The following is a 56,397-nucleotide window of genomic DNA, read 5'->3' on the forward strand; positions in this document are numbered from 1 at the left end:
GGGGCCCTTCGTCGTTCAACCCTGGTACGGCTCAGACGTCGTCGTCACCGAGCAGCGAGCGCATGCGGCGCGGCTGCGGCTCGGCGGGCGCGCTGCCCGGGACGGAACCGACGCTGCTGCCGTTGCCGGACTGGCTCGGGGCCGCGTTCGCCTCGGGCGTGTTGTCCGACGAGGCGAGCTGCTCGAGCTGCGTCTGGAAGTAGTTCTTCAGACGCGCGCGGTACTCACGCTCGTAGGCGCGCAGGTGCTCGACCTCGCGCTGCGCCTCGTAGCGCTCGCGCTCGATGCTGGCCAGAGCCTGCTCGCGACGCTGCTTGGTCTCGTCGTCGAGCTTCTGCGCGCGGATGCGGGCGTCGGTCTCGAGGCGGTCGGCCTTGCCGCGCGACTCGGTCTCGAGACGCTCGGCCTTGGCGCGGGCCTCGCCCACGATGCGGTCGGCCTCTTCCTTGGCCGCCTCCATGAGCTGGTCGGCGTTGGTCGAGGCGATCTCGAGCAGACGGGCCGCGGCCGACGACGCGTCGGCGACCGAGGGCGCCTTGGCGACGGGCTGCGGCGCGACCGGCTCGGGAGTCGGCTCCGGCGTGGGCTCGGGGATGACGGGCGGCGCGGTGACGGCGGGCGCCGGCGGCTCGTGCACGGGCGGGGCGACCTGCGGGATCAGGCCGGTGGGCTCGCCCGTCGAGGCGGCCGCGACCTTCGCGCGCAGCTCGTCGTTCTCGACAGTGAGACGCTCCAGCTCGGACTCGACTTCGTCGAGAAACTGATCCACCTCTCCCATGTCGTAGCCCTCGCGAAGGCGCACGGGCGTAAAGCGCTTGTTGCGCACGTCCTCAGGAGTCAGGGGCATCAGTTCACCTCAGGGTCGGGTTGAGACTTTCGGTCGATCCTACGCTACCGGTGGGTCGGCCACTCCTGCCACACCAGTCCCACCCGTGACTCACACGGTGGTGGCGCGCACCACGCTGATGAGGATCTGGATCACGATCAGCAGGATCAGCGGGGACAGGTCGAGAGAGACCTGTCCGAGCCGCAGCGGGGGGATGACGCGACGGATCGCCCGCAGGGGCGGATCGGTCACGAGATAGATGCCCTCGCACAGGACGGCGACCCAGCCGCGGGGCGCCCAGTTGCGGGCGAAGACCTGGATCCACTCGATGACGAATCGCGCCAGGAGCAGGACGATCGCGATCCAGAGGACCAGCAGGATGATGTCGGCGACGCCGGCAGGCATGCGCGCTCAGTCGCGGTCGTAGAGGCCACCGCCGGCGATGCGCTGCTTGTCCTCGTCGGACACCACCACATTCGCCGGGGTGAGCAGGAAGACGCCACCGGTGACCCGCGTGATCGCGCCGTGGACGGCGAACACCAGGCCCGCGCCGAAGTCGACCATGCGCTTGGCATCGGCGTCGTCCAGCTCGGTCAGGTTCATGATCACGGGGACGCCGCTGCGGAAGTTCTCGCCGACGACGCGCGCGTCGTTGAACGTGCGAGGCGTGACGGTCTCGATGCGCGTCATGTCGGAGCCGGCAGCCGAGACCTCGCGGCGGCGACGGTCGTCGATGTTCGCCACGGCGGCCGGACGGATCACGGCGGGCGTGCGGGCAGGGCGCGACGGCGCGGCCTCGGCACGGGGCTCCCGCTCCCGGGTCGGGGTGGGCTCCTCGTCGTACATCTCGTCGTAGTCGGCCTGCTCGACGAGGCCGAGGTACTCGCCCATCTTTCGCATTGCGCCAGCCATGACTGCCCCTCAGGTGTGTGGTGCGGCGAGCCGCACCGTGGTTCGTGGTGGAGACCTGAGAATTCACTCAAATCACATCAGTGACATTACCCGAGCGGTGGCCGTTCGCCGAGGATCGCGCGCCCGACACGCAGGTGTGTCGCGCCCGCGGCCACCGCGGCCTCCAGGTCGCCGCTCATGCCGGCCGAGATCGTGGTGGCGCCGGGGTGGTCGGCTCGGAGCCGCTCGGCGATCGCTGCGAGCCGCTCGAAGACCGGAGCCGGGTCGATGCCGAGAGGTGCGACGGTCATGACTCCCCCGAGGTGGAGCCGGTCGTTCTCCACGACGGCGTCGGCGAGCGCCGCGAGGTCGTCAGGCACGGCACCCGAGCGGCCGTCGGACGCCTGCTCGAAGGCCGGCCCGAGATCGACCTGCAGCAGCACCTCCAGGTCGCGCTCGGCGGCGACCGCCCCGCGGCCCAGCGAGGCGACGAGCTTGGGACGGTCGACCGAGTGCACGACGTCGGCGTAGCGCGCGATGGCGCCGGCCTTGTTGGTCTGGATGCCGCCCATGAAGTGCCACCGCACGGGCGCGCTCACGTCGGCAGCCTTCTCGCCCGCCTCCGGGTGACGGTTCTCGCCGACCTCGGTGACCCCGAACTCGGCCAGGAGCTCGACGTCGGACGCGGGGTAGGTCTTGGTGACGACGACGAGCGTCAGCTCGTCGCGGTCGCGGCCCGCAGCGGCGCAGGCGGCGCCGATCCGTTGCTCGACCTCTGCCAGGTTCGCCCGCAGCTCCTCGAGCCGCGCGGTCATCGCACGACCACCACGACGCCGTGGCGGCCCGCGGCCTCGCCGTCGCGCCGGAACGAGTGGTGCAGCGGGTCCTCGATCGTGCAGCCACCGACGTCGACGACCTCGACCCCGGCTGCCTCGAGCTGGCTGCGGACACCCGCGCCGATGTCGAGCGCGGGCGTGCCCCAGGAGGTGCGCGACCGGGTACCGGGGACGGCGGCGTCGACCTCGGCGGCCATCTCCTCGGGGACCTCGTAGCACCGACCGCAGGCGCGCGGGCCGACCCAGGCCCGCAGCCGGGTCGCGCCGGAGTCGTGCAGGGCGGAGACGGCGGCCGGGACCACGCCGGCGACGAGGCCGACGCGCCCCGCGTGGACGACCGCGCCGCGCGGGTCGTCGAGGTCGACGATCGCGATCGGCACGCAGTCGGCGGCGCGGGCGACCGCGGCACCAGGCCGGTCCAGCAGCACCGCGTCGGCGTCCACGAGGGCACCGTCGATCGGCGCGACGTCGTCGAGCGTCACGACCGTGCGGCCGTGCACCTGGTGCACCGCACCGACCGACGACACCCCCAGCTCGCGGGCGAGCCGGGGGTAGGCGGCCGGGTCACGCAGGTCCAGCGTGGCGTCGGTGAACGCCACCTCGACCCCGTGGTCGAGCCGAACGCGCTGCAGGAACACTCAGCGCAGGAAGTCGGGGATGTCGAGGTCGTCGTCGTACTCGACCTCGACGGGCTCCAACGGACCGTCCAGGTGCGGATCGGGCTTGAGGTAGTCCGCAGCCTTGGTGGGCGCCTTCTCCTCGACCGCAGGCGGCGGGGTGGCGCCGCCCTCGCGCAGGAGCGCGGGCTGCGAGGCGTCGCGGACCTTGGGCTCGCCGCCGTCGAAGCCGGCCGCGATGACGGTGACCCGGACCTCGTCGCCGAGCGCGTCGTCGATGACGGCGCCGAAGATGATGTTGGCCTCGGGGTCGACCGCGTCGGCGACCAGACCGGCGGCCTCGTTGATCTCGAACAGGCCGAGGTCGGACCCACCGGCGATCGACAGCAGCACGCCTCGCGCGCCCTCGATGGAGGCCTCGAGCAACGGGCTGGAGACCGCCATCTCGGCGGCGACCGCGGCCCGGGACTCGCCGCGGGCCGAACCGATGCCCATCAGGGCCGAGCCGGCGTCGGACATGACCGACTTGACGTCGGCGAAGTCGAGGTTGATCAGGCCCGGGGTCGTGATGAGGTCGGTGATGCCCGAGACGCCCTGGTGCAGGACCTGGTCGGCCTGGCGGAAGGAGTCGAGCAGGCTGACGTTGGGGTCGCTGATCGACAGCAGCCGGTCGTTCGGGATGACGATGAGGGTGTCGACCTCCTCGCGCAGCGCCTGGATGCCGGCGTCGGCCTGGCCCGAGCGGTTGCGGCCCTCGAACTTGAACGGGCGCGTGACGACGCCGATCGTCAGGGCGCCGAGCGAGCGGGCGATGCGGGCCACGACGGGCGCGCCGCCCGTGCCGGTGCCGCCGCCCTCGCCGGCCGTCACGAAGACCATGTCGGCGCCCTTGATGGCCGCCTCGATCTCCTCCGCGTGGTCCTCGGCGGCGCGCTTGCCGATCTCGGGGTTGGCGCCGGCGCCGAGGCCGCGCGTCGAGTCGCGGCCGACGTCGAGCTTGACGTCGGCGTCGCTCATGAGCAGGGCCTGGGCATCGGTGTTGATCGCGATGAACTCGACACCCTTGAGCCCCACCTCGATCATGCGGTTGACGGCGTTGACGCCGCCGCCGCCGATGCCGACGACCTTGATCACGGCGAGGTAGTTCTGGACCGCCATGGTGTTCCTTCCGGGCGAGGTCCACCGGTGCGGTGGAGGTGCGGCTGGGTTCGAGTCTGGTGCGAAGTCTGGCGGGAGGTTCCCCCTCAAACTATGACCCTCACGTGGAGAGTTATAGTTATGTCAACCTCGTGCTGGTCCGACGGTACGTGGCCGCGCACGGCCGCATCGTGACGACACGCCGAGGGTGTCGGCGCGGATTGGCGAGCCGTCGGGATCAGGCCCGGGTGGTCGGCTGCTCGGGCGCGCTGACGTCGTACTCGGAGGCCTGCACCGAGGCCAGCAGGGCCGTGATGACCTCGAGCTTGCGCTCGGAGTCCTCCGAGCTCCCCCAGCGCACGCTGCGACCGTCGAGCAGGTGGAACGTCACCGAGTCCTGGCTCTGCGCCTCGCCGTAGGCGATCTGCGCCAGCAGGTCGGGCGCCTGGTCCCGCAGCGTCGCGACGACCGAGCCGAGGCCCTCCAGCGACTGCTGGCGGTCGCGCGGGTCGGTGGTCTCGACGCGGATCTCGGTCAGCGGCGGCGGCGCGTCGAACGTGCGGAAGTCGGCACCGAACTTGTCGACGCCCTTGACCTGCCCCTGCGACTCGATCCAGGCGACGGCGGTGCGCTCGGTCACCGAGATCGCGACGGTGCCGGGCCACGACCGCGACACGTCGACGGACTCGACCGCCGGCAGGGTGCGGACCCGTTCCTCGATGGCGTCGAGGTCGATCCGCGCCAAGGGGCGTCCGAGCGGCACGTCCGCCGCCGAGACGACCTGGTCGGAGGTCAGCTGGTCGGTGCCCGTGACCTTGACCTCGTCGGCGGCCAGGACCGAGGAGAAGGCGACGAGCCACGCACCGGTCGCGACCACGGCGAGCACGACGACGCCGATCAGCACGCGGACGGCTCGGTGCAGGCGCGCGCGACGACGCCGTCGGCCGAAGAGGCCGCGGGTGTCGCGGGACGTGGACTCAGGCATCGCTGCGAGGTGCGCCGAGCCGCTCGAGGAGGCGCGGACCGACCCGCGTGATGTCTCCTGCCCCGAGCGTCAGGAGCAGGTCACCGGGGCGGACGAGGTCGGCGAGCACCGCGTCGAGGCGGTCGATCGGGCCGCCCTCGCTGGCGGGCGTGCCCTCGACCGCGGCGACCACCAGGGCGGAGGTCACGGCGGGATCGGGGTCCTCCCGGGCGAGGTACAGGTCGGCGACGACGACGCGGTCGGCGCTCGACAGCGCCGCACCCATCGCCCGGCCGAAGATGCGGGTGCGACTGACCAGGTGCGGCTGGTACGCCACGACGAGGCGGTCGTCGCCCGCGACGGCGCGCGCCGCGGCCAGGTCGGCGGCGATCTCGGTGGGGTGGTGCGCGTAGGAGTCGTAGACCCGGACCCCGGAGGCCTCCCCCAGCCACTGCATCCGGCGCGCGGCACCGGTGTAGGTCGCGAGCCCGGCAGCAGCGGCCTCGGGATCGGCTCCGAGCCGGTGGCTCGTGGCGAGCGCGAGCAGCGCGTCGCGGGCGTAGTGCGCGCCGACGACGCCGAGGACGACGTCGACCCGGACCTCGTCGGGACCGGACGCGGTGAACCGGGTGCCGTCGGCCGAGATGCTGAGCGCGGTGCCGCGCCACGTGGCCTCGGGATCGGTGAAGCCGCACGTGATGACGTCGAGTCCCTGGGCGGTGCCCGGCGCCGCCAGGGCCGCCGCGCCCTCGTCGTCGACGTCGAGCACGAGGAACTCCCCCACCGTCGTGACGAACTGCTCGAACGCACCTGCGTACGCCTCGGGCGTGCCCCAGACGTCGAGGTGGTCGGCGTCGACGTTGGTCACGATCGCGCCCGCCGGGTGGTAGACCAGGAACGCGCCGTCGGACTCGTCGGCCTCGACCACGAGGTCGGGGCTGGTCCCGAGCCGCGCGTTGGTGCCCAGGCGAGCGACCTCCGCACCGATCGAGAACGAGGCGTCGACCCCGGCCTCGAGCAGTGCGCACGTCAGCATCGCCGTCGTGGTGGTCTTGCCGTGGGTGCCGGCGACCGCCGTCGTGCGACGGCCGGCCATGAGGGACGCCAGTCCGGCCGAGCGCGGCCACAGGCGCACCCCGGCCTCCCGGGCGGCGACGACCTCGGGGTTGTCCTCGCGGACCGCGGTCGAGACGACGACGGTGTCGGCGCCGCGGATGTTCTCGGCCCGGTGGCCCAGGTGCACCGTGATGCCCTCCTCGCCGAGGGCGCGGGTGACGGCCGAGCGTGCCTGGTCGCTCCCGCTGACCTCGACGCCTTGCTGGCGCAGGAGGCGCGCGATGGCGGACAGGCCGGCGCCGCCGATGCCGACCAGGTGGACGTGCCGCAGCGCGGAGGCCGGCTCGATGACCTCCGGGACCGGGACGCGCATCAGGCGGTACCTGCGGCAGGACCTGACGTGCCGCCTCCGGCAGCGGCGAGCACCATCGCGGCGAGCCGCTGGTCGGCGTCGCGGGGCAGCTCGTGGGAGGCGGCGTTGCTCATGCGGGCCAGGCGGCCGCGGTCGCCCAGCAGCGGCACGACGACCTGCTCGACCCACTTGGCCGTGAAGGCCTCGTCGTCGATCAGGAGCGCGCCGCCTGACTGCACGACGGGGTGCGCGTTGACCGCCTGCTCGCCGTTGCCGATCGGCAGCGGGACGAACGCGGCGGGCAGACCCGTGACGGCCACCTCGGTGACGGTGTTGGCCCCGGCGCGGCAGACGATGAAGTCGGCCGCGGCGTAGGCGAGATCCATCCGGTCGACGAAGCCCTCGACGACGTACGGGGCGTCGCCCTCGCGACGGTCGGGCAGGGCCTCCTCGACCCGGCCCGCGACGTGAAGAACCTGGATGCCGGCGGCCGCGAGCTCGCGCGCGGCGCCCGAGACGGCCAGGTTGATCCGGCGCGCCCCCTGGGATCCGCCCGTGACCAGGAGCGTCGGGCGGTCGGCGTCGAGACCGAAGAACTCCCGGGCCTCCGCCCGCAGGGCGGCGCGGTCGAGCTGGGAGATCAGGCGGCGGATCGGCAGGCCGATGAGCTGCGCGTGCGGCAGGTGCGTGCCCGGGAAGCTCGTGGCGACGTGGGTCGTGAACCGCGCGCCGAGCTTGTTCGCGATGCCGGGGCGCGCGTTGCCCTCGTGCACCACGATCGGGACCCGCTTGCGGGCCGCGAGGTACGCGGGCACCGAGACGTAGCCGCCGAAGCCGCAGACGACGTCGGGCTGGATGCGCTCGATGATCTCGCGGGTCGCCGCGACGGTGCGGCGCAGGCGCACCGGGACCTTCGCGAGGTCGGCCCCGGGCTTGCGCGGCAGCGGGACGGGCGGGACGAGCTCGAGCGGGTAGCCGGCCTGCGGGATCAGCGTGACCTCGAGGCCGCGCGGCGTGCCCAGGCAGGTCACCTCGGCGCCCGCCTCGCGCAGCACCTCGGCGGTCGCGAGCAGCGGGGAGGTGTGCCCGGCGGTGCCACCGCCGGCGAGCAGGACCTTGACCTTGTCGTTCATCGAGCCTTCCGCTGTCGTGTCGAGGGGCGGCGAGCCGCGAGGGCGCGCTCGGCCCCGGGCTCGGTCAGGGCGCATCGGGCCAGCAGGCCCAGCGCGACCATCGTGACGAGCAGGCTCGACCCTCCGTAGGACATCAGCGGCAGCGTGATGCCGATGACCGGGAGCAGGCCGAGGACCATGCCGATGTTGATGGCGGCCTGGACGCTGATCCAGACCGTGATGCCGATCGCCAGGTAGTGGGCGAACGGGTCGCGGGTGCGCAGGGCGATGCGCACACCGGTGACCACGAGGACGACGAACAGCACGAGCACGATGAGCGTGCCGAACAGTCCGAGCTCCTCCCCCACGACCGCGAGGATGAAGTCGGTGTGGGCGTTGGGCAGCGCGCCCCACTTCTGCCGGCTTCCGCCGAGGCCGACGCCCCAGAAGCCACCCGTGGCGAGCGCCATCATCGAGTGGATCGCCTGGTAGCCCGTGCGGTCCGGGTCGGACATCGGGTCGAGGAAGCTCATGAGGCGGTCCATGCGGTGCGGCGCCGTGGCGACGAGCAGCACGAGGGCGACACCCAGCAGCGCGACGCCGCTGGTGATCAGCTTGCGTGGCAGGCCCACCGCCCACAGCAGCCCGAAGATCACCGCGAACAGCACCAGGGCCGTGCCGAGGTCCTTCTGCGCCACGACGAGCCCGGCGATGACGGCCGAGACCGGCAGCACGGGCATCAGCATCGTGTGGGTCGAGCGGGGGCCGTGCAACGCCTTCTGCCGGTTCGCGTACAGCGCGGCGATCCAGATGATGAGCGCGAGCTTGGCGAACTCCGAGGGCTGGAGCCGGAACCCGGCGACCAGCGGCAGCCAGTTCCGGTTGCCGCCGACCTCGACGCCGATGCCCGGCACCAACGTCAGCAGCATCAGGACGAACACCCCGACGAGGAGCACGGTGGAGAGCTTCTTGACGGCCGACAGCGGCATCTTGAGCGCGAGGTACGCGCCGAACAGCCCCAGCGCGGCGAAGAGACCCTGCTTCATGACGATGCCGTAGGAGTTGCCGCCCGAGCGGTAGGCCAGCACCGAGCTGGAGCTCAGGACCATGACGAGCCCGAGCCCGACGAGCAGGGCGGAGGCACCGAGCACGAGCTGGTACGACGCCAGCGGTCGCTCGAGCACGCGACGCAGGGCCTCGGCGGGCCGGCGTTCGGTGGAGGTGCTCACGAGGTGCTGCTCCTGGTGCGCGCGTTCAGGGGTGCTGGGTCCGGTCAGGTGCGGGTCAGGCGCCTGGCCGCCGCAGCGAACGCCTCACCGCGGTGGGCGTAGCTGCGGAACTGGTCCATGGACGCCGCAGCGGGGGCCAGCAGCACCGTGTCACCCTCACGGGCGAGCGACGCCGCGGTCCGGGCGACCGCATCCATGAGGTCAGTCTCCCCGTTGTCGACCTCGATCACGGGCACATCGGGGGCGTGTCGCCGGAGGGCCTCCGCGATCAGTCCGCGGTCACGACCGATCAGCACGACGCCGCGCAGGCGCTCGCGGACGTCGAGCACGAGGTCGTCGTAGGACGCCCCCTTGGCGAGGCCGCCGGCGACCCACACCACGTTCTCGGTGGACCGCAGCGCGGCGCGAGCGGCCGACACGTTGGTCGCCTTGGAGTCGTCGATCCAGCGGATGCCGTCGGACTCGGTGACGAACGCCATCCGGTGCGCGTCGAGACGGAAGCCCCGCAGGCCCTCGCGGACGGCCCGCTGCGAAACGCCGTGCGCCCGGGCGAGTGCCGCGGCGGCCAGGGCGTCGGCGACGACGTGGGGTGCGGCGGGGACGCCGTCGCGCTCGAGGTCGGCGAGCGTGCCCAGCTCGGCCGCGCTGGTGTGCCGGTCGGCCACGAACGCCCGGTCGGCGATGACGTCCTCGACCATGCCGATCATGCTGGGGCCCGGCATCGCGAGCGTGAAGCCGATCGCACGGCAGCCCTCGACGACGTCGGCGTCCATCACGAGCTGCTCGGTGACCTCGTCCTGCACGTTGTAGACGCAGGCGACCTGCGTGTTCTCGTAGATCCGGCCCTTCGCGGCGGCGTAGGCCGCCTCGTCGCCGTGCCAGTCCAGGTGGTCGGGCTCGACGTTCAGCACGACCGACGCCTGACACGAGATCGAGGAGCTCCAGTGCAGCTGGTAGCTCGAGAGCTCGACCGCGAGGACGTCGTACGGCTCCGGGTCCATGACCGCCTCGAGCACGGGCCGCCCGACGTTGCCGACGGCGTCGGACCGCAGGCCCTCGGCCTTGAGGATCGCGTCGAGCATCTGGACGGTCGTGGTCTTGCCGTTGGTGCCGGTGACCGCGAGCCATGGCGCGGCGTCGGGGCCGCGCAGGCGCCAGGCCAGCTCGACCTCCCCCCACACGGGCACGCCGTGGGCAGCCGCGTCGACGAGGAGCGGGTTGCTGGGCGGCCACCCCGGCGAGGTGACGACGAGGTCGACGTCGCCGAACGTCACGCCCGCGTCGGGGCCCATCCGCACGTCGACGCCGAGGATCTCGAGGAGCGTGGCCTGCTCGCGCTGCCGGCCCTCCGGGATCGCGTGGTCGACCACGATGACGTCGGCGCCGAGGTGCTGGAGGGTGTCGGCGGCTGCGTAACCACTGGCACCCAAGCCGGTCACGACGGCACGCACGCCGGACCAGGAGGACTCCCGGCCGAGCGCCGAGGGGTCCTTGCGGTCGTCGAGGCTCACAGCCCCGACCCCGTGTCAGAAGCGCGGAGAAGGTACGGGATCGGGTCTGCGAGAGTCTGGAGGTTCACTCGCTGACGCTCGCTCACAGCCCCGTGACCCACTCCCAGTAGAAGATGCCGAGCCCGGTCGCGACGCACAGGCCGCTGATCAGCCAGAAGCGCACGACGATCGTGATCTCGGCCCAGCCCAGCAGCTCGAAGTGGTGCTGCAAGGGGGCCATGCGGAAGATCCGTTTGCCCTTGGTGAGCTTGAAGTACCCGACCTGCAGGATCACCGAGGCCGTGATGATGACGAACAGGCCACCGAGGATCACGAGCAGCAGCTCGGTGCGGGTCATCAGCGCGAAGCCGGCCATCGCGCCGCCGAGCGAGAGCGAGCCCGTGTCGCCCATGAAGATCTTGGCCGGGGACGTGTTCCACCACAGGAAGCCGAAGCACGCGCCGGTCAGTGCCGAGGCGACGATCGCGAGGTCCAGCGGGTCGCGGACGTCGTAGCACTTCGAGCCGGGTGCGATGGCGCAGCTCTGGTTGAACTGCCAGATGTTGATCAGCACGAACGCGCCGAACACCATGACCGAGGCGCCCGTCGCGAGGCCGTCGAGTCCGTCGGTCAGGTTGACGCCGTTGCTGGTGCCGGCGATCAGGATCAGGACCCAGACGACGAGCAGCACCGTGGGGAGCTCCCAGCCGGCGAGGTCACGCGTGAAGCTGATCGCGTGGGTGATCGGCGTGTCGCCGTCCTCGTTCTCGAACCGGATCGCGAGCAGCGCGAAGACCAGGCCCACCGAGACCTGGCCGAACATCTTGGCCTTGCTGCGCAGACCGAGGCTGCGCTGGCGGAAGATCTTGATGAAGTCGTCGAGGAAGCCGATCGCCCCGAGGCCGACGAACAGGAACAGCAGCAGCAGGGCCGAGGCCGTCGGCCAGTTCCCGACCTGGAGGCGTCCGGCCGCGTAGCCGAGCACCACCGCGACGATGATGACGAGCCCGCCCATCGTGGGGGTGCCGCGCTTGGTGTGGTGCGAGGTGGGTCCGTCGTCGCGGATGAGCTGCCCGTAGCCCTTGGCCACGAGCACCTTGATCGCGAGTCGCGTGCCGAGGAGCGTGCTCATCAGAGCCACGGCACCGGCGATCAGGATGGCCAACATCGGGGGTCGAGTTCCTCTCGATCGGACGGCATACGGGCCCAGGGGTCCCCCGGCAGTATGCCGGGTCGGTCAGCGAAGCGCGTCGGCGACGCGCTCCAGACGACAGCTTCTCGATGCTTTCACGAGGACCACGTCGCCGGGACGCAGGCTCGCCCGGAGCTGGGTGAGGGCCTCGGTCACGTCCGCGACGGCCACGCCGATCCCGCCCGCGGCCTCGGCGATCGGGGCCGCCTCCGCCCCGACGGCGACGACCGCGCGCAGTCCGGACCGCGCCACGAGCTCCCCCACCGACCGGTGCAGAGCCTCGGAGTCGGCGCCGAGCTCGAGCATCGGACCGAGCACCGCGACGCCCCGGTCGCCCGCGGCAGCGGCGAGCCAGCCCACGGCGGCGGCCATCGACTCGGGATTGGCGTTGTAGGCGTCGTCGACCACGACGACGCCCGCGTCGGTGACGTGACGGGCCATGCGGTGCGGGGACCGCGCAGCAGCCGACGACAGGCGCTCGGCCGCCACCACGAAGTCGACCCCGGCTGCCACCGCAAGAGCGACCGCCGCAGCGGCGTTGGCCCCGTGGTGCAGGCCGAGCTGGGGCAGCACGACGTCGACCGACCGTCCGTCGTGCTCCAGGGTCAGGGCCGGGAAGCCGGACGGGTCGAGCTCCAGGGACGTCAGGCGGACGTCGGCGGCCTCGTCCTGCCCGAACCCGAGCACGCGCGCCCGGGTGCGATCGGCCATCGCGCGCACGCGCCGGTCGTCCAGGTTCAGCACGGCGGTCCCGGACTCCGGGAGTGCCTCGACGATCTCGCCCTTGGCCCGGGCCGTGTCGTCGAGGCCGCCGAACTCACCGACGTGGGCGGAGCCGACGTTGAGGACGGCGGCGACGTCGGGCGGGGTGATGGCACAGAGGGTGGCGATGTGCCCGATGCCGCGCGCGCCCATCTCGACGACGAGGAAGCGCGTCTCGGCGGTGGCGCGCAGCACCGTGAGCGGCACGCCCCACTCGTTGTTGAACGATCCCTGCGGCGCGATCGTGGGGCCCTGTGGCTCCAGGAGGTGGGCCAGGAGGTCCTTCGTGCTCGTCTTGCCGGCCGAACCGGTCAGCGCGATCGTCGTGAGCCCGTCAGCGGCCAGGAGGTCGTGGACGTGTCGGGCCAGGCGGCCGAGTGCCGCGGTGACGTCGTCGACGACGACCTGCGCGACGTCGACCTCGGTGACCTCGCGCTCGACCAGGGCCAGGACCGCTCCGACGGAGGAAGCCGCTGCCACGAAGTCGTGGCCGTCGGCGTGCTCGCCGGTCAACGCGGCGAACAGTCCACCCGGTTCGGCCTGGCGGGAGTCGATCACGGCGGGCGCGGTCACCTCGACCGTCGGCTCCCCCACGAGCCGTCCGCCGGTGACGCGGGCGATCTCGGAGGCGGCGAGCGCGATCACGGTGCCACGATCCCGGCCAGCGCCGAGCGGACCACGTCGCGGTCGTCGAAGGGGTGCACCACGCCGTCGACCTCCTGGCCCGTCTCGTGGCCCTTGCCCGCGACCACGACGGTGTCGCCCCGCTGGGCGATGCCCACGGCGTGGGCGATGGCCTCGGCCCGACCGCCGATCTCGAGCGTCTCGGCCGGCCCCACCGCACCGTCGAGGACCGCACGGCGGATGCGTGCCGGGTCCTCCGAGCGCGGGTTGTCGTCCGTCACGACGAGCACGTCGGCGAGCTCGGCGGCCGCAGCGCCCATCAGCGGCCTCTTGCCGGCGTCGCGGTCGCCTCCGGCGCCCAGCACGACGATCAGGCGCCCCGGAGTGACAGGACGGAGCGCGTGCAGCACGGCGGTGACGGCGTCGGGCTTGTGCGCGTAGTCGACGACGACCGTGAAGTCCTGGCCGGCCTCGACGTGCTCCATGCGCCCCGGGACACCGGGCGAGGCGGCGAGTCCGGTGGCCAGCTGCGAGAGGTCGCGCCCCTCCCCGGCCAGGGCGACGAGCACGGCAACGGCGTTGGAGACGTTGAACGCACCCGGGAGCGGCACGGTGACGTCGACCGTCTCGCCGTCGGGCCCGACGAGCTGCAGCTCCGAGCCCAGTCGGTGCGACCGGACGTTGACGGCACGCCAGTCCGCGGGCCGCCCCTCCGTCGAGTACGTCGTGACGGGGACGCTCGCCGTGCGGGCGAGGACCCGTCCGTGCTCGTCGTCGAGGTTGACCACCCCGCGGCGCGCGTGCTCGGGCGTGAACAGCAGGGCCTTGGCCGCGAAGTAGTCGTCGACGTCGGCGTGGAAGTCGAGGTGGTCGCGGCCGAGGTTGAGGAACACCGCGACGTCGAACGCGAAGCCGTCGACGCGGTGCTTCACGAGCGCGTGGCTGGAGACCTCCATCGCGCAGGTACGGACTCCCTCCTCGCGCATGACGGCGAACAGCGCCTGCAGGGCGGGCGCCTCCGGCGTCGTGAGGGAGGAGGCGACCGCCTGCCCCGCGATGCGGGTGCCGATCGTGCCGACGACGGCCGAGGGGCTGCCCGCGGCGGCCTCCGCGAGGTAGGTCGAGGTCGTCTTGCCCTGCGTGCCCGTGACCCCGAGCGAGGTGAAGGCGCGGGTCGGGTGCTCGTAGAGCTCGGCGCTGAGGCGGCCCAGCTGGGTGCGTGGGTCGTCCAGCACGACGACCGGCAGGCCCTCGGCGCGGGGGGCGCGGGAGATCTCAGCGGCGCCCTCGGCGTCGGTCAGGACGGCCACGGCACCCGCGGCGGCGGCGTCGGCCGCGAAACGTGCCCCGTGGGCGCGGGCCCCGGGGAGCGCCGCGAACAGGTCGCCCGGGACGACGAGATGGCTGCCCAGACTGATGCCGGTGACCTCGACGTCCGCGGGGGCACCGGCCCCCGGGGCGACGGCCTCGACGAGGTCGGCCAGGCGCCGGCGAGGCGGCACCTGCGGTCGGTCACGCATCAGATCAGCCACCGCACGAGACTACCGGCCGGCCCCGACGCCGCACCTTCCGCCACATTGTCGAATTTCCACCACTTCCCTATGGTTCGGTTTATGGCAAAACGCACCATTGCGAAATACTTCTCCGACCTCAGCGGAAATGAAATCGAGTCGAATTCCCCGACCGTGCATTTTTCGTTCGACGGCGCGAGCTACGAGATCGACCTGACCGACGCCGAGGGTGACGAGCTCCGCGAGGCCCTCGCGCCCTACGTGGCGGTCGCGCGCCGCGCCTCCGGCACCCGCGCCGCCCGCAAGGCCAGCAGCACCGGCGGGCCGTCCCCCAAGGACGTCCGCGCCTGGGCCGTCGGCCAGGGCCTCGACGTCCCCGCCCGCGGCCGCATTCCCGCCACGCTCACCGAGGCGTACGAAGCCGCCCACTGAGGGGGGCGTCCCGCACCTGACCGCCTCGCGCGGTACCGGTCGAGCGGCACGGACCAGCAGCGGTGGCTCCCGCTCGCGGCCCCCGCGGGCCTTCGGGGACCGGAAATGATGCGTGAGGGCACCCCTGGCGACCTCAAAGCATCACCGCCGGTCCCCCGAGGACCGGAACTGAGGCATGTCGGCAACCCGGGCTACCGAAAGGCATCATCGCGCCCGCGCCGCGCTCGCTGGTCCGTGGCCGCTTGTCCTGAACCACCGCAGGCGGTCAGCCGACCAGGGCTTCGAGGCTCGCGCCGCAGGCGGCACTCACACCCCAGCCACCGGAACCCGAATTACCACGTCGTCGGCGTACCCGGATTGGCGGCGCCGGTCGGGACGATGCCGAACCGCTGCAGCGCCATCGACATGATGTCGCGGAAGACCGGTGCGGCCGTGCCGCCACCGCTGGCGGCGGCGGTCGGGTTGTCGATCACGACGTAGGTCAGGAACCGCGGGGCGTCGGCCGGGGCGAACCCGACGAACGAGACGGTGTGCTCGCCGCTGACGTAGCGACCCGTGTCGGGGTCGACGCGCCAGGCGGTGCCGGTCTTGCCGGCGACACGGTAGCCCGGGATCTGCGCCGCCGGGGCTGAGCCGTCCTCGGTCACGACAGCCTCCATCATCGTGGTGACGGTCTTGGCCGCCTCCTGCGAGATGATCTGCTGCGACCCGTCCTGGGCCGTCGCGGTCGACGTGCCGTCGGCCGCGGTCAGGCTGCTGACCACCGTCGGGTCGCAGATCTGGCCGCCGTTGGCGATCGCACCCACGGCGCGCACCATCTGCATCGCGGTGACCGAGATGCCCTGGCCGAACGAGATCGTCGCGTGGTTGGCCTTCGACCAGCCGGCGGGGTCGGTCAGGATGCCGACCGACTCGCCCGGCAGGTCGACGCCGGTCTTCTGACCGAAGCCGAACTTGCTCAGGTAGGAGTGCATCGTCTCGTCGTCCATCTGCTGGGCGGCGAGGATCGTCCCGAGGTTGGACGACTTCGCGATGACGCCGGCGGCCGTCAGCTGCAGCACCCCGTGGTCCCACGCGTCGCCGATCGTGAAGCCGTCGATCGTCATCTCCGACGGCACGCGGATCGGGGTCGTCGGCGTGATCTTGCCCTGGTCGGCCAGCGCCGCCATCGTGATCGTCTTCATGACCGATCCGGGCTCGTAGACGGTCTGCAGGCCGCGGCTCACCGTCGTCGCGTCGCTGACGTCGGTCTTGGTGTCGGCGTCGAACGTCGGCACCTGCGACATCTGCATGATCTCGCAGGTCTGGACGTCGAGCGTGATCGCGAGGCCCCAGTCGGCTCCGGCGCCCTGGACCGCCTGCGAGAGCACGTCGTCGGCGTACCACTGCAGGTCGCTGTCGATCGTGGTCGTGACGTCGCTGCCGGGCACCATCTCGGTGGCCTGGCTGTCGGCGAGCGGGATCTTCTCCCCCGTCGGCGAGACGGAGTACGTCGCGGACCCGTCGGTGCCCGAGAGCAGGTCGTCGTACTTCTGCTCGAGCCCTCCGACGCCCTCCCCCTCGGCGTTGAGCCGGCCGATCAGGTTCGCCGCGACCGACCCGTTCGGATACGAGCGCAGGCTCTCGTGCTGCACGAAGACGCCGTTGAGGTCGGCCTCGTCCAGGCCGTCCATGACCTGGTCGGCCTGCCACGCCGGGATGTCCTTGACGACGTAGACGAACCGGCTGTCCGGCTTGCGGAGCTGGTCGATCACGTCGAAGTAGTCGATGGCGCTGCCGAGGACCTCCCGGAGGATCCCCGCGATCTTGGGAGCGTTCTCCGCCGTGAGCTTCGGGTCCGCGGTCAGCGTGATGCCGTTGTAGCTCGTCGCGAGCGCGACGCCGTTGCGGTCGAGGATCTCGCCGCGCTCGGCCGGCACGATCGTCGAGCGCGTGCCCGCGTCGCTGGCCATCGCGGCGTACGCGCTGGTGTCGAAGCCCTGGATCTGGAGCAGTCGGGCGCCGAACGCCAGGAAGACCGTGAGGACGATCGCCAGGCTGATCCGGACCCGCTTGCGCACGATGCCGGCGCGCAGCGCCCGCGTCGAGGCCGCGCTCACGGCTGTGTCCCGGCCGGGGTCGGGACGCCGATGATCTCGCCCGTGTCGGGCTTGAGGAAGACGGGTGTCGCGTTGGGCACCATGCCCAGGGCTGCTGCCGCGGCCGCGAGCGAGGCCGGGTTGCCGAGGCGGTCGGCCTCGTACTCCAGCTGCTGCTGCTGGACCTCCAGGCTCTGCGCCTGGGTCTGCAGCCGGGCGAGCTCGAAGGCCTGGTCCTGCAGCGCGGTGCTCATGACCACGAGACCCACGAGACCGGCGGACAGGATCGACACGACGACGACCACGAACGGGGCACGTCGTGCCCGCGCGCGGGCGGGGGCGACGATCCGCAGGGCACGCTCACGCGCCGCGCCGGCACGGGACAGGTCCCGGGTCGGAGCGGCGGACGTCCGTGCCGACGACCTCACGGTCGATCGAGCCGGCGAAGCGCTCATGCGGCGGTCCTCTCCACGGCCCGCAGACGCACGGAGGCGGCGCGGGGGTTGCTCTCGATCTCCTCGGGTGACGCGACCTCCGCGCCCCGGGTCAGCAGACGGAACCGCGGACGCTGGTCCTCCGGCACGATCGGCAGGTCGCGCGGCGCGGTGCTGGTCGTGACCTGGGCGAAGCCCCGCTTCGTGATGCGGTCCTCGAGCGAGTGGTACGACAGCACGACGACCCGGCCGCCGACCCCGAGCACGTCGAGGGAGGCCGGGAGGGCACGTTCATACACCCGCAGCTCGTCGTTGACCTCGATGCGCAGCGCCTGGAACGTGCGCTTGGCCGGGTTGCCCCCGGTGCGGCGCGCAGCCTGCGGGATGCTGTCGCGCACGAGCTCGACGAGCCGCGCGCTGCGGGTGAAGGGCTCGGTGGCGCGGGCGCGGACGACGTTGTCGGCGATGCGCTTGGCGAACTTCTCCTCGCCGTACACGCGCAGCACGCGGGCCAGGTCGCGGGCGTCGTACTCGTTGAGCACGTCCGCCGCGGTCAGCGGCCCGCTCGCGTCCATCCGCATGTCCAGCGGCGCGTCCTGGGCGTAGGCGAAGCCGCGCTCGGCCTCGTCGAGCTGCATCGAGGAGACCCCGAGGTCGAACAGGACGCCGGCCACGGACCGCACGCCCGCCCCGGCGACGACGTCGGCGATGTCGTCGTAGACCGCCTCCGCGGCGGTGAACCGGTCGCCGAACGGCGCGAGTCGCTCGCTCGAGAGGCGCAGCGCGGTCGGGTCACGGTCGATGCCGATCACCCGGGCGCGCTCGAAGGTCTGCAGGAACGCCTCGGAGTGCCCGCCGAGCCCCAAGGTCGTGTCCACCACCACCGCACGGTCGCCCGCGGCCTCGACGGCCGGCGCCAGCAGCGCGAGCACGCGCTCGAGCGCGACAGGCACGTGGGTCGGGGTGGTCATGAACGCTCCTGGAGGAAGTCAGGTCGTGGGGGGAAGAGGTGCTGCGGGTGGGGCCGTGGGGCCAGACCCCCGGCCGTGCGCGTCTGGCACCGGGGAAGTGCGCCAGAACCGCTCGGACGGAGATCTCGCTCCACGGACGGAGTCGTGCGGTGGGTCAGAAGAGGTCGAAGCCCTCCTCCTCGCCGAGGTTCGCGAAGGCCTCGTCCTGCTCGGCGGTGAACTGCGCCCACCGCTCGGAGTCCCAGATCTCGATGCGGTCCATCGCACCGATCACCGAGCACTCGCGCTCGAGGGAGGCCCACTCGCGCAGCAGCGCGGGGATCGCGATGCGCCCCTGCTTGTCCGGCACCTCGGTCGAGGCGCTGGCGTACAGCGACCGCTGGAAGAACCGGACCTGCCGGTTCGTGAAGGACGAGGCCCGCAGCTTCTGCGTGAGCTCGGAGAACGTCTCGGGCTTCCACCCGTAGATGCAGTTCTCCTGACCCTTCGCCAGCACGACGCCCTCGTGGAACATCGCGCGGAACTTCGCCGGCAGGAAGATCCGGCCCTTCTCGTCGAGCTTCGGGGTGAACGTGCCGAAGAACTGCGCGGACTCGACGGTCACGGCGCACCTCCTCGACATCGCGTCGCGTCATCGCGACTGCTCCCTTTTGCTCCACAGTACTCCACTTTGCACCACTGCTGGCCCTTTCGCCTGGCATGACGAGGCCAACGACGTCGGCGTGTCGCCGCATCGACGACTCCCGAACCCGTCAGGACAGGCGAAAACCCGCTCCGTGGAGGAAGAGGGAGCGGGTGGGGAGGGTGGAGGAACGCAGAACGCCCCCGAGGACCGGTCTCAGCCGGTCACGGGGGCGTCAGGTGGTGCGGGGTGGAGCGAGGGGGTTCAGCGGCCGCCGTCGTCGTCGCGACGGTGCTGCCAGCGCTGCTCCATGCGCTCGACGAACGAGCCCGAGCGCTGCGGGCGCGACGCGCCGCCGCCCCGCGGGGGCTTGGGGCCTCCGCGGCCGACGGGCGGCGTGTCCGAGCCGGAGCCCAGGCCACGGCGCCAGGCGTTCACGACCAGGTAGCCGCTGCCGATCATCACGACGAAGCCGATGACCGCGAGCCACGTGTAGGTGAGCATCGTGCCGTAGAACAGCACGCCCAGGCCGGCGAGGAAGCCGATCCCGGCGATGATGGCGACGCGGCGGTTGCGCGCCTCCAGGGCGGACCCGCGCAGCGTCGAGGCGAACGCCGGGTCCTCGGCAGCGAGCGACTGCTCAAGCTGCTGGAGAAGTCGGGCTTCCTCGTCTGACAGCGGCACGGTTGCCTCCTGGGCGATGGCTTTGGACAAAGTCTAGGTCCCCAGCGGTCAACGGACCAGCCGACTGTCCCACTAAGGTGCACGCATGGCTCGGATCGTGGTCGTCGGAGCGGGCTTCGCCGGTCTTTCGGCGGCTGCCCGACTCGCCAAGGCACGCCACGAGGTGACCCTCCTGGAGGCCTCTGACCGGCTCGGCGGCGCGCTCCACGGGCTCGAGATCGACGGCCACCGCTGGAACCTGCACCCGCAGACCGTCACGACGCCCGGCGTCTTTCGCGACCTGTTCCGCAAGTCCGGTCGCACGATGGAGGCGAGCCTGGGCCTGAGCCCGGCACCGCCGCACCGTCACGTGTTCACCGACGGCTCGGTGCTGGACCTCCCCCACGGCCACCGCAGCGCGCAGCACGACGCCGTCACCGATCTCGTCGGCTTCGACACGTGGTCGCCGTGGGTCGACTCCCTGGGCGAGGTGTGGGAGGTCCTGCGGCGCCAGTCGTACGACCAGGTCCTCACCGGGCCCGACGCGTTCGACCGCGAGGCCCGCCGCCTGCTTCACCCGCGCCGGATGCTCTCGGCCTTCGGTCGCCGCAGCTTCGGCGACCCGCGCCTGCTCAAGCTCGTGCTCGACCCGGTCCGGCACGGAGGGCTCGACCGCGGGTCGACGCCGGCGTTCGTCTCGGTCTGGCACTACGTGGAGCGCACGTTCGGGCACTGGTCCTTCGGCGACGACTGGGCGGGGCTCGCTGCGGCGCTGCAGAAGCGCATCGCCGAGCGCAAGGTCGACGTGCGGCTGCAGACCCGAGGGCTGGCGCTGGTGCGCGAGTCCGGCCAGGTCGTCGCGGTCGAGACCGACGCCGGACGCATCGACTGTGACGCTGTCGTCTGGTGCAACCGCACGGTGCCGGACGGCGACCCCCGCTCCCCCGGCATCCCGGCCGTCCCCTCCTCGCGCACCCTCCTGCGTCTCGACGGCGACCCGCCGGAGCTCGCGCTCGAGACCACGATCCACGCGAACCCGCCGGTCGTCGCGCACCGCACGGAGCCGGGCCTGTGGACCCTGGAGCACCGCAGCGGCGAGGACGTGCTGGTCGCTCTGGCCCGCGTCGGGGTCGACCTGCGCGAGCGGGTCCTGGAGCGTCACGACCTGCGTCCGGCCCAGGTCGTGGCCCACGTCGACGACGGCTGGACCTGGACCGGCTGGACGTCGATGTTCCGCCGACCCGGCGTCGCGCCGCGCGGCGGCGTCTTCCACGCCGGCGCCCACGCGCACCCCGGTCCGCGCCTGGAGCACATCGGCATGGCGACCGCTGCGATCGCCGCCGAGCTGGGCGAGGTCCCGCGCGTCCCGCGGACGTCCGCCCCCTGAGGTGCGCCCTTCGAGGCTCGCTCGTTGCTCGCTCGCACCTCAGGGCCCGGAGACCTGCCGCCCCCTGAGGTGCGACGAAAGAGCCTCGAAGGGGGTTCAGCGACCCTGCGTCAGAGGACCCCGTCGGCGCGGAGCGACTCCCAGATCTCGCGCGTCGCCTTGGAGCGGTTGAGCGTGATGAAGTGCAGGCCCGGAGCCCCGCCGGCGATGAGGTCGCGGCACAGCTGGGTCGCGAGCTCGATGCCCGCGGCGCGGACCTTCGCCGAGTCCTCGGCGAGCGGCTCGATCACGTCGAGCACCTCGCGCGGCATCTCGGCGCCGGAGAGCTCGGCCATCCGGGCGACCTGGCCGAAGTTCAGGATCGGCATGATGCCGGGGATGATCGGCATGTCGGACCCGTGCGCACGGACGCGCTCGACGAGCTCGAAGTAGTCCGAGGCGCGGAAGAACATCTGCGTGATCGCGAACTCGGCGCCCGCGGCGCCCTTCTCGGCCAGCACCCGGGCGTCGTCGTCGAGGGTGTCGGCGTCGGGGTGCCCCTCGGGGAACGCGGCGACGCCGACCGTGAAACCGCCCCGCTCGCGGGCCATCTCGACGAGCTCGATCGCGTACGTCATGCCGTCGGGGTGCGACTCCCAGGCCGCGCGCGGGCCGCCCGGCGGGTCGCCCCGCAGGGCCAGCACGTGCTCGACCCCGGCCTCGGCGTACTGACGCAGCACGTCGTCGACCTCGTCACGGGTCTGCCGCACCAGGGTCAGGTGCGCCACGGGGCACAGGGTCGTCTCCTGCGCGATGCGGGAGGTCACCCGGACCGTGCGGTCCTGGCTCGTGCCGCCGGCGCCGTACGTGATCGACACGAAGGTCGGCTCCAGCGCCTCGAGCTCGGTGATGGTGTCCCACAGGACCGCCTCGCCGGCGTCGTCCTTGGGCGGGAAGAACTCGAACGACACGGTCGGCACGCTGCTGCTCAGGTGATCGAGGAGCGCGCGGTCCGGGACGGGCCCCGAAGACTTGGGCAACGAACGGTCAGGCACGGGGCAAAGGTATCGTCCGCGACGTGAGTCCGACGAAGAACTCCCACCACGATCTCGTGACCGTGGACACGGCCCTGGCCGAGTTCGTCGACCGCCAACGGTCTCGCTGGTCCGGCGTCGATCCGGCGCTGACGGGATTCATCGACGCGGCCGCCGACTTCGTCGCCGACGGCAAGCGCATGCGACCCCTGTTCTGCCTGGCCGGCTGGCGCGCCGCGACCGGGACGGCTGCGGACGTCCCGGCACCCGCCGGGGTCGTGACCGCCGCGGCGGCCTGGGAGTGGCTCCAGGGCAGCGCCCTGGTGCACGACGACCTCATGGACGCCTCCGACACCCGCCGGGGACGCCCCAGCGTGCACCGCGCCTTCGAGCACCTGCACCGTGACGAGCAGCGCGTGGGCGACCCCGTCGGCTTCGGCGCCGGCACCGCGATCCTGCTGGGCGACCTGATGCTGTCCTGGTGCGACGAGATGCTGCGCCACGCGGCCACCGTCGACCCCGACCTCGCCACCGGCGACGGAGCGCTGCGCCTGGCCCGCGCCTTCGCGGTGCTCGACACCTGCAAGAGCGAGGTCACCTTCGGGCAGTACCTCGACGTCGTGGCCCAGACCCGTTCCGAGGTCGACGCGGACGCCGCCCTCCTGGTCGTGACGTTCAAGTCGGCCAAGTACACGATCGAGCGGCCCCTGCACCTCGGCGCCGTCCTCGGCGGGGCCGACCAGGAGCTGCTGGACCGCCTGACGGCCGTCGCGATGCCCCTGGGTTCCGCCTTCCAGCTGCGCGACGACGTGCTCGGGGTCTTCGGCGACCCGGCCACGACGGGCAAGCCGGCGGGCGACGACCTGCGCGAGGGCAAGCGCACCCTGCTCGTGGCGCGTGCGCTCGCGCGGCTCAGCACCACCGACGGCGCCCGGCTCACGGAGGCTCTCGGCACCGCCGCCGGGGTCCCGCTCGCGACCGAGCTGGTGCTCGCCAGCGGCGCCCTCGACGACGTCGAGGCCGACATCAGCCGCTACGCGGCGGAGGCGACCGCCGCGCTCTCGGCGCTCCCCGACGCGGCGCGAGCCACGCTCGAACCGCTGATCGACCGTTCGGTCCGCCGGGATCGCTGACCGACTCACTAGACTCGCCGGCAGGGCCGCTGACCAGCGGTTCCGCGGACCGCGCTCGCGGCAAGGAGGTGGCGGATGGCAGTCGTCGGTGACGACGCGATGATCGGCCAGCTCGTCCACGACCGCTACCGCATCGTCGAGTTCATCGCGCGAGGCGGGATGGCCAGCGTGTTCCGCGCGCAGGACACGCGCCTCGACCGCGAGGTCGCGGTCAAGATCATGCACCAGGGGCTCGGCGACCCCGAGCAGTTCACCGAGCGCTTCCAGCGGGAGGCGAAGTCGGCGGCCCGGCTCAACCACCGCAACGTCGTGGCGGTGTTCGACCAGGGCAGCGACGGACCCATCACGTACCTCGTCATGGAGCTCGTGCCGGGCCGCACGCTGCGCGACGTGATGCGCCACGAGTCGCCGATGCCCACGTTGCGCGCGCTCGACCTGGTCGAGCAGGTGCTGATCGCTCTCGTCGCGGCTCACGACGCCGGCATCGTCCACCGCGACATCAAGCCCGAGAACGTGCTCATCACCCCCGACGGCAACGTCAAGGTCGCCGACTTCGGCCTGGCCCGCGCCGTCAGCTCGGCCACGACCGCCACGGGCAAGACGCTGATCGGCACGGTCTCCTACCTGGCCCCCGAGGTCGTCGTGAACGCGGGCACCGACGCCCGCTCCGACGTCTACGCGGTGGGCGCGATGACCTACGAGATGCTCACGGGGGTCAAGCCGCACCACGCCGACTCCCCCATCCAGGTCGCCTACAAGCACGTCCACGAGGACATCGGTCCGCCGTCGGACGCCCGGCCCGGCCTGCCCGACTACGTCGACGCCCTGGTGGCACGCGCGACCAGCCGCGACCGCGATCGGCGCTCCGCCGACGCCCGGGTGCTCCTGCAGCAGCTGCGTCAGGTGCAGCGCGCGCTGCGCGAAGGCGTCGAGGACGATCCGGAGCTCGCGGCCGACCTGCGCCCGTCGCTGCCCCCGGTCCCGATGCCGGACGGCGACGAGGACACCGCGCCGGTCGGCGTCGTCTCCGGTGCGGGCGACAGCGCCGACACCGAGCTGGTGCGCGGATCAGGAGCGGGCGCCGGCACGTCCACGATGGTCCTCGGCGGCGCCACGGCCCGACCCCCGGCACCTCCCGGGCAGGACCCGACCCGTGGTGCCCCGTCGCCGCCCCGACGACCCGCGAACGGTGCCGCGACCGCAGCACCGAAGCCTCCCGGCGACAACCGGCAGCACTCCCGCCGTGGTCGCGTGCTGCTGATCCTCGCGCTGCTCCTGACCCTGCTGGCAGGCCTCGGCGGCTGGTACTTCGGCATCGGCCGGTACGACCCGGCTCCCAGCCTGGTCAACATGACCGAGCAGCAGGCCAAGACCGAGGCCGAGCAGGCGGGCTACTCCTTCACGGTCGGCTCGCGCGACTTCTCCGAGACCGTCCCGCTGGGGTCGGTCATCTCGACCAACCCCGACCCGGGCGACCGCATCCTGCCGGGCGACACGATCGAGGCGGTCGTCTCGAAGGGCCCCGAGCGCTACGGGGTGCCCGACCTGCGCGGCAAGACCGTCGAGGAGGCCCAGGCCATCCTCGAGGACACCAAGCTCGAGCTCGGCACGACCCGCGAGGACTACGACCAGGAGGTCCCCGCGGGGCAGATCATCGGCGTCGAGGGCGTGGCCGTCGGCGACCAGGTCAAGCGCGACACCGCGATCGACGTCGTGGTCAGCCTCGGGCGCGAGCCGCTCGACGTCACCGACTACACGGGGCAGAGCAAGGACGCGGCCGTGTCGGGGCTGACGGCCGCCGGCTTCTCCCCGCAGGTCCAGGAGGCGTTCAGCGAGAACGTGGCCCCGGGCATCGTCATCAGCCAGGACCCGAGCTCCGGCCAGGTGCTGCGCGGCGACCCCGTCACGATCACGGTCTCGAAGGGCCCCGAGCTCTTCGCCGTGCCCGACGTCGTGGGCAAGAAGCGCAACGAGGCCGTCGAGGCCCTCGAGGCCGCCGGTTTCGTGGCCGACCCGATCGGACGCGGCAACTTCACCGTGATCATCCAGTCGCCCGGTGGGAGCTCGATGCAGAAGAAGGGCACGACGGTCAGCATCACGGGACTGTGACCTAGACGATCGTCTAGCATCTGGCCATGGACGAGACCCCGCGGATCGCACCCGGTGGACTGCGCGAGCTCGGGCTCGTGAACCACGGCATCAGCACGCTGGCCGGAAAGGTCGTCGGCGGCCCCCGCCCGAACATCTTCACGACCCTCGGCCGTCAGCGCGGCCTCTTCCGTGCCTGGCTCTGGTACTCCGGCCGGCTCATGCCCGGCGGCAAGCTCCCCCGGCGCGAGACCGAGCTGGTCATCCTGCACGTCGCCTCGACCCGTGAGTGCGCCTACGAGCTCAACCACCACCGCCGCATCGGACGCCGCGTCGGCCTGACCCGCGAGCAGGTCGAGCACGCGGGCGACCGCGCCTGGAGCGGGTGGAGCAGCCGGGAGCGCGCCCTGCTCGAGGCCGCGCACCAGTTCGTCACGACCCGCGACATCGACGACGCCGCCTGGGCCACCCTGCGCGACCACCTCGACGAGGCGACTGCGATCGAGTTCTGCCTGCTGTGCGGTCAGTACGACTCGCTCGCCACGACCCTCATGACCCTGCGGGTGCAGCCGGAGGCGTGACGGCCGTCCCGTGAAGTGAACTGAGCCGGCGGTCCGTCAGAACGGTCCGAGGTCACGTGCAGGAGGTTTCGAGGCTCGCGCGCCAGAGCGCACTCACGCCTCAACCACCGGCGGCGTGCACCCGCCCGCCCCTTGAGGTGCGACGAGGAACGAGGAGCCTCGAAAGGGGCACCGAGGCGAGGGACAAGCGGGCATGGACAGGCGAGCTGGGCCGCGGCTCGGCGCATCGGACCGCCTGCGGGGCCAGGGCACGGCGATCGGTCCCTGGGCACGGCAAATTTGCCGTGCCCAGGGACCACGTGCCGTGCTATGCGGTCAGGTGCCGTGCCCGGCGCACCCGCTCGCCCTGTCCGTGGCCGCTTGTCCGTCGGAACGGCCCGAGGTCACGTGCAAGAGGTTTCGAGGCTCGCGCGCCAGAGCGCACTCGCACCTCAACCACCGGGGGTGCGGTCAGTCGGTCGCTTCGCTCAACATTTGGGCCACGAGGAACGCCAGCTCGAGCGACTGCGCGCGGTTGAGGCGCGGGTCGCAGAGCGTCTCATAGCGCGTCGACAGGTCGGCCGCCGAGAGCTTGTGGCCGCCGCCGAGGCACTCGGTGACGTCGTCACCGGTCAGCTCGACGTGGACGCCGCCGGGCCAGGTGCCGAGCGAGCGGTGGACCTCGAAGAAGCCGCGGACCTCGTCGATGACGTCGTCGAACTCGCGCGTCTTGTAGCCGTTGTCGGTGGAGAACGTGTTGCCGTGCATCGGGTCGCAGACCCACGCCGCCTCGATGCCCGCGGCGGTGACCTTCTCGACGATGTGCGGGAGGCCGTCGCGGATCTTGCCGGCACCGAAGCGCGTGATGAAGGTCAGCTTGCCGGGGATGCGGTCGGGGTTGAGCTTCTCGGCCAGGGCGATCGCGTCGTCGGCCGAGGTCGTCGGACCGAGCTTGACGCCGACCGGGTTGGCGATGCGGCTCAACAGCTCGACGTGCGCGCCGTCGAGCTGGCGGGTGCGCTCACCGATCCACAGGAAGTGGGCCGAGACGTCGTAGGGCTGCTCGGTGCGCTGGTCGATGCGCGTCAGCGCGTGCTCGTACTCCAGCAGCAGCGCCTCGTGCGAGGAGTAGAAGTCGACCGTGTGCAGCTGCGCCGGGTCGACGCCGATCGCGTCCATGAACGACAGGGCCTTGTCGATCTCGCGGCCCATGGACTCGTAGCGCTGGCCCAACGGGCTGTTGCGGACGAAGTCGTTGTTCCAGGAGTGCATCTGCCGCAGGTCGGCGTAGCCGCCCTTGGTGAAGGCGCGGGCGAGGTTGAGGGTGGCCGAGGAGGCGTTGTAGACGTCGACCAGGCGCTGCGGGTCGTGCGCGCGGCTCTCGGGCTCGAAGTCGAAGCCGTTGACCGCGTCGCCGCGGTACGCGGGCAGCGTGACGCCGTCGCGGGTCTCGGTGTCGGACGAGCGCGGCTTGGCGTACTGGCCGGCCAGCCGGCCGACCTTCACGACGGGGACGCTGGCGGCGTACGTCAGCACGACGGCCATCGACAGGAGCACCCGGAGCTTGTTGCGGACGTTGTCGGCCGTGACGCCCTCGAACGTCTCGGCGCAGTCGCCGCCCTGGAGCAGGAAGGCCTCGCCCCGCGACACCTGGGCGAGGCGGTCGCGCAGCGCGTCGCACTCGCCGGCAAACACCAGCGGCGGCATGCGACGCAGGGTGTCGACGGCCGCGTCACGACGGGCCGGGTCCGGGTACGTGGGCTGCTGCGCCGCGCCGATCGCGTGCAGGTCAGCCAGGGAGGGGATGCTCACCCCCGAAGGATATCCGCCGCGTCGCAGCGGCCTCAGCCCACCTCAGCGTCCGGAGCCGAGCTCCTCCTGGACCTCGGCCGACTCGGCGTCCTCGCGGGCCTTCTGACCGAGCTTCTTGGCGTCCTGCGCGTAGAGGTCGACGTACTCCTGGTCGGAGAGCCGCATGATCTCGTACATGATCTCGTCGGTGATCGCGCGCAGGATGTAGCGGTCGCCCTCCATGCCCTCGTAGCGGCTGAAGTCCAGCGGCGCACCGAAGCGCACCCCGGGGCGGATCCGCTTGCCGAAGACCTTGCCGGGCGGCGCGACGACGTCGGTGCCGATCACGGCGACCGGCACGACCGGGACGCCGGACTCGAGCGCGATGCGCGCGACGCCGGTGCGGCCGCGGTACAGCTTGCCGTCGTGCGAGCGGGTGCCCTCGGGGAAGATGCCGCAGACCTGGCCCTCGTCGAGCAGGCGCAGCTGGGTCTTGATCGCGCCGGCGGCCGCGGAGCCGCTCGTGCGGTCGATGGGAACCTGTCCGGAGCCAGAGAAGAAGGTCTTCTGGAGCCACCCCTTCACGCCGGGGCCCTCGAAGTACTCGGCCTTCGCGACGAACGTGACACGGCGCGACAGGACCAGGGGCATGAACAGCCAGTCGCTGTAGGAGAGGTGGTTGCAGGCCAGGATCACGCCGCCGTCCTTCGGCACGTTCTCCAGTCCGTCGGCCCACGGTCGGAAGACGACACGCAGCAACGGTCCCAGGGCAAGGAACTTGAGGAACCAGTAGAACAACGCGGCCTCCTTCGGCGGGTCCGCGCTGACTCTACTCCGACGTGACGCGGGCGACATACGATGGCGTCATGGCGAGACCTTCCTCCGCGACCGGCCCGACCTCGGGCACCGTCGTCCGTCCCGAAGCGACCCCGCTCGTCCACGACGGCGGGTCGGTCGGATTCCTGCTGAGCCACGGCTTCACCGGCTCCCCCGCCTCGATGCGGCCGTGGGGCGAGCACCTCGTCGAGCAGGGCCACACCGTCCGCGTCCCGCGTCTCCCCGGCCACGGGACGACGTGGCAGGACATGAACCGCACGCGCTGGCAGGACTGGTACGCCGTCGTCGAGCGCGAGCTCCTCGACCTGCGCGAGGCGTGCGACCACGTCGTGGTCGGCGGCCTGTCGATGGGCGGCTGCCTCGCCCTGCGTCTGGCCGAGCAGCACCCCGACGCCGTCGACGCCCTCGTGGTCGTCAACCCGGCGGTCGCCTCGCAGCGCAAGGACATCAAGCTCGTGCCGCTGCTGCAGCACGTGCTGCCGTCGATGCCGGGCATCGGCAACGACATCAAGAAGCCGGGCACCGACGAGTACGGCTACGACCGCACGCCGCTGAAGGCGCTCGCCTCGATGACCCAGCTCTGGAAGGACGTGCGCGACGGCCTGGGGTCGATCACGGCGCCGCTGCTGTTCTTCCGCTCGACCGACGACCACGTGGTCGACCCGCTGAGCCGCGAGATCGTGCTCGCCGGGGTGTCGTCGCCGGTCGTGGAGGACGTCACGCTGCACGAGAGCTTCCACGTCGCGACGCTCGACCACGACGCCCCGCTGATCTTCGAGCGCACGGACGCCTTCGTGCGGCAGCACGTCACCGGAGGGTCCGGTGCCTGACGACGCCGACCGCATGCGGACGCGCTTCGACGAGATCGTCGAAGGGCTGGAGCTCGACCTGCCCGACGACCTGACGCCGGCCGAGCCCGTGCGCCCGCAGCCGCAGCCACAGCCGCGTCGACCGGAGCTCCCGGACGAGCTCGAGACCGACTTCGACGCCCTGCCGGACGACCAGTTCTACCGCGACGCGCCGCCGCTGCACCTGCCGACGATGGCCTGGCCCACGACGGCCGCCTGGGTCGCCGCAGCCGGCGTGCCGGCACTCCTGGTGGTCTGCACCATGATCGGCGTCTTCCTGCCGCGCGGGGTCGTGCTCGGGGCAGGCTTCATCGCCGTCGCCGGGGCGACCTACTTGTTCTCGCGGCTACCCGCGCGCGGCCGGCCGGATTCGCCGGACGACGGCGCCGTGCTCTGATCCTGGCCATGTCGGCCGCGCCCACGAGACCCGCGTCCGGGCCGAGGTGGGCGCGCACGATGCGCGCCTCGGAGCGGAAGCCCCGACCGACGAGCTGATCGGCGTGCGCGGCACGGGCCGGCGCGAGGAGCATCTCGTCGGCGTCGCTGACGCCGCCCCCGATCACGAACAGGCCCGGGTCGATCGACGCGGCGAGGTTCGCCAGGCCGACGCCGAGCCAGTGGCCGACCTCGGCGATCCACTCGAGCGCCGTCGGGTCACCGGCGGCGGCCAGACGCGTGACGTGCGTGCCGTCGACGAGGGCCGTGTCGTCCAGGCGGGCGAGCTCGAGCAGGCGCGCCCCCGCGGGGGTGCCGGCCTCGACCTCGGCGGCGGCCCGACGGGTCAGGACCCGACCCGACGCGTACTGCTCCCAGCATCCGCGGTTGCCGCACTCGCAGGGCTGGCCGTCGGGCACGACCTGCTGGTGGCCGAACTCCCCCGCCATGCCGTGCGCACCGCGATAGGGCTGGCCGTCGATCACGATCGCGCCGCCGATGCCCGTCCCGAGCGTCACGGTGACGACGTCAGGCACGTTCTGCGCGGCGCCGAAGCGCCACTCGGCCCAGGCGCTGGTGTTCGCATCGTTGTCGACCAGGACCGGGAGGCGCGTGCGCCGGGCGACCCGGTCGCGCAGCGGCTCGTTGCGCCAGGCGAGGTGCGGGGAGAACATCACGGTCGACTGCGACTCGTCGATGAACCCGGCGGCCCCGATGCCGACCGCCTTGACCGGGTACTCCGCGCGGAGCTCCTCGGTGAGCTCGGCGATCGCGGTCAGCACGAGCTCGGAGTCGGTCGTGGGGGTCGAGCGACGACGGCGCGCGAGGATGCGACCGTCCTCGTCGACGACGCCGGCCGCGATCTTGGTGCCGCCGATGTCGATGCCCACGGCGAGACGTTCAGGCATGCGGGCCTCCTGGGCCTGGCTCGGGGCTGACGGCGAGGTCGGCGGCGCCGACGAGGCCCGCCTCGTTGCCGAGCTCGGCGGCCACGACGCGCGGCCCGGGGCGGTTCGTCCCGCCCGTGATCGCGGACGCGAGGCCCTCGCGCACGGGGTCCAGCAAGGCGTCGCCGGCCTCGGCCACGCCACCGCCGATGACGACGACCTCGGGGTCCAGCACCGCGACGAGGGTCGCGATGCCCTCCCCCAGGTCACGACCGAACTCGGCCAGCAGGTCGCAGGCGGCCGGGTCCCCGGCCACCACCAGGCGGGTGATCTCCGGGCCCGAGACAGGGCCCCCGTCGGGGCCGGCGAGTCGGCCCCGGGCGCGACGCACGAGCGCCGTGCCGCTCGCGTACTGCTCGAGGCAGCCGTGCTGTCCGCAGCCGCACAGCAGGCCGTTGCGCTCGAAGCGCACGTGTCCGACCTCGGCGGCGATGCCGTGCGCGCCACGCACCAGCTGCCCACCCACGACCAGACCACCGCCCACACCTGTGCCGACCGTGACGGCGAGCATGTGGTGCGTGCCGCGGCCCGCGCCGAAGCGGTACTCACCCCAGGCGGCCGCGTTCGCGTCGTTCTCGACCACGACCGGGACCTGGAGCAGCTGGATCACGTCCTGGCCGAGCTTCGCGTCGTTCCAGTCGATGTTCGGCGCCGTGAGCACCGTGAGCCGGTCCGACGAGATGAATCCGGCGGCGCCGATACCGACCCCGCCCACGGTCTCGCCGCCGGCGACCTCTTCGACGAGGGCGGCGATGGCCGCCGGGATCTCGGCGGCGTCAGGGGTGGACCGGCGGGCCGCACGACGGATCGAACCCGCCGCGTCGACGATGCCGGCCGCGATCTTCGTGCCCCCGACGTCCACGCCGATGCGCAGCGCGGCCTGGTCGCTCATGCGGAGTCCTCCCGGGATCCGGTGGCCTTCTCGACCGCGTCGCGGACGACCTTCAGCAGCTCGGCGCCCGCGACCAGGACCTGCGCGACCACCTCGGGGTGATCCTGCAGGTAGTCGGCCGCCTGGCAGAACGGGCACCAGCCGTGCGGGCACGCGTGTCCGGACTCGGGCTCGGTCGACGCGGACTGCGGGCCGACACCGGCTCCGTCGACAGCACCGCCACCGGTCACGACGGCCGCGAACAGGCGGGCCGCTTCCTCGGCAAGACTGCCGACCGGCTCCTCGGGATCAGCCACCAGCGGCCTCGACGTGCTGCTTGAGGCCCTTGAGGGCGGAGTCGATCACGACCTTCTCGGCCTTGCGCTTGAGCATGCCGAGCAACGGGATCGAGACGTCGACCCGCAGCTGGTAGGTCACCTTCGTGCCGTCACCAGCGGGCTCGAGCTCGTAGGCGCCGTCCATCGAGGTCAGGACCTCGCCCGCCTCGACGATCTCCCAGGAGACGCCGGAGTCGCCGTGCCAGGTGTAGCCGAGCGTGTACTCGTCGCGGATCGGCGTCGCGTCGAGCGCGAAGCGGACCGTGCCGGGTCGGCCGTCGGCGTCGGTCGTCAGCACCGAGGTCGATCGCACGCCGGTGGCCCAGTCCGGATACGCCCCGAAGTCGGCGATGACGGCCATGACGTCGGCCGCGGATGCGGCCACGACGATGTCACCCGAGGTGCGCGCCATCGTGAAACTCCTGACTCGTGGTCCTGAGTGGTCACTCTAGCGGCGCTCGGCTCGTCCCTCGCCGCGGCTGGCGAGTAGCCTGCCGGGGTGAGCGCCGATCCATTTCTGGGCAACCTGACCCTCGACGTCATCGACCGCCTCGGGGACCCCGACTCCCCCGCCCTGTCCCGCCGCACCGCGAGCGGCTGGAGCGAGGTCTCGATCGGGACGTTCCACCGCGAGGTGACCGCCGTGGCCAAGGGACTGGTCGCCAGCGGCGTCCAGCCCGGTGACCGCGTCGCGATCCTCTCGAAGACCCGGTACGAGTGGACCCTCCTCGACTACGCCATCTGGTGGGCCGGCGGCGTGACCGTGCCGATCTACGAGAGCTCCTCGACGGCTCAGATCGCCTGGATCCTCGGCGACTCCGGCGCGGTCGCGTGTGTCGCCGAGTCCTCGAGCCACGTCGAGCGCGTCAACGCCGCGAGCCCCCAGGCGCCCGACCTCCGCTCGGTCTGGTCGCTCGAGTCCGACGCGGTCTCCGCCCTCACCGCGGCCGGCCACGACATCAGCGACAGCGAGCTCGAGTCGCGGCGGTCGACCCTGACGCCCGAGAGCCCGGCGACCGTCATCTACACCTCCGGGACGACGGGTCGCCCCAAGGGCTGCGTCCTGACGCACGGGAACTTCCGGGGCGAGCTGGCCGGCGCGCTCGAGCGGCTCCCCCAGCTGTTCGCGGTCGAGGGCGCCTCGACGCTGCTGTTCCTGCCCCTGGCCCACGTGTTCGCCCGGATCATCCAGATCGGCTGCATCCGCTCGGGCGCGGTGCTGGCCCACACGGCCGACATCACCGACCTCACGACGCACCTCGGCGAGTTCAAGCCGACGTTCATCCTGGCCGTCCCGCGCGTGTTCGAGAAGGTCTTCAACACCGCCAGCACCCGCGCCTGGGCCGACGGCAAGGGCAAGGTGTTCGACAAGGCTGTCTCGGTCGCGATCGCGGTCAGCCGCGCCGAGTCCGACGGCCGCAAGCCGACCGTCGCCCTGCGCGCCCAGCACGCCGTGTTCGACCGGCTCGTCTACGCCAAGCTGCGGGCAGCCCTCGGCGGTCGCGCCGAGTGGGCCATCTCCGGCGGCGCGCCGCTGGGCGAACGCCTGGCGCACTTCTACCGCGGCATCGGCGTGTCGGTGCTCGAGGGCTACGGCCTGACCGAGACCACCGCGGCCCTCACCGTCAACACGCCCGACGCCCACCGGGTGGGCTCGGTGGGCCGCCCGTTCCCGCGCACCGAGGTGCGCGTTGCCGAGGACGGCGAGCTGCTCTTCCGCGGGCCGCAGGTGTTCACCCGCTACTGGAACAACGACGAGGCGACCGCACAGGCGCTCGACGCCGACGGCTGGTTCGCGACGGGCGACCTCGGCGACGTCGACGCCGACGGCTTCGTGCGCATCACGGGACGCAAGAAGGAGATCATCGTGACGGCCGGCGGCAAGAACGTCGCCCCGGCCGTGCTCGAGGACCGGGTGCGCTCACACCCCGTCGTGAGCCAGTGCCTCGTGGTCGGCGACGGCAAGCCGTTCATCGCGGCGCTCGTCACGATCGACCCCGAGGGCTGGGACGGCGACCTGGACTCCCCCGAGCTGAAGGCCAAGGTGCAGGAGGCCGTCGACGACGCCAACACCCTGGTGTCGCAGGCCGAGTCGATCCGCAAGTTCGTGATCCTCGACGAGGACTGGACCGAGGAGAACGGCTACCTGACCCCGTCGTTCAAGGTCAAGCGCACCGCGGTCCTGCGGGACTTTCACGACACGGTCGAGGCGCTGTACGTCAGGTAGTCGCGCCACTGCTGCGTGAGCTCGGCGACCGAGGTGCCCACCCCGGCGAGCGCCTGGTCGATCGGCGTGCCGCCGAGCGCTGCGGCGTAGACCTGCAGCACCGCTGCGTCGCCGCCGTGCTCGCGGCCCAGCACGTCGACCGCGAGCCAGGCGCCCTGGTACGCGGCCGCCGAGCCCGCCCCGGCGAGGTCGTCCGACGTCGGCAGCGCCGCCGGCGGGCCCGACTGCGTGACCGCGAACAGGGCGGCACCCGCGGAGGTCGTGAGCGGAGCCGTGTCGTCGTGGAGGGCGACCCAGTCGGCGAAGCCCTCCACGAGCCAGGTCTCGGCGCTCGTGCTGATGGCATCGGTCATGGCGTGGGTCAGCTCGTGCGTCACGACGATCTGGCGACCACGGGCGTCCATGCGCTCGAACTCCGCGGGGTTGAGGACGACGACCGGGTCGCTGCTGCCCGGCAGGCGCGTCGTGACGCCCGCGACGGCACCGAGTCCGGCGGGACCGCGTCCGAGCAGGGCCGAGGCCGTCTGCTCGTTCGCCGGCACGATGACGGCCGACCGTCCGGTCGCACCGACCAGGGCCGAGACCCGGGTCTGCGCGGTCGCCGTGAGCGCCGCCGCCTCGGGGACGCCGGGCCCGTCGCCGCCGACGGTCACGAGGGCCACCTCCGGCGTGCCGGCGACCGTCACCTCTCCTGCGAGCCACAGCGGCAGCGGGTCCGGCGTCGTGGTGCCGGTGCTCGCCTCGACGCCGAGCACGTCGACCCCGGCGCTCTCGTCGGCGCCGTCGGCGGCACGCACCCGCGCGACGACCGTGGCGGTGGCCTCGTCGGCCCGACCGAGCAGGGCGTCGTCGGCCGAGGTCCAGCGCACGCGGACGACCGCTGACCGGGTGCCGTCGCCGCGGTCCGGGGCGTCGCCGAGGCTCACGAGGGTCATCGTGACGTCGTCGACGCCGAGCGCCTGACGAGCCGCCCAGCTCGCCTGGCCGAGCTCACGACCGCCGGGGCCGAAGCCGGCCGACCAGGCCGACGCGTCGGAGGCGTCAGACGAGGCCGTGAGCTGAGCGCGCAGCCGCGACTCGAGGTCACCGCCGCCGGAGGGAGCCCCCTCGTCACCGCCTGCCCAGGGTCGCTGCCACACCAGCAGGACCGCGACGAGCGCGACCAGCACGCCCCCCGCGACGAGCGTCGGCGCGACGCGGCGGGGCGAGGAGGTCACGGCCGCACGGTTCGGCTCAGCCGACCCGGCCGGCCTGGGTGAAGCTGCCGCGCAGCGAGGTGACCCGCACCGAGCTGCCCGAGCTGGGCGCCTCGACGACCTGGCCGTTGCCGAGGTAGATCGCGACGTGGGACATGTCGCCGTAGAACACGAGGTCGCCGGGCTGGATGTCGCTCATCGAGATCTTGGTCGACGCGGCGTACTGCGTGCGCGCGGTGCGCGGCAGGCTGATGCCGGCCGCGGCGAACGAGGCCTTGGTGAAGCCGGAGCAGTCGTAGGAGTCGGGGCCGTTGCCGCCGTAGCGGTAGGGCTTGCCGAGCTGGGTCAGCGCGAAGTCGATCGCCGAGCCGGAGAAGGCGCTGGGTGCGGCACCCGGGTTGGCCGGGACCGACGCGTTGTTGGCGGTGTCGAACTGCGCCCGCTGCGTCTGGTCGAGCGCGGCCAGCTGGGCCTGCGCGGCGTCGTACGCGTTCTGGACCTCGGCGCTCTTGGTGTCGGCGTCGGCCTTGTCGGCCTCGAGCTGGGCCTTGAGCTGCTCGAGCTGCGACTGGCGGCTCTGCAGGTCGGCGGACGTCGCGGTGAACGACTCGAGCGCCTCGACCTGGGTGGAGTTGAAGGCCTGGACGGCGCTGAGGCCCTCGAGGAACGTCTCGGGGTCGTCGCTGCCGAGCAGGCTCGCGGTGGCGCCGAGGGGGGTGTCGATCTGCTGCTGGACGATCACGGCGCCGAGGGCGGCACGCTGCTCGTCGTACGTCGACTGGATCTGCGCGATCTCGGTGTCGAGGGCCGCGATCGACGCCTCGGCGGAGGCGATGTCGCTCGAGAGCTGGTTCACTTCCTCGTTCACGGCGGCGGCGGCGTTGAACGCCTGCTCGACCTGCGTCACGGCGTCCGCGCGATCGGGCTCGGCCTGGGCCGACCCGGCGACGAGGCCGGCACCGAGCACGACGGCGAGCGCGGCAGGAGCCAGGCGTCGCAGTGCGGTCAGTCGAACGGGGGTCTTGCGGTCAGGGTGGTGTGTGGAGGCCACGCACTTCTCCAGTCGATGGGCACCGTGTCGGCACAGGCGTCTTCCCCAACGCCCGTCCAGCACAGCGGCGCGTCCGACGACGATCGGGGGGATCGGCGTTCTCCGGACGCACAAGGAGTCATCGTACGGGGGTCACGGTGGCGGGTTCAACTCTCAGCCGACGTCGGTGCGGCGTTCGGGCAGGCCGACGACCAGGCGCAGGGGCGGCACGAGGCCGCCCTCGGCCAGGGCGTCGAGCGCGACCTGCTCGTCGGCCGCGATCTCGATGCCGGCGGGCGGGGCGCCCAGCAGGAAGGTGACCACGCAGTCGCCGCACGCGGCAGGGCTGCGGACGACGCAGCGATCGCAGTCGACGACGACGGGGTCGTGGGGTTCGGTGTTCATGTCTCGGACGCTAGGTCCGCCCTCCGACAGTTTCCCGGGCATCCGGCACGCGGCCCTCCCGAGATGCGCGGAAGTGTCGGACCTCGCGCCTACCGTCTGACCCCATGGCGAAGGACGCACGGTGGAGCCAGACGGCCATCGCAGACCTCGGGCGGCCGCTCTCGGACGTCACGTTCTGCGTGGTCGACCTCGAGACCACGGGCGGCTCGCCCACCAACGGGTCCAAGATCACCGAGGTCGGCGCGGTCAAGGTGCACGGGGGCGAGGTCCTCGGCGAGTTCCAGACGCTGGTCAATCCCGACGAGTCCATCCCGGCGTTCATCACGGTGCTCACCGGCATCACCGACGCGATGGTCCTGGAGGCGCCGCGCATCGCCGAGGTGCTCCCGAGCTTCCTGGAGTTCGCCCGCGGCACCGTGCTGGTCGCGCACAACGCCCGCTTCGACACCGGGTTCCTCAAGCACGCCGCGCGCGAGCTCGAGATCCCGTGGCCGACGTTCGAGGTCCTCGACACCGTCACCCTCGCCCGGCGCGTGCTGCTGAAGGACGAGGTCCGCAACGTCAAGCTCTCGACCCTCGCGGCCCACGTCGGTGCCGCCACGACCCCCAACCACCGGGCGCTCGACGACGCCCGCGCCACGGTCGACGTGCTGCACCACCTGATCGGCCGGCTCGGATCGTTCGGCGTGCACTCCCTGGAGGAGACGCGCGACTTCACCTCCACCGTCACGCCCCAGCAGCGTCGCAAGCGCCACCTCGCCGACCGGCTGCCCCACACCCCCGGCGTCTACCTGTTCCGCGACCGCGCGGACGAGGTGCTCTACGTCGGCACGTCGCGCGACGTCCGCACCCGCGTCCGGTCGTACTTCACGAAGGCCGAGACCCGCACGCGCATGGGCGAGATGGTCAACCTCGCCGAGCGGGTCGAGGCGGTCACGTGCGCCACGACCCTCGAGGCCCAGGTGCGCGAGCTGCGGCTCATCGCGCGGCACCGTCCGCCCTACAACCGGCGCTCCAAGTTCCCCGAGCGCACGACCTGGATCCGGCTCACGGTCGAGCCCTGGCCGCGGCTGTCGATCGTCGGCAAGGTCACGCCCGACGCCGTCCACGTCGGGCCGTTCCGCGGGCGCGCCGACGCCGCTGCGGCCCTCGACGCGCTGCACGAGGAGTTCCAGGTGCGCCAGTGCACCCAGCGTCTCGGCAAGGCACCCCGCTCCTCCCCGTGCGTCCTGGCGGCGATGGGTCGTTGCCTCTCCCCCTGCGACCAGACCGTCTCGCCCGAGCGGTACGCCGAGGAGGTCGAGCGGCTGCGCGCCGCACTCGAGTCCGACCCCGAGGCCGTCGTGGCCCGTCTCGGTCGGCGCATGGCCGACCTGGCCGGCGAGGAGCGGTACGAGGACGCTGCGGTCGTGCGCGACCGCCTGGCCTCGCTCGTGCGGGGCCTCACCCGCACCCAGAAGCTGCTCGAGGTCACCCGCGAGCCCGAGATCGTGGCCGCCTCCCCGCATCCCGACGGCTGGGAGATGCACGTCGTGCGCCACGGCCGCCTGGCCGCGGCCGGGGTCCTGCCCCACGGCCGCCCCTACGAGGCGTGGCTCGACCAGCTGCTCGCCACGGCCGAGTCGGTCGAGCCCGGCGCGGGTCCGGTGCCGGCCGGCACCGTCGAGGAGGTCGAGGTCGTGCGCCGCTGGCTCGTCTCACCCGGCGTGCGCATCGTGCGCGGTCAGTGGCACGCGACCTTCCCGGGCGCCGCCCGGCACGTGCGTTGAGCGTCAGAGACCGATGCTGAACGCGGCGTCGAGGTCGTGCTGGCTCACGGTGCGGAAGGCGATCTGCGTCTGCGTCGCCTCGACGCCGTCGACGGTGTTGATGCCGTCGGTCACGGTCGTGGCGACCTCGTCGATCGAGCGCACGCGCACCATCGCGACGAGGTCGAGGTCACCCGTGACGGAGTAGACCTCGCTGACCCCCTCGACCTGCGAGATGGCGTCGGCGATGCTCGACAGACGGGCCACGTCGGCGTGGATGAAGACGATCGCGGTGATCACGTCAGCAGCCTACGCCGAGAGCTCGGCGGTCGCGGCGGCCCAGCGCGCCAGCACGTCGCGAGCCGCACCGGAGTCGATCGACTCCCGGGCCCGCTCGATGCCGACCGCGAGGCGCTCGGTCAGCGAGCCGGGCTGCGCAGCGTGCACCGCGATGCCCGCGCCGGCGTTCAGCAGCACGGCGTCGCGCGGGGCGCCCTGCTCGCCGTCGAGCACCCGCACGAACACGTCGGCGTTGTAGGCGACGTCGCCGCCGGCCAGCGCGTCGGCCGGGGCCAGCGTGAACCCGAGGTCGGTCGGATCGAGGGTCTCCTCGGCGACCTCGCCGTCGGCGACGACCCAGACCCGCGAGGTCGTGGTGATCGTGAGCTCATCGAGGCCGTCGTCGCCGCGGAAGACCAGGCCGTCGCAGCCGCGCTCGGCCAGGACGCCCGCCATCAGCGGGGCCATCGCCGCGTCGGCGCAGCCGATCGCGATCGCCGAGGGCGCCGCGGGGTTGGTCAACGGGCCCAGGAAGTTGAAGGTCGTGGGGATGCCCAGGGCCGAGCGCGCCGGGCCGATGTGGCGGAACGACGGGTGGAAGACCCGGGCGAAGCAGAACGTGATGCCGGCCCGCTCGTAGACGTCGAGGATGCGGTCGGCCGGGACGTCCAGCCGCACCCCGAGCGCCTCCAGCACGTCGGCCGAGCCGCTGGAGCTCGACGCCGAGCGGTTGCCGTGCTTGACCACGCCGGCCCCGGCCCCCGCTGCGACGACCGCCGACATCGAGGAGATATTGACGGTGTTGGCGAGGTCGCCGCCGGTGCCCACGATGTCGAGGACGCGATCAGTGACCGAGAGGCGGACCGCCGACTCGAGCATCTGGTCGGCCAGTGCCTGCAGCTCGGCGCGGGTCTCCCCCTTGGTGCGCAGCGCCACGGCGAATCCCGCGATCTGCGGGTCGGAGGCCTGGCCGTCGAGGATCTCGCCCATCGCCCACCGGACCGCCTCGGGCTCGAGGTCACGACGCGCCGTCAGGGTGGACAGCACGTCGGGCCACGTGAACGTCATGAGGTCTGCGCGACGACGGTGCGGATCACGCCGATGACCGTCTCGGCGAACGTCAGCGGGTCGATCGGGTGGCTCGTGACCGCGTCGGCGCGCGACCAGTGCGCCAGCCAGGCATCGCCCGGGCGACCCGTGACGACCACGACGGGCGGCGCGTGGAAGATCTCGTCCTTGATCTGGCGCGCGATGCCGAGACCGCCGACCGGGACCGACTCGCCGTCGAGGATCACGAGGTCGACGCGGCGCGACTCGCGCCGCTCGTCGAGGTGCTGGAGCACGACCGCCTCGGTCGCAACCTCCAGGAATTCCAGGGACGGCAGATCGGGGTGCGGCCGCGGTCCGAGGGCCTGGAGCACGGAGTGTCGGACGTCACGGTCGTCGCTGTAGACGAGGACACGCAGGGGTCGGTCATGAGCCACGTTCGGATCGTACATAATGATCGCGTGGCGACTACTTCTGCGATCCCCGCGTCCCGACTCCATGGCCAGGAGGGCCGCCCGTCCATGGTGACGGTCGGCACGATCATCTGGCTCGCGAGCGACCTGCTGTTCTTCGCGGCTCTGTTCGCGGCGTACTTCACGGTGCGCAACGTGACCCCCGAGCTGTGGGCGCAGGAGACCGAGCTGCTCAACGTGCCGTTCGCGACGGCCAACACCACGATCCTGGTGCTGTCGTCGGTCACCTGCCAGTTCGGCGTCTTCGCCGCGGCGAAGGGCAAGGCCGGACGCAGCGGGTCGATCCTCAACGTCTCCCAGTGGGGCATGCGCGAGTGGTTCGTCCTCTCGTTCCTCATGGGCGCGATCTTCATCGGCGGCCAGGCCACCGAGTACGCCGAGCTCGTCGAGCACGGCCTGACGCTCTCGTCGTCGGCCTACGGCAGCCTCTTCTACCTCGCCACCGGCTTCCACGGCATCCACGTCGTCGCAGGTCTGCTGGCCTTCCTGCTGGTCATCGGACGCACCTTCGTGACCCGCAAGTTCACGCACGAGCAGGCCATCTCCGCGATCGTCGTGTCCTACTACTGGCACTTCGTCGACGTGGTCTGGGTGGCGTTGTTCGCCTCCATCTACCTCCTGCAGTGAGCAAGGCTCACCTAACCCCTGTTCCGCCCCTTCGCGGGGTTACTCTTTAGTCCACGACACTCTGTAGTAGTACGACATGGAATTGAGGTTCCGGTGCGCACCTTGTCGACCCGGCGGCGGCATCCCCTGGCCAACGTCCTCGTGATCCTCGGGGCGCTCGCCGTGGCCGCGGTGCTCTACATGGCGTTCGCGCCCAAGGGAGCCACGGCTGAGACGTCCTCCCTCGACGACATCGAGGCCGGACGCGACCTGTTCGTGATCGGCTGTGCGAGCTGCCACGGGCAGAACGCCGAGGGCATCACGACCACGAGCGACGGCAACTACGGCCCGTCCCTGATCGGCGTCGGCGCTGCCGCGGTCGACTTCCAGGTCGGCACCGGCCGCATGCCGATGGCCCAGACCTCGCCGCAGGCGCCGCGCAAGACGCCGGAGTACACCGACGAGGAGACCCGTCAGCTCGCGGCGTACATCGCCTCGCTGGCGCCCGGTCCGTCGGTCCCCGAGGACGAGTACCTCGAGTACGAGGGCGCCTCGGCCGAGGAGATCAGCCTCGGCGGCGAGTTCTTCCGCACCAACTGCACCGCGTGCCACAACTCGGTCGGCGCCGGCGGCGCCCTGCCGGGTGGCCGCTTCGCGCCGACGCTCGAGGGTGTCAGCGCCAAGCACATCTACGAGGCCATGCAGACCGGCCCGCAGCAGATGCCGGTCTTCTCCGACGACGTCATCACGCCCGAGGACAAGCGCGCGGTCATCGCCTACATCAAGGCCGTCCAGGACCAGCCGAACTACGGCGGCTTCGGCGGCGGCGGCATCGGCCCCGTGGCCGACGGCGTGTTCGTCTGGATCTTCGGCATCGGCGGCCTCGTCGGCTTCGCGATCTGGATCGCGGCGCACGGCACCCGTTCGAAGAAGAAGCCCGCAGGAGCAGGAGCAGAGCAGTGAGTGAGCTCGAGAAGCACGGCTCCGACGCGCAGGTCGCCGAGCCCATCGCCGATCCGGGTCTGCCGGAGCACGCGTACCGCGTCACCGACGTCGACGAGGCACAGGCCCGTCGCACGGAGCGTCAGATCTCGCTGATGTTCGGCATCGCGGCGGTGCTGGCCCTGGGCTTCGCGGTCGCGTACTTCACGATCGACTTCGACGAGACGTTCCTCGGCTGGTCGGCGCAGAACTTCGCCCTCGGTGCCACGTTCGGCGGCTCGCTGCTGCTGATCGGCATCGGCATCATCCAGTGGGCCAAGAAGATCATGCAGGACCACGAGATGGTCGAGCTGCGTCACCCGGCCAAGTCGTCCGACGACGACCGCACGGCGGTGCTCGCCGACCTGAACGCCGGCATCAAGGAGTCGCAGATCGGGCGTCGCCCGCTCATCCGCAACTCGCTGCTCGGTGCGGTCGGCATGCTCGCCATCCCGGGCGTCGTGCTGCTGCGCGACCTGGGTCCGCTCCCCCACGGCCAGGCCCACACGGTCTGGAAGAAGGGCATGCGGGTCGTCAACGACATCTCCGGCCTGCCGATCCGTCCCGCGGACCTCGAGGTCGGCCAGCTCGTGAACGCCGAGCCCGCCGTGTTCTTCCCGGCCGAGGGCGAGGACGAGGCCGAGATCCACGGGCACGAGCTGCTCGCCGCCAAGTCCAAGGCCGCCGTCATCGTCGTGCGCATGCGCCCCGACGACATCACCCCCGACGCCGAGAAGGCGAACTGGGGCATCGACGGCATCCTCTGCTACTCCAAGATCTGCACCCACGTCGGCTGCCCGATCTCGCTCTGGGAGCAGCAGACGCACCACCTGCTCTGCCCCTGCCACCAGTCGACGTTCGACCTCGCCGACAACGGCAAGGTCATCTTCGGCCCGGCTCACCGTCCGCTCCCCCAGCTCCCGCTGGGCCTGGACAGTGAGGGCTACATCATCGCGATGAGCGACTTCCTCGACATCGTGGCTCCGAGCTACCCCGAGCTGGCGCGTGACCAGAAGAAGCTCGACGAGGAAAACAACCGAGGTGGTGCGTGATGGCGACTGACACCTACACCGACATCCAGGACACGAAGGTCGGCCAGAAGGCCGCCGGACCTGTCGGCTGGATCGACGACCGCCTCGGCGTGGCGGGGATCGCGCGCAAGAACATGCGCAAGATCTTCCCCGAGCACTGGTCGTTCATGCTCGGCGAGATCGCGCTGTGGAGCTTCGTCGTGCTGCTCATCAGCGGCACGTTCCTGACCCTGTGGTTCCAGCCCAGCATGGGCGAGACGATCTACGACGGCTCCTACGAGCCGCTCAAGGGCATCGAGATGTCGTACGCGTACGCGTCGACCCTCGACATCTCCTTCGACATCCGTGGCGGCCTGCTCATGCGGCAGATCCACCACTGGGCGGCGGCGCTGTTCGTCGCGTCGATGATCGTGCACATGCTCCGCGTGTTCTTCACGGGTGCGTACCGCAAGCCGCGCGAGGTCAACTGGCTCATCGGCGTCGGCCTGCTGGTGCTGGGCATGGTCGAGGGCTTCGCGGGCTACTCGCTCCCCGACGACCTGCTGTCCGGCACGGGTCTGCGGTTCGTCGACGGCCTGATCCGCTCGATCCCGCTGGTCGGCTCGTACGTCGAGTTCTTCCTGTTCGGCGGCGAGTTCCCGGGCGACCTGATCATCCCGCGCCTCTACATGGCGCACATCCTGCTGATCCCGGCGCTGATCCTGGGTCTGATCGCCGCGCACATGCTGCTGCTCGTCTACCACAAGCACACGCAGTGGCCTGGGCCCGGACGCACCAACGAGAACGTCGTCGGCTACCCGATGCTCCCGGTGTACGCGGCCAAGGCCGGCGGATTCTTCTTCGTCGTCTTCGGCTTCACGGCGCTGTTCGCGGCCATCATCCAGATCAACCCGGTCTGGGCGTACGGTCCGTACAACCCGTCCGAGGTCACGGCCGGTTCGCAGCCGGACTGGTACATGGGCTTCTCCGAGGGCCTCGTGCGCCTCATGCCGGGCTGGGAGAGCACGTTCTTCAACCACACGTGGAGCTGGAACGTCGCGATCCCGGGTCTCGGCGGCCTCGGCCTGCTGTTCACCGCGCTGGCCCTGTGGCCGTTCATCGAGCGCTGGATCACGCAGGACGACCGTGAGCACCACCTGCTCGAGCGTCCGCGCGACGCGCCGACGCGCACCGCGCTCGGTGTGGCGGGCATGACGGCGTACGGCGTCGGCTGGGCCGCGGGCGGCAACGACATCATCGCGACCCACTTCCACATGGACATCTTCATGCTGACGTGGATCTTCCGGATCGGCTTCTTCGTCTTCCCGGTCGTCGCGTTCCTGATCACGCGCCGCATCTGCATCGGTCTGCAGCACCGCGACCACGACACGGTGCTGCACGGCTACGAGACCGGCGTCATCGAGCGGTCGCCCTCGGGCGGCTACAGCGAGCGCCACGCTCCCCTGCCGGTGGCCGACCAGTACACGCTCACGGCGCGTCAGCGTCTCCCCGAGCTCGAGGCGGCCGAGACCGTCGACAGCAACGGCGTGGCTGCTCCGGCGGGCCGCAAGGACAAGCTGCGGGCGCGTCTGCGTCACTTCTACTACCAGGGCGTGCTCGACAAGCCCACGGTCGAGGAAGTGCACCACGCGGAGGAGCACCTCGGGGACTTCCAGGGCCACCCCAACCAGATCGGCGACGACTTCGGTGGCGTCTCCGACGCGGGTGTCCCCAAGTCGCACTGATCACCAGCACCACGGTCGAAGGCCGGTTCCCCACCTGGGGAGCCGGCCTTCGCCGTTCCCCACCCCACCCCACCCCGGGCGGTGACCTAGTCGCCCATCCCGCCCCCGAGCGGTGAGCTAGTCGCCCATCCGGCCCTGCGAAGGACGACTCACTCACCGCTCCCCCGGGAAAAGGGCGACGAGCTCACCGCTCCCGGCCCTGCGGGCGACCAGCGGCCCGCACAGAACCGCCCACCGACCACCGCCCCGGGCGGTGAGATAGCGACCAGTGCCGAGCTCGGGCGGTGAGTGTGGGACCTGTGAGCAGGCTCCACTGGTCCCACACTCACCGCCCGGTGCCGGCACTGGTCCGAGACTCACCGCTCCCCCGGGCTGGGGACTGGGCAGGGCGGCCGCGAGGGCGAGGGTCAGGCGGCGGGGGCCTGGTAGAGGGCGGAGCCCTTCTGGTACTCCTCCCACGGGACGTTCCAGTCGGTCCAGCCATTGCCCGCCTCGAGCGGACGGGAGCCGTTGACGAAGTTCACGACGTCGCCGCGCTGGGACTCCTGGAACAACGTGCCCGCGTTCTCCAGGCTCATGCCGGTGCAGCCGTGGCTCACGTTGGCGCGGCCCTGCTGACCGACCGACCACGGCGCCGCGTGGATGAACTCGCCCGAGTAGGTGAGGCGCATGGCCCAGCGCACGCCCTCGACGCGGTAGTAGCCCGGATCGCTGCTGTCGACGCCCGTCGTGGCCGCGTCCATGTCGATCGACTCGTGCTTCTCCATGATGATCTTGGTGCCGATGCGCGTCTGGTGGGTCGAGTCGCCCGTCGTGACGGGGTACGTGGCCGAGACCTGACCGTCGCGCTCGACCGACATCGTGTGCCCGCCGATGTCGACGGTGTAGATGTGCGAGCTGCCGACGGTAAAGTCGATCACGCGGCTCTCCTGACCGTACATGCCCTCACCGGCGGGGACGCTGTTGAGGTCGAGCTGCACCTGCACCGAGGTGCCGGCCTGCCAGTACACCTGCGGACGCCAGTGCGCCTCGGAGTCGTTGAGCCAGTACCAGCTGCCCGCCTGCTGCGGCGTGCTGACGACGTTCATGTGCTGCTCGAAGGCAACGTGGTCGGTGACCGGGTGGTCGAACAGCACCACGACCGGCATGCCGACGCCGACCGTCTCCCCCGCCAGCGGCGCGACGGACGGGAAGATCTCGTTCTCCTCGGCCACGGCCTGCGACGTGAACGTGCGGCTGAGCTCGATCGTCTCGCCGTCGTCACCGACGGCCGTGGCGGCGAGCGTGTAGGTCGTGGAAGGCTCCAGGCGCGCACCCGCAGCCCAGGTCGTGACACCCTCCGCGGGTGCCTCGGCCGACGGCGCCGGACTGGCTCCGGCGCTCGTGTCGCTGCCGCCCTCGGCGACCGGAGCACCCTCGATCGCGGTGCCGTCAGCGGCCGTCAGCGTGACCGACTCGAACGTGCCGTGCTGCAGGCCGACCTCCACCACGGTGGAGACGTCGACGTCGGCAGCGGCGTCCTCGACGTTCGCGTTCAGCACGGCGGCCTGGGCGACCTCGCGGTCAGGCTCCGACGAGCCGCCGGTGCATCCGGCCAGGACCAGGAGCGTCGCCAGCAGCAGGAGGGGAAGTTTCTTCACGCACCCATGGTACGTCGGGCGACGGCGCATTCCGTGGCGGCGAGGGCCGTGACGACCTCGCCGACGATGACGATCCGGTGTCAGTGCTTGTGGACGCCGCGGTAGAACTCGAAGACCCAACCGACGAGGGCGATCACGCCGACACCGACGCCGATGATGAACAGCCACCAGCCGAACACGACGCCGAGCACGATCGTCGCGAACGACATCGCGGCCCAGAGCGGCCACCAGCTGGACGCCGGGAAGAAGCCCAGCTCACCGGCGCCGTCGATGATCTCGGCATCGCTGCGGTCCTCAGGGCGATCCGGGATCTGCCGGGCGACGACCGCCAGGTAGAACACGATCAGGACGCACAGCAGGGTCGTCATGAGCAGCGCCACCGACCCGGTGACGTCGCCGGACAGCACCCAGTAGATCGGGGCGATCAGTGCGAAGAAGATGCCGCACGATGCGATCGTCCAGAGCTCGGCCTTCATCGATCAGGACTCCTTGTTCGTGCCGGGCTTGCCGTTGACGTCCGGGGCATCGGCGAACGCCGACTGCTCGTCGGGGTTGTCGCGCAGCTCGAGCGCCGCGATCTCCGGGTGGTGCAGGTCGAACGCAGGGCTTTCCGAGCGGATGCGGGGCAGCGAGTGGAAGTTGTGACGCGGCGGGGGCGAGCTCGTGGCCCACTCCAGCGATCGGCCCCAGCCCCACGGGTCGTCCAGGCCGACCTTCGGGCTCTTGCGCGACTTCCAGACGTTCAGGAAGAAGGGCAGCATCGACGCGCCCAGCAGGAAGGCGCCGACCGAGGAGATCTCGTTGAGCGTCGTGAACCCGTCGCTCGGCGAGTAGTCGACGTAGCGGCGCGGCATGCCCTCGACACCCAGCCAGTGCTGGACGAGGAAGGTCAGGTGGAAGCCGATGAACAGCAGCCAGAAGTGGATCTTGCCGAGCTTCTCGTCGAGCATGCGCCCGGTCATCTTGGGCCACCAGTAGTAGAAGCCCGCAAACATCGCGAACACCACGGTGCCGAAGACGACGTAGTGGAAGTGCGCCACCACGAAGTAGGAGTCGGACAGCTGGAAGTCCAGGGCCGGCGAGGCCAGGATGACGCCCGTCAGACCGCCGAAGAGGAAGGTCGTGAGGAAGCCCAGCGAGAAGATCAGAGGGGTGTCGAATGACAGAGATCCCCCCCATAGTGTTCCGATCCAGTTGAAGAACTTCACGCCGGTCGGGACCGCGATCAGGAACGTCATGAAGCTGAAGAACGCCAGGTCGACCGCACCGGTGACGTACATGTGATGGGCCCAGACCGCGACCGACAGGGCCGCGATCATCAGCGTCGCACCCACGAGGCCGACGTAGCCGAAGATCGGCTTGCGGGCGAAGACGGGCAGGATCTCGGTGACGATGCCGAAGAACGGCAGGGCCAGGATGTAGACCTCTGGGTGCCCGAAGAACCAGAACAGGTGCTGCCACATGATCGGGCCGCCGTTGGCCGCGTCGAAGACGTGGGCACCGAACATGCGGTCGGCACCGAGCGCCAGGAGCGCCGCACCGAAGATCGGGAAGGCGATCAGGGCCAGGAGGCTCGTGACGAGCGCGTTCCAGACGAAGATCGGCATCCGGAACATCGTCATGCCGGGCGCACGCATGCAGAAGATCGTGGTCGTGAAGTTGACCGCACCGAGGATCGTGCCGATGCCCGACAGGTACAGGCCCATGACCCACAGGTCGCCGCCGACGCCGGGCGAGTTGATCCCGTCCGACAGCGGGGCGTAGGCGAACCAGCCGAAGCTGGCAGCACCGCTGGGGGTGAAGAAGCCGGAGACCGCGATCAGCGAGCCGAACAGGTACAGCCAGTAGCTGAACATGTTGAGGCGCGGGAACGCGACGTCGGGCGCACCGATCTGCAGCGGCATGATCACGTTGGCGAAGCCGAAGAACAGGGGCGTCGCGAACATCAGCAGCATGATCGTGCCGTGCATCGTGAAGAGCTGGTTGTACGTCTCGTCGTCGACGAAGGTCGTGCCCGGGCGCGCCAGCTCGGCGCGGATCACCAGGGCCATCACGCCGCCGATGATGAAGAACGCGAACGACGTGACCAGGTACATGTTGCCGATCACCTTGTGATCGGTCGTGGTCAGGCAGTTGACGATCTTCTGCGGGAGCGTCTTCTCGACGTGACCGTGCGCGGGGGCCGCGTGTGCGTCACCGATGTCGAACGCGGCGGTGGTGCTGGCCATCAGTCCTCGGCTCCTTCGGGATCAAGTCCGGCGATCGTGTCGGCCTCGGCGGCGCCCGTGGGGCGACCGGTGTTGCCCTCGCTCTCGAGGGAGGCGAGGTGCGCGTCGTACTCGGCGCGCGAGACGACGTTGACCTTGAAGATCATCCGTGAGTGGTACAGACCGCAGAGCTCGGCGCACCGTCCGGTGAACGTGCCCTCGCGCGTCGGGGTGACGTCGAAGGAGTTCACGCGTCCGGGGACGACGTCCATCTTGAAGTAGAACTCCGGGATCCAGAACGAGTGGATGACGTCGGGCGACTTCAGGTCGAAGCGCACCGACTCGTCGACGGGCAGCCAGAGCTCGGCCGGCGCGTCGGGCGTGCCGAAGTCGTAGACGTCGACGCCCGACGTGGCCTCCTCGTCGAGGTAGTTGAAGGCCCACTGCCACTTCGAGCCCACGACCTCGATCGTGTGATCGGGCTCGTCGACCTTCTCGAGGATCGCGTTCTGCGCCGTGACGGTGTGGAAGAAGAAGACCGCGACGATGATGACGGGCGCGAAGGTGTACAGCGCCTCGATCGGCAGGTTGTAGCGCACCTGCATGGGGATCTCGTCGTCGCTGCGGCGGCGGTAGCGCACCATGCACCAGACGAGCAGGCCGAAGACCAGGACGAAGATCACCGCGGTGGCGATCCAGGCACCCAGCCAGAGGTTCCAGATCTCGTCGGTTCGGTCGCTTCCGGCCACCGGGAGCGCCAAGCGCTTGATGTCGGAGTCGTCGACGGGAGAGCAGCCGCTCAGCACGACTGCGACAAGGGCGAGAACCGCCAACTTCAATCGACTCACGGGGCGCCTTTCTGGTTCCAGATCGTCACGTGATGACACGTGCACAGTACTCCAGCCGAACCCTCACCAGGAGGTAAGGGCATCCTATCTACGACATGGTGTCGGAGACACCTACGGGCGGGTGCCGGACACGGCGATCGCGCTCGCGACACGCTCGGCCGCAGGCTCGCCGTAGGCGCCCTTGAGGCGGGCCAGGAAGGCCTCCCGCTCCAGGACGTACTCCTGCGTGCCCGTGGTCTCGACGACGCTGGCCGCGATCGTGCAGCCGATCTGGGCGCACGTCGTGAGGTCGAGGCCGGCGGCGAGTCCCGCGAGGAATCCGCCACGGAAGCTGTCGCCGACACCGGTCGGGTCGACGGCCTCGACGCCCGCGATCGCGGGCACGTCGAAGCGCGTGCCGTCGGTGTCGACGACCGTCACGCCGTCCTTGCCCCGCGTGATGACCTGCACGCCGACGGCGGCCTTGACCTCGTCGGCCGTCCAGCCGGTCTTCTGCTCGATGAGCGCGGCCTCGTAGTCGTTGGAGAACAGGTAGGCCGCGCCCTCGATGAGCTGACGGATCAGGTCGCCGTCGGCCCAGGCGAGCTGCTGCGACGGGTCGGCCACGAATGGCAGGCCGATCTCACGCGCCGTGCTGGTGTGCCGCAGCATCGCGCCCGGGTCGTCGGGGCCGATCAGCAGCAGGTCGACCGGCGCCTCGGCGTGCAGCGCGGCGACGTCGATCGTGGCGGCCTCGGCCATCGCGCCGGGGTAGAACGTGACGATCTGCGCGTGCGCCTCGTCGGTCGTGATGGTGCACAGGGCGGTGTGCAGCGTGGGCGAGACGTGGACGCGCGAGCAGTCGACGCCGGCCGCCTCGAGCCAGGACTGGTAACCCTGCTCGGCGAAGTCGCGGCCCACGGCGGCGACGAGCGTCGGCCGCTGACCGAGCGTCGCGAGCGCGAAGCTGATGTTGCCGGCGCACCCGCCGCGGCGGATGTCGAGGTCCTGCACGAGGAACGAGACCGAGAGCTTGTCGAGCTGGTCGGGCACGAGCGAGTCCGAGAACCGGCCCGCGAACGTCTGCAGGTGGTCGGCAGCGATCGATCCGGCGATGGCGAGATGCATGGGAGCGAGCGTAGTGCGTGCCGGTGACGCCGACGTGACGACCCGGCCACAACGCAGAAGGCTCCCCGCACCACCGGTGGGTGGAGCGGGGAGCCGTCAGGCAGCTGGTGGACTCAGTGGAACGAGTCGCCGCAGGCGCACGAACCCGTGGCCATGGGGTTGTCGATCGTGAAGCCCTGCTTCTCGATGGTGTCGACGAAGTCGATCGAGGCGCCGTGGAGGTACGGCAGGCTCATGCGGTCGACGACGACGTTGACGCCGTTGAACTCGCGGATCTCGTCGCCGTCGAGCGTGCGCTCGTCGAAGAAGAGCTGGTAGCGCAGGCCGGAGCAGCCGCCGGGCTGCACGGCGATGCGCAGGGCCAGGTCGTCGCGACCCTCCTGCTCCAGGAGGCTCTTGACCTTCGCAGCCGCGAAGTCCGACAGCGTGATGCCGTCGGCCGGGGGGCTGGACTGGATCTCGACGTCGGTGGTGCTCTCGACGCTCATGTCATCTCCTGCGAGGTGGGGTGCGGGTGGCTCGGGTACTGCTCTCACGGGGTCAACCGCGCGCCGCGCGATTCTGTTCCCGCTTCCCCCATCGTACGCCCCACCCGTGACGGTCCGGGTCACGGCGACCAGGTGCGGGCCACCCGCGCGGCGAGGTCGGCGAGGTGACGGGACGGGTCGGCGAGGGCGGCCTCCTCCCCCACGACGTCCGCGACGGCGTAGGCCGACTCGACGCCCATGGCGCGCATCTCGCGGGCTCCGACGTCGACGCGGCCGGCCAGGACGATGCAGGGACGCGCCCGCTCGGCCGCAGCAGCAGCGACCCCGAACACGGCCTTCCCGGAGCGCGAGGTGATGTCGTACGCGCCCTCACCCGTGACGACGAGGTCGGCGGCGGCGACGTGGGTGTCCAGGCCGATCGCGTCGAGCACGACGTCGGTGCCTGGCGTCAGGGAGGCCCCCAGGAGGGCGAGGGCGAACCCGAGGCCGCCCGCTGCACCCGTGCCGGGCTCCTCGGCGATCCGCCGCTCGTGCGGGGCCGTGCCGCACACGACGTCCACGAAGGCGTCGAGCAGCCGGTCGGCGCGCCAGATCTGCTCGTCGTCCATGCCCTTCTGCGGTCCGAAGACGCGGGCCGCGCCGAACATCCCGAGCAGGGGCGCCGTCACGTCGACGGCACCGACGAGCTCGATGCCGTCGAGCACCTGCCGAGCGGCGGAGAGGTCGACCTCCTCGACGCCGTCGAGGCCCTCGGGTCCGTCCGCCAGGCTGACGTCGGCCGTGGCGCCGAGCGCGGCGAGCAGGCCCGCTCCCCCGTCGGTCGTGACGGAGCCGCCGAGCCCGACGACGATCCGACGGGGCCGGAACCGGGCCGCCGCCAGGATCGCCTCTCCCACGCCCGCCGTCGAGGCGCGCATCGGGTCGACGGTCGGCTCCAGCCCGTGCCCACAGGCCTGCGAGGACTCCAGGTAGACCGTGCCCTCGGCGACCACGAGCTCGACCGGCACGGGCGTCCCCAGCGGACCACGCACCACGACGGCCTCGAAGCGCCCACCGAGCGCCTGCGCGAGCACGCCGGCGAATCCCGGGCCGCCGTCCGCGACCGGCACGCACGTCACGACGTCGTCAGGAGCGTGCCGGTGCCATCCCTCGGCGATCGCGGCGGCCGCCTCGGCGGCGCTGAGGGTCCCGGCGAACTTGTCGGGTGCGACGAGCACCCTCACGTCAGACCGACCAGCTCACGGGGTCTGGGCCTTCTCGGCCGCGGCGAGCAGCACGCAGGTCGCGAGCGCCTCCATGGCGGCCTCGAGGTCGGTGAGCGACGGCAGCGTGGGGGCGACGCGGATGTTCTGGTCGCGCGGGTCGGTCTGGTACGGGAAGGAGGACCCGGCCGGCGTCAGCGCGAGGCCGATGTCCTTGGCCAGCTGCACGACCCGGTTCGCGGTGCCCTCGGTGACGTCCAGGCTCACGAAGTAGCCGCCCTTGGGCTGGGTCCACGACGCGACGCCGTGCGGCCCGAGGCGGTCGGAAAGCACGCGCTCGACGATCGCGAACTTGGGCTCGAGGATCGCGCGGTGGCGCTCCATGTGCGCCAGGACGCCGTCGGCGTCGCCGAAGAACCGCGCGTGACGCAGCTGGTTGACCTTGTCGGGCCCGATCGTGCGGAAGCCCAGGTGCCCGAGGTACCAGGCGACGTTCTCGGGCGAGCCGCCCAGGAACGAGACGCCCGAGCCGGCGAACGTGATCTTCGAGGTCGAGGCGAACACCAGCGGACGGTTCGGGTGCCCTGCGGCCGAGGCCAGCCCGAGGATGTCGGGGGTCTTGACCCGCTCGGCCGTCAGGTGGTGCACCGCGTACGCGTTGTCCCAGTAGATGCGGAAGTCGGGCGCACCCGTCTCGATCGCGGCGAGCTCGGCGGCGACGGACTCGCTGACGACGGCACCCGTCGGGTTGGCGTAGGTCGGGACGATCCAGATGCCCTTGACCGCCGGGTCGGCCGCGTGCTGGCGCACCTGAGCGACGTCGGGGCCGTCCTCGTGGAGGTCGACCGGGATGAGCCGGAAGCCGAGGTGCTCGGCGAGCGCGAAGTGGCGGTCGTAGCCCGGCGAGGGGCACAGGAACGCGATGTCCTGGCCGGCCCAGGGCGTGGGCGACTCCGGCGTGCCGTGCAGCAGCGCGAAGGCGAGGGTGTCGTGCATCAGCGAGAGGCTGGCGTTGTCGGCCGCGAGCAGCTGGTCGACCGGCACGCCGAGCAGCTCGGCGAAGATCTCGCGCAGCTCGGGCAGGCCGTGCAGGCCGCCGTAGTTGCGGGTGTCGACGCCCGCGGCAGAGCGGAAGTCGTCGCCCGGCATCGTCAGCAGCGCCGAAGAGAGGTCGAGCTGCTCCGGCGAGGGCTTGCCGCGGGTGATGTCGAGGGACAGGCCCGCCGACCCGAGGGCCGCGTAGGCGGCCTCCTGCTCGGCCTTGAAGGTGGACAGCTCGTCGGTCGTCAGTGACTGCAGGCTCACACCGTCAACCTACAAGGACGTCGGTGCGCGCGACAGGGGGCTCACGCCAGGTGCGGCGCGCCCCAGAGCGCGAGCCAGCGGGACAGGTCGGACTCGACCGGCACGTCGTTCGCGACCGCTCCGCGCACCTGCAGCTCGAGCGCGTTGTCGCGGCGCTGCTCGCCGCGCGGAGCGAAGGGGTAGAACGTGCCGCGCTTGAACAGGTAGACGAGTCCGAGCGGGCCGCCGTCCGGTGCCGTGAAGACCACCGTGGAGCACAGCAGCGAGCTGCTGAAGCCGGCCTGGGCAAGACCGGAGTTGACCGCGTGCAGGTCGGTGCAGAGCCCGGGCGCGTCGCCCGGACGGGTGACGGTGAGCCAGTGGAAGCCGAACGAGTCGTCGGAGCGTTCGACGGTCGCGGTGCCGTCGAGGCGCACGAGCTGCTCGGCCTCGTCGACCGAGAGGTTGTCGGCGTTGCCCTCGACGTCGCGGAAGCAGACACCGCCGGTGCCGGTGAACGTGAAGCCCTGCGCCTCCAGCGACAGCACGGCCTGCGGCACCTGGAACAGGATGTCGAGATCGGCCTCCGGCGGCTTGCTGCGGCCCAGGATCGCGTCGAAGAGGCCCATCACTGCTCACCCAGCTCGGCGCTGATCTGGGCCAGCTGCGCGAGGCGCTTCTCGAGCGGCGGGTGGGTCGAGAACATCGCGGACACCGAGTCGCGGTTGAGCGCCGGGGCGAAGAAGAACGCACTGACGGCGCCCGTGTCGCGCAGGTCGCGCGACGGGATCTGCGCCATGTCGCCCGAGATCTTGCTGAGCGCCGAGGCGAGCTGCGAGGGACGGCCCGTGATGTAGGCGCCCGAGCGGTCGGCGCTGAGCTCGCGGTAGCGCGAGAGCGAGCGCGTGAGCACGAAGCTGATCGCGTAGACCACGATGCTCACGAGGAACACGATCAGGAAGCCGATCGCGCCGTTGCGGTCGCGGCGGCCGGCACCGAGGTACATGCCCCAGCGGGTGATGAACCCCGCGAGGAGGCCGAGCGTGGACGCCACCGTCATGACCGTGACGTCGCGGTTGGCGACGTGCGCCAGCTCGTGGGCCAGGACGCCCTCCAGCTCGTCGGCCGTGAGGCGCTGCAGGATGCCGGTCGTGACGCAGACGGCCGAGTGGTTCGGCGTGCGGCCCGTGGCGAAAGCGTTGGGGATGTCGGTCTGGGCGACCGCGACGCGAGGCTTGGGCATGTCGGCCAGCGCGCAGAGGCGGTCGATCATGGCGTGCAGCTCGGGCGCCTGGTGCGGCTCGACGACCTGGGCGCGCATCGACTTCAGGGCGAGCGTGTCGGAGAAGTACCACTGGCCCCAGGCCATGCCGAGCACGATGACGAGAGCGATGAACCCGCCCCCGACACCTCCGCTGTTGAAGAACACGGAGATCAGCACCGCGCCGAACGCGACGTAGAGCAGGCCGAGGCCGAAGCTGACCCCGCCCATGCGCAGGGTCAGTCCACGGTCACTGCGGAAGCGACTTCGGGCCACGGCCCTCTCCTTCGTCGAGGGAACCGAACGCCTTGTCCCAGTTGGCGGCATCGGTGGGGTCGGCGAGCTCGTCGTAGGCCGCGGCGGTGGCCTCGGCCTCGCGGGTGTGGCGCTCGACGTCGTCCAGGTCGCCGGCGATGGCTCCCTGGTCGCGGTTGATGCGGTGCATCTCGGTCTTCGCCGTGGCGGCGGACTCGCGGGCCACGAGCGTGTCCTTGCGGATCCGGAAGTCCTCGATCTGCGTCTGGACCTGGTCGGCCGTGGCGGTCAGCTTCTGCTCGTCGGCCAGGAGCGTGGCGTGGCGCTCGGCGAGGTCGCCGATGGCCTTCTCCATCGTGACCTTGCGGGCCAGGGCGGAACGTGCACCCTCGTCGTCCCCGGCGCCGACGCGCTCGGCCGCCGTGGCGTCGAGCTGCGCGGCCTGCTGCTGCAGTCGGCCGAGCTGGAGCTCGACCCGGCGGCGGTTCGTGGCGAGGTCGGCCAGGGCCCGGCGCAGGTGCGCCAGCGTTCCCTGCTGGTCGCGCACGGTCGTGTCCATCCGCTCGCTCCACGCGTCGTCATCGCCCCGACGTGAACGAGCGATGCCCCGCATCCGGTCCCACAAGCCCATGCCTGCAGCCTACGGTGCTGCCGGAAGCCTGCACCGGGCTCCTCAGGACGACAGATATAGGGTGACGCCGTGACCGACCACGAGCAGACGCCCGAGGCCGGCGGCAAGGGCCGCCCGACGCCGAGCCGCAAGGACGCCGAGATCGCGCGCCGCCAGGAGCGGCGTCCCGCGATGACGCGCAAGCAGCGGGCCGAGCAGGACCGCAAGCGCCGTCAGGAGATCCGGACCAAGCAGCGCGAGGCGCTCAACACGGGCCGGGGCGACTACCTGCCGCCTCGTGACCAGGGGCCGATGAAGGCCCTCGTGCGCGACCACGTCGACCGTCGCCTCAACGTCGCGGAGTTCCTGCTCCCGATCCTGGTGTTCATGCTGCTGTTCAACATCATCGGCCCGAACTTCCTCAACGCCGCCGGCGTCGCGACCGTCGTGTCCGGCCTCTGGGCGTTCACGATCCTCGGCACCGTGCTCGACGAGGTCATGCTCGTGCGCAGCCTGAAGAAGGAGCTTCGCTCCCGCTTCCCCGACGCCTCGCACAAGGGCACGACGTCCTACGCCGTCCTGCGCAGCAGCCAGATCCGCCGCCTGCGCCTGCCGAAGCCCGTCGTCAAGCGCGGCGAGCAGCTCAAGGCGCGGTACTGAGAAAGTCACCGCCGCGCACCTGCGCGACGACGGTGGTCACC

General features: G+C 71.5%; 56 protein-coding genes and 1 pseudogene. 14 read left to right on the forward strand and 43 right to left on the reverse strand.

Going from position 1 to position 56,397, the window contains the following annotated elements; genetic code table 11:
- Positions 1–31: 31 nt before the first annotated feature.
- The 14 genes and pseudogenes from ABD127_RS06225 to ABD127_RS06290 all read right to left on the reverse strand — a co-directional run bounded on the left by ABD127_RS06225 (position 32) and on the right by ABD127_RS06290 (position 14,620).
- Entirely contained in the window at positions 32–847 is an 816-nt protein-coding gene (locus tag ABD127_RS06225; protein WP_344198847.1) for a DivIVA domain-containing protein, read from the reverse strand.
- A 90-nt stretch (positions 848–937) separates the two neighbouring features.
- Positions 938–1,231, reverse strand: a complete 294-nt coding sequence (locus ABD127_RS06230; RefSeq protein WP_344198849.1) for a YggT family protein — start codon at positions 1,229–1,231, stop codon at positions 938–940.
- A 6-nt stretch (positions 1,232–1,237) separates the two neighbouring features.
- Positions 1,238–1,738 (reverse strand): cell division protein SepF, encoded by a 501-nt coding sequence (locus tag ABD127_RS06235; protein ID WP_344198851.1) that lies wholly within the window; start codon positions 1,736–1,738, stop codon positions 1,238–1,240.
- An 86-nt stretch (positions 1,739–1,824) separates the two neighbouring features.
- On the reverse strand, positions 1,825–2,532 hold the full coding sequence (locus tag ABD127_RS06240; protein WP_344198853.1) for a YggS family pyridoxal phosphate-dependent enzyme: 708 nt from the start codon (positions 2,530–2,532) through the stop codon (positions 1,825–1,827).
- Entirely contained in the window at positions 2,529–3,191 is a 663-nt protein-coding gene (locus ABD127_RS06245) for a laccase domain-containing protein (RefSeq protein ID WP_344198855.1), read from the reverse strand. Before ABD127_RS06245 ends, ABD127_RS06240 begins: the two co-directional genes overlap by 4 nt.
- A 161-nt stretch (positions 3,192–3,352) precedes the next feature.
- Positions 3,353–4,328 (reverse strand): annotated as a pseudogene (gene ftsZ, locus ABD127_RS06250) (cell division protein FtsZ); the annotation flags it as partial.
- A 217-nt stretch (positions 4,329–4,545) separates the two neighbouring features.
- A complete protein-coding gene (locus ABD127_RS06255) occupies positions 4,546–5,292 on the reverse strand; it encodes a cell division protein FtsQ/DivIB (RefSeq protein ID WP_344198859.1) in 747 nt (248 codons plus the stop codon).
- Positions 5,285–6,700 (reverse strand): UDP-N-acetylmuramate--L-alanine ligase, encoded by a 1,416-nt coding sequence (murC, locus tag ABD127_RS06260; RefSeq protein ID WP_344198861.1) that lies wholly within the window; start codon positions 6,698–6,700, stop codon positions 5,285–5,287. The genes ABD127_RS06255 and murC overlap by 8 nt, the downstream gene beginning before the upstream one ends.
- Entirely contained in the window at positions 6,700–7,812 is a 1,113-nt protein-coding gene (gene murG, locus ABD127_RS06265) for an undecaprenyldiphospho-muramoylpentapeptide beta-N-acetylglucosaminyltransferase (RefSeq protein WP_344198863.1), read from the reverse strand. The genes murC and murG overlap by 1 nt, the downstream gene beginning before the upstream one ends.
- Positions 7,809–9,020 carry a putative lipid II flippase FtsW gene (ftsW, locus tag ABD127_RS06270; protein ID WP_344198865.1) on the reverse strand — a complete coding sequence of 404 codons (1,212 nt, stop codon included), beginning with the start codon at positions 9,018–9,020 and terminating at the stop codon, positions 7,809–7,811. Before ftsW ends, murG begins: the two co-directional genes overlap by 4 nt.
- 44 nt (positions 9,021–9,064) lie before the next feature.
- Positions 9,065–10,531 carry a UDP-N-acetylmuramoyl-L-alanine--D-glutamate ligase gene (gene murD, locus ABD127_RS06275; protein WP_344198867.1) on the reverse strand — a complete coding sequence of 489 codons (1,467 nt, stop codon included), beginning with the start codon at positions 10,529–10,531 and terminating at the stop codon, positions 9,065–9,067.
- An 82-nt stretch (positions 10,532–10,613) separates the two neighbouring features.
- Entirely contained in the window at positions 10,614–11,678 is a 1,065-nt protein-coding gene (gene mraY, locus ABD127_RS06280) for a phospho-N-acetylmuramoyl-pentapeptide-transferase (RefSeq protein WP_344198869.1), read from the reverse strand.
- 69 nt (positions 11,679–11,747) lie between these two features.
- Entirely contained in the window at positions 11,748–13,109 is a 1,362-nt protein-coding gene (locus ABD127_RS06285) for a UDP-N-acetylmuramoyl-tripeptide--D-alanyl-D-alanine ligase (protein ID WP_344198871.1), read from the reverse strand.
- A complete protein-coding gene (locus ABD127_RS06290; protein WP_344198873.1) occupies positions 13,106–14,620 on the reverse strand; it encodes a UDP-N-acetylmuramoyl-L-alanyl-D-glutamate--2,6-diaminopimelate ligase in 1,515 nt (504 codons plus the stop codon). The genes ABD127_RS06285 and ABD127_RS06290 overlap by 4 nt, the downstream gene beginning before the upstream one ends.
- An 81-nt stretch (positions 14,621–14,701) precedes the next feature.
- On the opposite strand from ABD127_RS06290, the gene ABD127_RS06295 reads away from it, so the two are divergent.
- The gene (locus tag ABD127_RS06295; protein WP_344198875.1) at positions 14,702–15,031 is read left to right on the forward strand and encodes a histone-like nucleoid-structuring protein Lsr2; all 330 of its coding nucleotides are present in this window, start codon (positions 14,702–14,704) and stop codon (positions 15,029–15,031) included.
- Between the two features lie 332 nt (positions 15,032–15,363).
- Here the strand turns inward: ABD127_RS06295 and ABD127_RS06300 are convergent, their stop codons facing one another.
- The 5 genes from ABD127_RS06300 to ABD127_RS06320 form a co-directional block, all read right to left on the reverse strand.
- Positions 15,364–17,130 (reverse strand): peptidoglycan D,D-transpeptidase FtsI family protein, encoded by a 1,767-nt coding sequence (locus ABD127_RS06300; protein WP_344198877.1) that lies wholly within the window; start codon positions 17,128–17,130, stop codon positions 15,364–15,366.
- Positions 17,127–17,564, reverse strand: coding sequence for a cell division protein FtsL (gene ftsL, locus ABD127_RS06305; protein WP_344198879.1), 438 nt, complete (start codon positions 17,562–17,564; stop codon positions 17,127–17,129). The genes ABD127_RS06300 and ftsL overlap by 4 nt, the downstream gene beginning before the upstream one ends.
- A complete protein-coding gene (gene rsmH, locus ABD127_RS06310) occupies positions 17,561–18,514 on the reverse strand; it encodes a 16S rRNA (cytosine(1402)-N(4))-methyltransferase RsmH (RefSeq protein WP_344198881.1) in 954 nt (317 codons plus the stop codon). Before rsmH ends, ftsL begins: the two co-directional genes overlap by 4 nt.
- A 154-nt stretch (positions 18,515–18,668) precedes the next feature.
- The gene (gene mraZ, locus ABD127_RS06315; RefSeq protein ID WP_344198883.1) at positions 18,669–19,118 is read right to left on the reverse strand and encodes a division/cell wall cluster transcriptional repressor MraZ; all 450 of its coding nucleotides are present in this window, start codon (positions 19,116–19,118) and stop codon (positions 18,669–18,671) included.
- 282 nt (positions 19,119–19,400) lie between these two features.
- Entirely contained in the window at positions 19,401–19,820 is a 420-nt protein-coding gene (locus ABD127_RS06320) for a DUF3040 domain-containing protein (RefSeq protein ID WP_344198885.1), read from the reverse strand.
- Positions 19,821–19,905: 85 nt separating this feature from the next.
- On the opposite strand from ABD127_RS06320, the gene ABD127_RS06325 reads away from it, so the two are divergent.
- Positions 19,906–21,186 carry a phytoene desaturase family protein gene (locus ABD127_RS06325; RefSeq protein ID WP_344198887.1) on the forward strand — a complete coding sequence of 427 codons (1,281 nt, stop codon included), beginning with the start codon at positions 19,906–19,908 and terminating at the stop codon, positions 21,184–21,186.
- A 110-nt stretch (positions 21,187–21,296) separates the two neighbouring features.
- Here ABD127_RS06325 and metF read toward each other — a convergent pair whose 3' ends face one another.
- Positions 21,297–22,220 (reverse strand): methylenetetrahydrofolate reductase [NAD(P)H], encoded by a 924-nt coding sequence (gene metF, locus ABD127_RS06330; RefSeq protein ID WP_344198889.1) that lies wholly within the window; start codon positions 22,218–22,220, stop codon positions 21,297–21,299.
- Positions 22,221–22,243: 23 nt separating this feature from the next.
- Here metF and ABD127_RS06335 point away from each other — a divergent pair, with 23 nt between their 5' ends.
- The 3 genes from ABD127_RS06335 to ABD127_RS06345 all read left to right on the forward strand — a co-directional run bounded on the left by ABD127_RS06335 (position 22,244) and on the right by ABD127_RS06345 (position 26,001).
- Positions 22,244–23,332: a polyprenyl synthetase family protein gene (locus ABD127_RS06335; protein ID WP_344198891.1), complete on the forward strand. Its 1,089-nt coding sequence runs from the start codon at positions 22,244–22,246 to the stop codon at positions 23,330–23,332.
- A 75-nt stretch (positions 23,333–23,407) separates the two neighbouring features.
- Complete coding sequence (gene pknB / locus ABD127_RS06340; RefSeq protein WP_344198893.1) at positions 23,408–25,441, forward strand: Stk1 family PASTA domain-containing Ser/Thr kinase; 2,034 nt, start codon at positions 23,408–23,410, stop codon at positions 25,439–25,441.
- Positions 25,442–25,467: 26 nt separating this feature from the next.
- The gene (locus ABD127_RS06345; RefSeq protein WP_344198895.1) at positions 25,468–26,001 is read left to right on the forward strand and encodes a carboxymuconolactone decarboxylase family protein; all 534 of its coding nucleotides are present in this window, start codon (positions 25,468–25,470) and stop codon (positions 25,999–26,001) included.
- A 450-nt stretch (positions 26,002–26,451) separates the two neighbouring features.
- Here ABD127_RS06345 and ABD127_RS06350 read toward each other — a convergent pair whose 3' ends face one another.
- On the reverse strand, positions 26,452–27,792 hold the full coding sequence (locus ABD127_RS06350; protein WP_344198897.1) for a class II 3-deoxy-7-phosphoheptulonate synthase: 1,341 nt from the start codon (positions 27,790–27,792) through the stop codon (positions 26,452–26,454).
- 42 nt (positions 27,793–27,834) lie between these two features.
- Positions 27,835–28,569 carry a lysophospholipid acyltransferase family protein gene (locus tag ABD127_RS06355; protein WP_344198899.1) on the reverse strand — a complete coding sequence of 245 codons (735 nt, stop codon included), beginning with the start codon at positions 28,567–28,569 and terminating at the stop codon, positions 27,835–27,837.
- A gap of 68 nt (positions 28,570–28,637) precedes the next feature.
- On the opposite strand from ABD127_RS06355, the gene ABD127_RS06360 reads away from it, so the two are divergent.
- Together ABD127_RS06360 and ABD127_RS06365 are read left to right on the forward strand one after the other, a co-directional pair.
- Complete coding sequence (locus ABD127_RS06360; protein WP_344198901.1) at positions 28,638–29,438, forward strand: alpha/beta hydrolase; 801 nt, start codon at positions 28,638–28,640, stop codon at positions 29,436–29,438.
- On the forward strand, positions 29,431–29,853 hold the full coding sequence (locus ABD127_RS06365; protein ID WP_344198903.1) for a hypothetical protein: 423 nt from the start codon (positions 29,431–29,433) through the stop codon (positions 29,851–29,853). The genes ABD127_RS06360 and ABD127_RS06365 overlap by 8 nt, the downstream gene beginning before the upstream one ends.
- On the opposite strand, the gene ABD127_RS06370 is transcribed toward ABD127_RS06365, so the two are convergent.
- Genes ABD127_RS06370 through ABD127_RS06385 form a run of 4 tightly spaced genes read right to left on the reverse strand, consistent with a single transcriptional unit; the run spans position 29,765 to position 32,459 of the window.
- Positions 29,765–30,799 carry an ROK family glucokinase gene (locus ABD127_RS06370; RefSeq protein ID WP_344198905.1) on the reverse strand — a complete coding sequence of 345 codons (1,035 nt, stop codon included), beginning with the start codon at positions 30,797–30,799 and terminating at the stop codon, positions 29,765–29,767. The genes ABD127_RS06365 and ABD127_RS06370 overlap by 89 nt on opposite strands.
- Positions 30,792–31,730, reverse strand: a complete 939-nt coding sequence (locus tag ABD127_RS06375; protein WP_344198908.1) for an ROK family protein — start codon at positions 31,728–31,730, stop codon at positions 30,792–30,794. Before ABD127_RS06375 ends, ABD127_RS06370 begins: the two co-directional genes overlap by 8 nt.
- Positions 31,727–32,026: a hypothetical protein gene (locus ABD127_RS06380; RefSeq protein ID WP_344198910.1), complete on the reverse strand. Its 300-nt coding sequence runs from the start codon at positions 32,024–32,026 to the stop codon at positions 31,727–31,729. The genes ABD127_RS06375 and ABD127_RS06380 overlap by 4 nt, the downstream gene beginning before the upstream one ends.
- On the reverse strand, positions 32,019–32,459 hold the full coding sequence (locus ABD127_RS06385) for an SRPBCC family protein (protein ID WP_344198912.1): 441 nt from the start codon (positions 32,457–32,459) through the stop codon (positions 32,019–32,021). The genes ABD127_RS06380 and ABD127_RS06385 overlap by 8 nt, the downstream gene beginning before the upstream one ends.
- 87 nt (positions 32,460–32,546) lie before the next feature.
- Here ABD127_RS06385 and ABD127_RS06390 point away from each other — a divergent pair, with 87 nt between their 5' ends.
- Positions 32,547–34,274 carry an AMP-dependent synthetase/ligase gene (locus tag ABD127_RS06390; protein WP_344198914.1) on the forward strand — a complete coding sequence of 576 codons (1,728 nt, stop codon included), beginning with the start codon at positions 32,547–32,549 and terminating at the stop codon, positions 34,272–34,274.
- Here the strand turns inward: ABD127_RS06390 and ABD127_RS06395 are convergent.
- The 3 genes from ABD127_RS06395 to ABD127_RS06405 all read right to left on the reverse strand — a co-directional run bounded on the left by ABD127_RS06395 (position 34,241) and on the right by ABD127_RS06405 (position 36,905).
- A complete protein-coding gene (locus ABD127_RS06395) occupies positions 34,241–35,491 on the reverse strand; it encodes a hypothetical protein (protein ID WP_344198916.1) in 1,251 nt (416 codons plus the stop codon). The two genes, ABD127_RS06390 and ABD127_RS06395, sit on opposite strands and share 34 nt — an antisense overlap.
- A 16-nt stretch (positions 35,492–35,507) precedes the next feature.
- Positions 35,508–36,521: a C40 family peptidase gene (locus tag ABD127_RS06400; RefSeq protein WP_344198918.1), complete on the reverse strand. Its 1,014-nt coding sequence runs from the start codon at positions 36,519–36,521 to the stop codon at positions 35,508–35,510.
- A 153-nt stretch (positions 36,522–36,674) separates the two neighbouring features.
- Positions 36,675–36,905 carry a hypothetical protein gene (locus ABD127_RS06405; RefSeq protein WP_344198920.1) on the reverse strand — a complete coding sequence of 77 codons (231 nt, stop codon included), beginning with the start codon at positions 36,903–36,905 and terminating at the stop codon, positions 36,675–36,677.
- A 104-nt stretch (positions 36,906–37,009) separates the two neighbouring features.
- Here ABD127_RS06405 and ABD127_RS06410 point away from each other — a divergent pair, with 104 nt between their 5' ends.
- Entirely contained in the window at positions 37,010–38,674 is a 1,665-nt protein-coding gene (locus ABD127_RS06410) for a DEDD exonuclease domain-containing protein (protein WP_344198922.1), read from the forward strand.
- Positions 38,675–38,677: 3 nt separating this feature from the next.
- Here ABD127_RS06410 and ABD127_RS06415 read toward each other — a convergent pair whose 3' ends face one another.
- Genes ABD127_RS06415 through ABD127_RS06425 form a run of 3 tightly spaced genes read right to left on the reverse strand, consistent with a single transcriptional unit; the run spans position 38,678 to position 40,416 of the window.
- Positions 38,678–38,953 (reverse strand): Lrp/AsnC family transcriptional regulator, encoded by a 276-nt coding sequence (locus ABD127_RS06415; RefSeq protein ID WP_344198924.1) that lies wholly within the window; start codon positions 38,951–38,953, stop codon positions 38,678–38,680.
- Positions 38,954–38,962: 9 nt separating this feature from the next.
- Entirely contained in the window at positions 38,963–40,000 is a 1,038-nt protein-coding gene (trpD, locus tag ABD127_RS06420; RefSeq protein WP_344198926.1) for an anthranilate phosphoribosyltransferase, read from the reverse strand.
- The gene (locus ABD127_RS06425; RefSeq protein WP_344198928.1) at positions 39,997–40,416 is read right to left on the reverse strand and encodes a response regulator; all 420 of its coding nucleotides are present in this window, start codon (positions 40,414–40,416) and stop codon (positions 39,997–39,999) included. Before ABD127_RS06425 ends, trpD begins: the two co-directional genes overlap by 4 nt.
- On the opposite strand from ABD127_RS06425, the gene ctaE reads away from it, so the two are divergent.
- The 4 genes from ctaE (at position 40,408) to qcrB (ending at position 44,794) form a co-directional block, all read left to right on the forward strand.
- A complete protein-coding gene (gene ctaE / locus ABD127_RS06430) occupies positions 40,408–41,079 on the forward strand; it encodes an aa3-type cytochrome oxidase subunit III (RefSeq protein ID WP_486303284.1) in 672 nt (223 codons plus the stop codon). The genes ABD127_RS06425 and ctaE overlap by 9 nt on opposite strands.
- 93 nt (positions 41,080–41,172) lie before the next feature.
- Entirely contained in the window at positions 41,173–42,021 is an 849-nt protein-coding gene (gene qcrC / locus ABD127_RS06435; RefSeq protein ID WP_344198932.1) for a cytochrome bc1 complex diheme cytochrome c subunit, read from the forward strand.
- Complete coding sequence (gene qcrA / locus ABD127_RS06440; RefSeq protein WP_344198934.1) at positions 42,018–43,091, forward strand: cytochrome bc1 complex Rieske iron-sulfur subunit; 1,074 nt, start codon at positions 42,018–42,020, stop codon at positions 43,089–43,091. Before qcrC ends, qcrA begins: the two co-directional genes overlap by 4 nt.
- The gene (gene qcrB / locus ABD127_RS06445) at positions 43,091–44,794 is read left to right on the forward strand and encodes a cytochrome bc1 complex cytochrome b subunit (protein ID WP_344198936.1); all 1,704 of its coding nucleotides are present in this window, start codon (positions 43,091–43,093) and stop codon (positions 44,792–44,794) included. The genes qcrA and qcrB overlap by 1 nt, the downstream gene beginning before the upstream one ends.
- A 407-nt stretch (positions 44,795–45,201) precedes the next feature.
- Here qcrB and ABD127_RS06450 read toward each other — a convergent pair whose 3' ends face one another.
- The 11 genes from ABD127_RS06450 to ABD127_RS06500 all read right to left on the reverse strand — a co-directional run bounded on the left by ABD127_RS06450 (position 45,202) and on the right by ABD127_RS06500 (position 55,717).
- Positions 45,202–46,434 (reverse strand): L,D-transpeptidase, encoded by a 1,233-nt coding sequence (locus ABD127_RS06450; RefSeq protein WP_344198938.1) that lies wholly within the window; start codon positions 46,432–46,434, stop codon positions 45,202–45,204.
- A gap of 80 nt (positions 46,435–46,514) precedes the next feature.
- The gene (locus ABD127_RS06455) at positions 46,515–46,910 is read right to left on the reverse strand and encodes a cytochrome c oxidase subunit 4 (RefSeq protein ID WP_344198939.1); all 396 of its coding nucleotides are present in this window, start codon (positions 46,908–46,910) and stop codon (positions 46,515–46,517) included.
- 3 nt (positions 46,911–46,913) lie between these two features.
- Positions 46,914–48,662 carry an aa3-type cytochrome oxidase subunit I gene (gene ctaD / locus ABD127_RS06460; RefSeq protein WP_344198940.1) on the reverse strand — a complete coding sequence of 583 codons (1,749 nt, stop codon included), beginning with the start codon at positions 48,660–48,662 and terminating at the stop codon, positions 46,914–46,916.
- Entirely contained in the window at positions 48,662–49,489 is an 828-nt protein-coding gene (gene ctaC / locus ABD127_RS06465; RefSeq protein ID WP_344198941.1) for an aa3-type cytochrome oxidase subunit II, read from the reverse strand. The genes ctaD and ctaC overlap by 1 nt, the downstream gene beginning before the upstream one ends.
- Positions 49,490–49,600: 111 nt before the next feature.
- Complete coding sequence (locus ABD127_RS06470) at positions 49,601–50,596, reverse strand: carbohydrate kinase family protein (protein WP_344198943.1); 996 nt, start codon at positions 50,594–50,596, stop codon at positions 49,601–49,603.
- A gap of 113 nt (positions 50,597–50,709) precedes the next feature.
- Entirely contained in the window at positions 50,710–51,084 is a 375-nt protein-coding gene (locus ABD127_RS06475; protein WP_344198945.1) for a HesB/IscA family protein, read from the reverse strand.
- A gap of 119 nt (positions 51,085–51,203) precedes the next feature.
- Positions 51,204–52,307: a glycerate kinase family protein gene (locus ABD127_RS06480; protein WP_344198946.1), complete on the reverse strand. Its 1,104-nt coding sequence runs from the start codon at positions 52,305–52,307 to the stop codon at positions 51,204–51,206.
- Between the two features lie 15 nt (positions 52,308–52,322).
- Positions 52,323–53,591: an aspartate aminotransferase type Ic gene (locus ABD127_RS06485; RefSeq protein WP_344198948.1), complete on the reverse strand. Its 1,269-nt coding sequence runs from the start codon at positions 53,589–53,591 to the stop codon at positions 52,323–52,325.
- A 41-nt stretch (positions 53,592–53,632) separates the two neighbouring features.
- Positions 53,633–54,199, reverse strand: a complete 567-nt coding sequence (pspAB, locus tag ABD127_RS06490) for a PspA-associated protein PspAB (protein WP_344198950.1) — start codon at positions 54,197–54,199, stop codon at positions 53,633–53,635.
- Positions 54,199–55,107 (reverse strand): zinc metalloprotease HtpX, encoded by a 909-nt coding sequence (gene htpX / locus ABD127_RS06495; RefSeq protein ID WP_344198952.1) that lies wholly within the window; start codon positions 55,105–55,107, stop codon positions 54,199–54,201. The genes pspAB and htpX overlap by 1 nt, the downstream gene beginning before the upstream one ends.
- Positions 55,082–55,717 carry a PspA/IM30 family protein gene (locus ABD127_RS06500; protein ID WP_344198954.1) on the reverse strand — a complete coding sequence of 212 codons (636 nt, stop codon included), beginning with the start codon at positions 55,715–55,717 and terminating at the stop codon, positions 55,082–55,084. The genes htpX and ABD127_RS06500 overlap by 26 nt, the downstream gene beginning before the upstream one ends.
- A 69-nt stretch (positions 55,718–55,786) precedes the next feature.
- Between ABD127_RS06500 and ABD127_RS06505 the strand changes: the two genes are divergently transcribed.
- Positions 55,787–56,356, forward strand: a complete 570-nt coding sequence (locus ABD127_RS06505; protein ID WP_344198956.1) for a DUF3043 domain-containing protein — start codon at positions 55,787–55,789, stop codon at positions 56,354–56,356.
- The last annotated feature ends 41 nt before the right edge of the window (positions 56,357–56,397 follow it).

The organism is Aeromicrobium alkaliterrae (assembly GCF_039529015.1).
Taxonomy (GTDB): domain Bacteria; phylum Actinomycetota; class Actinomycetes; order Propionibacteriales; family Nocardioidaceae; genus Aeromicrobium; species Aeromicrobium alkaliterrae.

Bases quoted from the DNA above. Each gene is read 5' to 3' on its own strand.
- murC (WP_344198861.1), bottom strand. From the start codon at position 6,700: ATGCGCGTCCCGGTCCCGGAGGTCATCGAGCCGGCCTCCGCGCTGCGG.
- ftsL (WP_344198879.1), bottom strand. From the start codon at position 17,564: ATGAGCGCTTCGCCGGCTCGATCGACCGTGAGGTCGTCGGCACGGACG.
- ABD127_RS06360 (WP_344198901.1), top strand. From the start codon at position 28,638: ATGGCGAGACCTTCCTCCGCGACCGGCCCGACCTCGGGCACCGTCGTC.
- ctaE (WP_486303284.1), top strand. From the start codon at position 40,408: ATGAGCCACGTTCGGATCGTACATAATGATCGCGTGGCGACTACTTCT.
- murG (WP_344198863.1), bottom strand. From the start codon at position 7,812: ATGAACGACAAGGTCAAGGTCCTGCTCGCCGGCGGTGGCACCGCCGGG.
- ABD127_RS06410 (WP_344198922.1), top strand. From the start codon at position 37,010: ATGGCGAAGGACGCACGGTGGAGCCAGACGGCCATCGCAGACCTCGGG.
- ABD127_RS06295 (WP_344198875.1), top strand. From the start codon at position 14,702: ATGGCAAAACGCACCATTGCGAAATACTTCTCCGACCTCAGCGGAAAT.
- ABD127_RS06255 (WP_344198859.1), bottom strand. From the start codon at position 5,292: ATGCCTGAGTCCACGTCCCGCGACACCCGCGGCCTCTTCGGCCGACGG.
- ABD127_RS06500 (WP_344198954.1), bottom strand. From the start codon at position 55,717: ATGGGCTTGTGGGACCGGATGCGGGGCATCGCTCGTTCACGTCGGGGC.
- ABD127_RS06235 (WP_344198851.1), bottom strand. From the start codon at position 1,738: ATGGCTGGCGCAATGCGAAAGATGGGCGAGTACCTCGGCCTCGTCGAG.
- ABD127_RS06370 (WP_344198905.1), bottom strand. From the start codon at position 30,799: ATGCCTGAACGTCTCGCCGTGGGCATCGACATCGGCGGCACCAAGATC.
- ABD127_RS06470 (WP_344198943.1), bottom strand. From the start codon at position 50,596: ATGCATCTCGCCATCGCCGGATCGATCGCTGCCGACCACCTGCAGACG.
- pspAB (WP_344198950.1), bottom strand. From the start codon at position 54,199: ATGGGCCTCTTCGACGCGATCCTGGGCCGCAGCAAGCCGCCGGAGGCC.
- ABD127_RS06345 (WP_344198895.1), top strand. From the start codon at position 25,468: ATGGACGAGACCCCGCGGATCGCACCCGGTGGACTGCGCGAGCTCGGG.
- ABD127_RS06230 (WP_344198849.1), bottom strand. From the start codon at position 1,231: ATGCCTGCCGGCGTCGCCGACATCATCCTGCTGGTCCTCTGGATCGCG.
- ABD127_RS06405 (WP_344198920.1), bottom strand. From the start codon at position 36,905: ATGAACACCGAACCCCACGACCCCGTCGTCGTCGACTGCGATCGCTGC.
- ABD127_RS06455 (WP_344198939.1), bottom strand. From the start codon at position 46,910: ATGAAGGCCGAGCTCTGGACGATCGCATCGTGCGGCATCTTCTTCGCA.
- ABD127_RS06240 (WP_344198853.1), bottom strand. From the start codon at position 2,532: ATGACCGCGCGGCTCGAGGAGCTGCGGGCGAACCTGGCAGAGGTCGAG.
- ABD127_RS06385 (WP_344198912.1), bottom strand. From the start codon at position 32,459: ATGGCGCGCACCTCGGGTGACATCGTCGTGGCCGCATCCGCGGCCGAC.
- pknB (WP_344198893.1), top strand. From the start codon at position 23,408: ATGGCAGTCGTCGGTGACGACGCGATGATCGGCCAGCTCGTCCACGAC.
- rsmH (WP_344198881.1), bottom strand. From the start codon at position 18,514: ATGACCACCCCGACCCACGTGCCTGTCGCGCTCGAGCGCGTGCTCGCG.
- ABD127_RS06325 (WP_344198887.1), top strand. From the start codon at position 19,906: ATGGCTCGGATCGTGGTCGTCGGAGCGGGCTTCGCCGGTCTTTCGGCG.
- ABD127_RS06475 (WP_344198945.1), bottom strand. From the start codon at position 51,084: ATGAGCGTCGAGAGCACCACCGACGTCGAGATCCAGTCCAGCCCCCCG.
- ctaD (WP_344198940.1), bottom strand. From the start codon at position 48,662: ATGGCCAGCACCACCGCCGCGTTCGACATCGGTGACGCACACGCGGCC.
- mraY (WP_344198869.1), bottom strand. From the start codon at position 11,678: ATGTTGGCCATCCTGATCGCCGGTGCCGTGGCTCTGATGAGCACGCTC.
- ABD127_RS06375 (WP_344198908.1), bottom strand. From the start codon at position 31,730: ATGAGCGACCAGGCCGCGCTGCGCATCGGCGTGGACGTCGGGGGCACG.
- trpD (WP_344198926.1), bottom strand. From the start codon at position 40,000: ATGACGTTCACGTGGCCCGACGTGCTGTCCACCCTGACGGCGCGTCGT.
- ABD127_RS06225 (WP_344198847.1), bottom strand. From the start codon at position 847: ATGCCCCTGACTCCTGAGGACGTGCGCAACAAGCGCTTTACGCCCGTG.
- qcrB (WP_344198936.1), top strand. From the start codon at position 43,091: ATGGCGACTGACACCTACACCGACATCCAGGACACGAAGGTCGGCCAG.